The organism is Devosia sp. P3_B2 (assembly GCF_056402875.1).
This window is the reverse complement of the sequence record NZ_JBFUGO010000011.1, coordinates 55,476-111,838: the sequence shown is the minus strand read 5'-3', so window position 1 is coordinate 111,838 and position 56,363 is coordinate 55,476. Positions and strand designations below refer to the sequence as shown.

The window sequence follows — 56,363 nt, the reverse complement described above, 5'->3', positions numbered from 1 at the left end:
CGCTTCTGGCTCGAGCGCGGCGTCGACGGCTTCCGCCTCGACACCGTGAACTACTATTTCCAGGACAAGCAGCTCCGCAGCAATCCGCCCGCTCGCCGACCCAAGCACCTGCCTTACGCGGTCAATCCCTACGACATGCAGGACCACAAGTTCGGCAAGAGCCAGCCCGAGAACGTCGCGTTCCTGAAGCGGGTGCGGAAGCTGCTCGACCAGTACCCAGGCACCACCACGGTCGGCGAGGTGGGCGACAGCCATCGCGGCCTGCAACTGATGGAGGAATACACCTCCGGCGGCGACAAGCTGCACATGGCCTACACCTTCGACATGCTCGGGCCGGAGTTCACCGCCGAGCACTTCCGCACCAAGATGGCGAAGTTCTTTGCCGGAGCGCCGAACGGCTGGCCGTGCTGGAGCTTTTCGAACCACGACGTCAACCGCCACATGACCCGCTGGGCGCCGTACTCGGCGAACCCCGCTGATCTCGCCCGCCAGGCCGCCGCGATGCTGCTGAGCTTCAAAGGCTCCGTCTGCCTCTACCAGGGCGAGGAACTCGGCTTGCCCGAGGCCGACATCCTGTTCGAGGAACTCACCGATCCGCCCGGCATCCGTTTCTGGCCCGAATACAAGGGCCGCGACGGCGCCCGCACGCCCATGCCGTGGGAGGAGGGCGAGGCGCCGAACGGCTTTTCGAACGTGAAGCCGTGGCTGCCGGTGAAACCGAACCACTCGGCCCTCAACGTCGCTAGCCAGAACGCCGACCCCGACTCGACGCTCAACTTCTACCGAAAGGCGCTGGCCTTCCGCCGCAGCCACCCGGTTTTCGCCACCGGCGACATCGACTTCTTCAAGGTCGCCGAGCCGCTACTGGCCTTCCGCCGCACCGGCAAGGACGGCGCCATCACCTGCCTGTTCAACCTCTCGGCCGACCCGATCAATGCGACGCTGGATGGCGGCGAGGGGCTGGAGCCGCTGGAGCTGTCGCATGGCGCCGAACGGCGAAAGGGCAAGCTCAAGCTCGCGGCGAACGGGTTTGCTTTCTTCGGGACAGGCGAGATGAAAGTGGCGTTTGGGGGCAGAAGGAAGAAGGGCTGATCCAATCTCTCAGTCGGTGCCTTCTCCCCTTGTGGGAGAAGGTGCCAGAAGGGCGGATGAGGGGTCTCTCTCCGCGCACTCAATCGCTCGTCGCTTCGCGCCGATCGTGCAACCTCCGGTTACGGACCTCTCATCCGGCCTGTCGGCCACCTTCTCCCACAAGGGGAGAAGGCGCTCCCCTGAGGCATCGGGGGCCAGACGCAGAAGCCGGGAGCCCCCTCAGTCCACCTGTTCCCACGTATCGGGATCATAATAATCGCTGTGCCACGACCCGTCCGGGTACTGCACGAAGGCCTCGATGCAGCCGTCCGACGCCTTGCTGACCGAGCGGGCGATGACGCCGCGCTTGCGCAGTTCCATCATGGCGATGTCGTGGTCGAAGCTGTCGCCGCCCTTCTTGCCGCCGATCGAGAAGCCGAACTCCACCGTCAGCCCCGGCCGGCTGCCGTTCAGGTCGCAGTTCTCGCGTGCCAGTGCCGGGGTAACGGCCGCAACGGCGCAGGCAAGGGTGGCAATGATCAGCTGGCGCAACATCTGTTTCTCCATGAATGGCAGGCGCTTAGCCGCTGATTTTGGCAATTGCATGCCTAGGGTAGGTCTTTCTCGCGCACCAGCATCGCCACTACCGGGATGGCGAAGGTGAGCAGCAGCAGCCGGCTCACATGATGCGCCGCGATGAACGCCGTGTCGAACCCGAGCGCAATACCCAGCGCCCCCATGCCCTCGAGCGCCCCCGGCGACAGCCCCAGCCAGATCTGCCCGAACGGCATGTCGACGAACGGCGCCACGGCGAACGTCACCAGCGTGCAGATGCCCACGGTCAGCGCCGTGCCGGCCAACCCGCCGATCGCCGCCTGCTTGAACTCGTCGCGGGTGATGCCGTTGAAGCGCGAGCCGATCAGCGCGCCGATCAGGATGAACGTGCCGATCAGCACCGGCAGCGGCACCGCGCCCTCGAACCAGCCAGCGAACTTGGCGGTGATCGACGCCGCCATGGCGCCAAGCGCATAGCCGGCCGGGATCCTGAGCCTGGTGAAAATGAAGCCGGTAATGGCACACCCGACCGCCATGAGCGCCAGCGTGTCGTACCCCATCGGCGCCGCTCCCGGCCCGCCGCTATGCTGCCCGAGCGGCAGGAATAGCGCGCCGATCGGCACGCAGATCGTCAGCATCAGGATGCGGATCACCTGGATGATGATGATCTGCCGCGTATCGCCGACCCCCGCCGCGGCGATTGCCATCACGAAGCTCAGGTGCCCGGGGAACGAGCTGAGATAGGCGGTGCCGCGGTCGAGCCCGAAGAGCTTGCGCAGCAGATAGCCGGTGAGCGAGATGATCAGGATCAGCTCCACCACCAGCGCCGCCAGCGTCACCGGCCACTGCACCATCAGCGCCAGCGAATCGCGCGCTACGCTCGCGCCCATCGACAGCCCGGTGAACACGAATGCCGCGTCGCGCAGCCAGTTGGGCAGCATCACCTTGGCGCCCAGCAGCGCCGCGATCGCCACCGCCAGGGCCCCGCCCATAAGCCACGCGCCGGGCAGGCCGAGCGCCGCCGCGACGCCTCCGCCGGCTGCAGAGATCAGCAATGTCACGAACGTCCGGCGGGCAACCGTGCCAGCGGCAAGGGGGGCGGTCATATGGCGTGGGGAATCGAGATGGCTAGGACGCTAACTATCCACGAGTCGGCGGGGTGGGGAAAGCGATCCATTCGGAGGTAGGTGCGGACCCCACCCCTGTCCCGTCACCCCTGCGACGTGCCCTCGACCAGCTTCACCCAGTAGCTCACCCCCGCCGGAATGATCTCGTCGTTGAAGTCGTAGGTGTCGCTGTGCAGTTGCGAGGTTGGCCCGTTGCCGAGGAAGATGAAGGCCCCCGGCCGCGCCTGCAGCATATATGAGAAGTCCTCGCCGCCCATCGTCGGGTCGACGCCGGTGTTCACATTGTCGGCCCCGGCCACCGCGCCTGCCACCTCGGCGGCATAGGCGGTCTGGTCGGCCGCGTTCACCGTCACCGGATAGCCGCGCCGGTAGGTCACCTCGGCCTTGGCGCCAAAGGTCGCGGCGAGCTGCTGGCTCACCGATTTCAGCCGCGCTTCCATCAGGTCGCGCACCGCCTCGTCGAGCGTCCGCACCGTGCCGGTCAGTTGCACGCTCTGCGGGATGATGTTGAACGCCTCGCCGGCCCGCATCATGGTGACCGACAGCACCGCGGAACGCATCGGGTCGACGTTGCGCGAGACGATCGTCTGCAACGCGACAATCAGCTGCGCCGCGATCATCACTGGATCGACAGTGTTCTGCGGAAACGCCGCGTGGCCGCCCTGGCCCTCGACTGTGATCTTGAACTCGTCGCTCGCCGCCATGATGCCACCGGTGCGGATGGCGAAATGGCCGGCAGGCGTCCCCGGCATGTTGTGCATGCCATAGACCTCTTCGATGCCGAAGCGGTCCATCATCCCCTCCTGCACCATCATCCGGCCACCGGCGCCACCCTCTTCGGCCGGCTGGAAGATCACCACCGCGTTGCCGTCGAAATTGCGCGTCTCGGCGAGATATTTCGCCGCGCCCAGCAGCATCGCGGTGTGCCCGTCATGCCCGCAGGCATGCATGCGGCCCGATGTCCCGCTTGCATAGGGCTTATCGGTCCGCTCGGCGATCGGCAGCGCATCCATGTCGGCGCGCAGCCCGATGGTCTTGCCCGGTCCACGCCCCTTGATCACCCCGACCACACCGGTTTTCGCGATCCCGGTCACCACTTCGTCGACGCCGAACGAGCGCAACAGCTCGGCAACTTTCCCCGAGGTGCGGGGCAGGTCGTACAGAAGTTCGGGGTGAACGTGGAAGTCGCGGCGCCATTCGGCGACCTCGTCGGCGAATTCCGCGATACGGTTGATAACGGGCATGAAGAACCTGAACGCTAGTAAGGCGACAATGTGCGGGGACGAGGGTAGGGGCGTCAACCCGGCAGACGTCGCAAGGGCGCAATCGTCTGCCATAGGCACTGAGTTCCAAAGACACCCCCACCCCTGTCCCCTCTCCGCAAGGGGGACGGAGACGCCCGCACTGGCGTCGGTGTTTTGGTCTCCCTCCCCCTTGCGGGGAGGGGACAGGGGCGGGGGTACTCTTCCCGCACCGGCCTATCGGCGCAGAGGCACGCCATTCTCCCCAACCCCCTCCCTAGTAGTCAGAAATTCCCCGCCCGAACTTGCCCCTCCCCGCCATATTTGCCAAACACCCGGCAACACCGGAGGAACCGATGAAAATCCTCGTTGCCGTCAAGCGCGTTGTCGATCACGCGGTGCGTGTCCGCGTCCGCCCCGATGGGTCGGGCGTCGAGACCGAGAACGTGCGCATGTCGATGAACCCCTTCGACAAGCACGCCGTCGAGGCCGCCGTGCAACTTGCGGAAGCCGGGCACGCGACTGAAATCGTCGTCGTCTCCATCGGCCCCAAGCAGAGCAACGACGTCATCCTCACCGCCCTCGCCATGGGCGCTCATCGCGGTCTCCTGATCGAGGCTGATGGCCGGGTTGAAACCCTCGCGGTGGCGAAGCTGCTCAAGGCCGTCGTCGCGGAGGAAAAGCCCGATCTGGTGCTGCTCGGCAAGCAAGCCGTGGATGACGATTCCAACCAAGTCGGCCAAATGCTCGCCGGCCTGCTCGACTGGCCGCAGGCGACCTTCGCCTCCGAGATCAAGGTCGTGGGCGATGGTCTTGAAGTCACCCGCGAGGTCGACTACGGCCGCGCCACGGTGGGCGTCTCGCTCCCCGCCATCGTCACCGCCGATCTCCGCCTCAACACGCCGCGCAACGCCGCGCTGCCCATGGTGATGAAGGCGCGCTCGAAGCCGCTGGCGGTGCGCCCCGCCGCCGAGTTCGGCGTCGATCTTACGCCGCGCCTGAAGCTCGAAAAGGTCAGCCCGCCTGCCGAGCGGGTCGCCGGCCGCAAGATCGCTGACACTGCCGCGCTGACTGCCGCCATCAAGTCCGAATTGTCCGAGCTGGAGGCGCTCTGATGGCCGTACTGGTTCTCGCCGAACACGACCTCGGCACGCTCTCCGCCGCCACCGCCCGCATCGTCGCCGCCGCCGAAAAGCTCGGCCCGGTCGATGTTCTGGTGGCAGGGCAGGGGGTCTCCGCCGTTGCTGCCGAAGCGGCCAAGCTCGCCGGCGTCGAAAAGGTCCTCGTCGCCGATAGCGCGACGCTTGCCAGCCTCTCGCCCGAGGCCGTCGCCGCACTGCTCGCTCGCCTCGCCGAGCCCTACAGCCACATCGCAGCTGCCGCTGCCTCGACCGGCCGCGACGCCATCCCGCGCCTCGCCGCCAAGCTCGACCTTATGCCGGTCACCGACGTCGTCGCCATCCACGGCCCGACCCGCTTCGATCGTCCGATCTACGCCGGCAACGCCATCGAGACCGTCTCGTCCGGCCAAGCCAAGCACCTCCTCACCATCCGCGCCTCGGCCTTCCGCCCCGCCGCCTCGGGCAATAGCGCCCCGATCCACGCGGTCGACACCGATGTCGCCGCAGTCGCCCGTTTCATCGCCGCGCACCGCACCGAGAGCGACCTGCCCGACCTCTCGACCGCCCAGATCGTCGTCGCGGGCGGTGTCTCCTTCGGCTCGGCGGAAAAGTTCGCGCTGGTTTCCGATCTTGCGAAGGTGCTCGGCGCCGCCGTAGGCGCCACTCGCGCGGCGGTCGATGCCGGCTACGCCCCCAACGACTGGCAGGTCGGCCAGACTGGCAAGATCATCGCCCCCGACCTCTACATCGCTATCGGCATCTCGGGCGCCCTGCAGCACCTCGCCGGCATCCAGGGCGCCAAGAAGATCATCGCCATCAACAAGGACCCCGAGGCGCCGCTGATGAAGATCGCGGACATCGCGCTGGTCGGGGACCTGTTCGAGGTGGTGCCGCAGTTGATTGCGGGGTTGAAACGCTGACGAACAGGCCGGTGCGGGGAACATACCCCCACCCCTGTCCCCTCCCCGCAAGGGGGAGGGAGACCAAAACACCGGCGCCGGTGTGAGCGTCACCTCCCCCCTTGCGGGGGAGGGACAGGGTGGGGGGTACTCTTCCCGCTCAGACCATCCGCCCCGTTGCAATTCCCCCGCTACCGCCTATAAACACCCCGCCCTCGTTTTCCCCGGACATGACTGATGTTTGAGACCCTCAAGAAGGCCACGCTCGACAAGATTTTCGTGCTGATGGCCGAGTATGCCGCCGATCCCCGCGATGGAAAGATCGATCTCGGCGTCGGCGTCTACAAAGATCCCAAGGGTGTCACGCCCGTCATGTCGTCGGTGAAAAAGGCCGAGCAGCGCATCCTCGATAGCGCCAAGACCAAAACCTACAAGGGTGTGGTCGGCAACAAGGAATTCTCCGCCGCCATCGTCGATCTGGCGCTGGGTGGTGTCGTCGACAACAAGCGTATTCGCTGCGTCAACGGCGCCGGCGGCACCGGCGCGCTGTCGATCCTGATGAACGTCCTCGGCCGCGCCCGGCCGAAGGGCCGCATCTTCATTTCCGATCCGAGCTGGCCGAACCACTGGCCGATGGCGGAACTCGCCGGCCTGACGCCGGTCTACTACCCCTATTTCGACCACAAGACCCGCGTCGTCGATTTCCCGGCGATGCTCGCCGCGCTCGACAAGTTGAACTCCGACGACATCGTGCTGCTGCATGGTTGCTGCCATAACCCGACCGGCGCCAGCCTCACCAACGCGCAGTGGGATCAGGTGGTCGAGAGCCTGAAGCGCACCGGCGCCTTCCCGCTGGTCGATCTCGCCTATCTCGGCTTCGGCGATGGCCTCGAGGCCGACTCCTATGGTGTGCGCAAGGTCGTGTCCTCGGTGCCCGAGTCGATGGTCGCCTTCTCGGCGTCGAAGAACTTCGGCCTCTACCGCGAGCGTGCCGGCGTCGCCATCGCCATTGCCAAGGACAGCGATAGCGCCGATGTCGTCTCCAGCCAGATGCAGAATGTCATCCGCGCCACCATCAGCCAGACCCCCGACCATGGTGCGGAAATCGTCCGCGTCATCCTCGAGGACAAGGAACTGCGCGCCGAGTGGGAAGCCGAACTGACCGAGATGCGGGAACGCATGAAGCGCCTGCGCGTCAAACTCGCCGACGCCATCCGCCAGCGGTCCAACAGCAAGGACTTCGATTTCATCGCCGAGCACACCGGCATGTTCTCGCTGCTCGGGCTGCCCGAGGATGTCGTCACCAAGCTCAAGCTCGACGACGGCATCTACATGATCAACGACAGTCGCATCAACGTCGCGGGAATCCCCGAGGATCGCATCGGCGAGTTGGCCGACAAGATGCTCGCCGCTATTCGCTGAAGACCTGCCGCGGCCTTGCTCCGCGCCGGAAATTGACTACCTATTAGGCAGACAAATAACGCTGTTTCCTGGAGGAAACCCAATGAAGTTCTTCGTCGATACCGCCGAGATCAAGGACATCCGCGATCTCTATGAAACCGGCCTTCTGGACGGGGTGACGACGAATCCCTCGCTGATCGCCAAGTCCGGCCGCCAGTTCAAGGACGTGATCAAGGAGATCTGCTCGATTGTCCCCGGCCCGGTCTCGGCCGAAGTCGCCGCCACCGACTATGACGGCATGATCGCCGAGGGCCATGTGCTGGCCAAGCTCGCCGAGAACGTCGTCGTGAAGGTCCCGCTGACCATCGATGGCCTCAAGGCCACCAAGACCTTCTCCAAGGAAGGCATCAAGACCAACGTCACGCTCTGCTTCTCGCCCAACCAGGCGCTGCTCGCAGCCAAGGTCGGCGCCACCTACATCTCGCCGTTCATCGGCCGCCTCGATGACATCAACGCCGATGGCGTCGAGCTGATCGAGAACATTCGCACGATCTACGACAACTACTCCTTCGCCACCGAGATCCTCGCGGCCTCGATCCGTACCCCGAACCACATCACCGAAGTGGCCCTCGCCGGTGCCGACGTCGCCACCATCCCGCCGGCGGTGATCTACAAGCTCGCCGACCACCCGCTGACCAAGTCGGGGCTCGAGGCGTTCGTGAAGGATTGGAAGAGCACGGGCCAGTCGATCCTCTAGGATCGACGGTGCAAACGGGCAGGGCACTGGCAGTCGCAGTGCCTTCTCCCCTTGCGGGAGAAGGTGCCCGAAGGGCGGATGAGGGGTATCTCTCCGCGCACTCGGACCGCTCCTCGTTTGCACTCGGATCGGCGACACTGTGTGTCGCGACCCCTCATCCGGCCTTCGGCCAGCTTCTCCCGCAAGGGGAGAAGGCCACCGCTGAAAGCCCGGAGCACTTGCATGGCCAATGAACTCATCGCGACCGCCGTCCGCAACGCCCTTGCCTCCGTGGAAATCCCCGGCGGCGGCGAACTCGCGGGCTATGGCGGGCTGAGCGAGATCATCGTCACCACCGGCGCCGTGGCCTTCGCCATCTCCGTCGCCCCGGGCATGGAGGCCGCCTTCGGTCCCGCCCGCGAGGCGGCTCAGCATGCCGCCGAGAAGGTCGCCGAGGGACGCAAGGTCATGGTGTCCTTGACCTCTGACCGCGCCCAGGCCGCCACCGGCCAGGCCAAGGCACAGGGCCGCCCCGGTCCGCCGCCGCGCGAAGCCGTGCCCGGCGTCCGCCACATCGTCGCCGTCGGCTCGGGCAAGGGCGGCGTCGGCAAGTCCACCGTAGCGGTCAACCTGGCGCTCGGCTTTGCCGCCGAGGGGCTCCGCACCGGCATCCTCGATGCCGATCTCTACGGCCCCTCGATTCCAAAACTCCTCGGCCTCGAAGGCAAGCCCGCGGTCCGCGACGACGGCATCTTCGCCCCGCACGAAGCCTATGGCCTCCGCGCCATGTCGATCGGCTCGATGCTCACCGCCAACCAGGCGGTGGTGTGGCGCGGCCCGATGGCCACCTCCGCGCTGCGCCAGCTGCTACGCGAGAGCGATTGGGGCGGCCTCGATGTACTCGTCGTCGACCTGCCGCCCGGCACCGGCGACATCCAGATTTCGCTGGTGCAGCAGGTGCCGCTGCTCGGCGCGGTCATCGTCTCCACCCCGCAGGACCTGGCGCTGATCGATGCCAAGAAGGCGATGGACATGCTGCTGCGCACCGGCGTGCCGATCCTCGGCCTCATCGAGAACATGAGCTACTTCGTCGCCCCGGACACCGGCAACCGCTACGACATCTTCGGCCACGGCGGCGCCAGAGCTGCCGCCGACACCTTCGATATTCCGTTCCTCGGCGAAATCCCGCTGGTGATGTCGATCCGTGAAAGCTCCGACGCCGGCAAGCCCGTCGTCGCCACAGACCCCGACGGTCCCGAGGGCCAGGCCTTCCGCGGTATCGTCCGCAACATCCTCGCCGCCAACCCGCAGCTCAGGCCTTGAGCCATGCTGTCGATCCGGCTCGCCACCGCAGCTGAGATCGACGCAGTGATCGGCATCGCACCCGCCGGCACCGAGCGCCGCGAAGCCATCGCGGAGTGGGTCCACGCCGGCGAAACCTACATCGCCTGGCGCGACGGTTTCGCCGCCGGCTACGTCGTCCTCACCCGCAGCTTCTTCCGCTCCCCATTCATCGAAATGCTGGTGGTTTCGCCCACCGCCCGCCGACAGGGCATCGGCCGCGCCCTGATCGAGCACTGCATCGCGCTCACCCCGCCCGATCTCAAGCTCTGGACCTCGACCAACGAGTCCAACAGCCCGATGCGCAACCTCCTGCCGCAACTCGATTTCACCCAGGCTGGTATGGTCGAACACCTCGATCCCGGCGACCCCGAGCTGATCTTCCTGCGCTGGCCGCAAGCTCACCCCTGATTGAGAAGCCGGTGCGGGACGATACCACGATGAGAGAGGCGCTCACCCTCCCCATGGTGACACATCCCCTCCGCGCTGTTATGCAATCGATTACATTGATCCGCTATGTCGAGAATCGGCCCTGCGGGACGACCACAACGAGCGCTGAAGCGCCGCCCTGTTGAGGAGAGACTTCTTGTTTTCGATTTCGCGTGACGAACTCGGCCCGAACTTCACTTTCGGCGCCGCCACCGCTGCCTACCAGATCGAGGGCGGCCAGACAGATGGCCGCGGCACCTCCATCTGGGACACCTTCTCGGCCACCCCCGGCAACGTGAAGAACCTCGATAGCGGCGCCATCGCCTGCGACCACTACAACCGCTGGCCCGGCGACCTCGACCTGATCCGAGACGGCGGCTTCGACGCCTACCGCTTCTCCTTCGCCTGGCCGCGCCTGATCCCCGAGGGCATCGGCGCCGTGAACCAGCAGGGCCTCGATTTCTACGATCGCCTCATCGATGGCATGCTCGAACGCGGCATCAAGCCCTACGCCACGCTCTACCACTGGGACCTCCCCAGCACCCTGCAGGACAAGGGCGGTTGGATGAACCGCGACATCGCCAGCTGGTTCGCCGAGTACGCTGCGCTGGTCGGCCACCACTTCGGCGATCGCCTGCACGCCACCGCCACCATCAACGAGCCGTGGTGCGTCGCCTTCCTCAGCCACATGCTCGGCATCCACGCCCCCGGCTATCGCGACCTCCGCGCCGCTGCCCGTGCCATGCACCACGTGCTGTTCGCCCACGGCACCGCGATCGACGCGCTGCGCGGCGAAGGCGTGAAGAACCTCGGCATCGTGCTCAACCTCGAAAAGGCCGAAGCCGCCTCCGACAAGCCCGAGGACCTCGAGGCGCAGAACCTCGGCGACGCCACCTTCAACCGCTGGTACCTCGATGGCGTGTTCAAGGGCCGCTACCCGGAGGAACTGACCAGCCGCCTCGCGCCCTACCTGCCGGTGGGTTTCGAGAAGGACATGGAAGTCGTCTCCCGCCCGCTCGATTGGCTGGGCATCAACTACTACACGCGCGGCATCTACGCGGCCGGCCCCAAGGGCCTGTTCGGCGCCGAACGCCGCTCCGGCGATCTCGAGCGCAGCGATCTCGGCTGGGAAATCTACCCCAAGGGCCTCGAAGACCTGCTGGTGCGCGTCAACCGCGACTACACCAAGCTGCCGCTCTACGTCACCGAGACTGGCATGAGCGAGACGAACGACGAGCGCCGGGTGAAGTTCTACGACGATCACCTGCGCGCCGTCGCCAACGCGCAGGGGCAGGGCGCCGACGTCAGGGGCTTCTTCGCCTGGTCATTGCTCGACAACTACGAGTGGGCCGAAGGCTACACCTCGCGTTTCGGCATCGTTCACGTCGACTACGAGACCCAGGTACGGACACCCAAGGGCAGCTACCGGGCCTTCCAGGGCATGCTGCACAACACGCGCTGATCTAGAGGCGCCGCACTCTCAGTGATCCTCCCCCGCGTGGCGGGGGAGGGGAACCACCCGAAGGGTGGCGGAGGGGGCGGACAAAGCCGCGGCGCTATTAGTCGGCGCCTCGTAATCATGAGCACAGCAAGGGTTGCCGACTTGCCCGAGAATTGAGTTGCGATCTACCTTTGCTACTGGCGAACTGCCCAAGACGGCTCAAGATAGAGAACTGACCTGGCAATGAAGTATCAGATCGATCCGGCCTTCTTGTGGGTCCCCTGGGTCGTGATCGCGTGCTTCTTGGTTGGCTTCGCCCTAGCCGGATGGGGCCTCCTGCGGTTTCAGGGGATGTTACCGCCCGATCAGGGGGCGTGGACCATTGAGAGACGGAAGGAGGCAGCGTGGGCCCTGTTGGGCCGCGTGCTGGGCGGGGATGCGGCCTTAAGAACGGAGCGCACGCTCCTCTACTGGGGATTCGGCCTCATGTTTGGTTCCGTGGTTATCGGGATGATGGTCCTCTTCCTCGTGTCATCGCCGATTGGATAGTCGAACCAAGCGCCCCCTACATCGCCGGCGCCGGCTGCGCCGCATACGTCACCGCGTGCTTCCCATCCACCCAGGCGTAACTCGCCCAGCATGCGTCCTCAGCGGCGGCCTTCGGGCAGTTGCTGGCGTCCACCCACACCTTGGCAACCGTTCCGGCCTCCGACTGCACCAGCGTCGGCATGCCGCCCATTGCCTCGATCGGCTCGGCGAACCCATCCCGAGACACCGCGATATCGATCTGGCATCCGCCATTGCCGCAGAACGCCGTCGCAGCGGTGCTGCACTGCAGGTTCTGCGGGTTGAGCAGATAGTCGGCAATCCCGTCACCATCGAGGTCGGTGCTCATCATCAGCGGCCGGTTGGCCCCGGCGGCCAGCGAGCCGCCAAGCTTGGTGCATTGGTCGGCATAGCCGGCAATGATCGTCTCGATGCCCGGAGGCACGGGAACGGTCACCGGCGGGGTGTTGTTCTGCAGGTCGAAGAACTGCTTCATCGACACCTCGATGCTCTCCCTCAGCGTCGCGATGCGCGCCGTGTAGACCTTGCGCAGGCAGGTGAGATCGGCGCCGCATTTGCCGCGCTCGGCGAGGAATGCCTCGGCATCGTCGTGCCGCGCCCCGCTCGATCCCATCAGCATCGGCACCCTGTCGTAGGCAAAGAACAATCCGGCCATCTCGCTGTCGAGCGCCGAGGTTACGCCATCCTGGCACACCGCCTTCTCGTCGGGCGCCGTCGCCTTGCTGCAATCGAAGCTCGCCGCCTGTGCCGGTGCGGCAACGAGCAGCAGAAACACCATCCCCATCAGGCCCAGAAATGCGCGCATAATTTCACCTGCCGAATGTAAGTTATTCGAGATACTAACGTTTTCAGCCGCCACCGGCGACGCAACTCTCCGTGCGTCCTCAACGAAGCCTGAAGCGCCGGCTACGGCGCTTGCCATCACGACCGGCATTGGCCAAGAAGCTCAGCGTCAATCCTGACCACCCTGCGGTGTCGAATGCATGTCTATGTGATCAATCTGGCGCGCCGCCCCGACCGCAGGGCGTTCATGCAGGAACAGGCCGATCGGCTGGGGCTGGAGTTCGACTATATCGACGCGGTGGACGCGCAGTCGGCCTCCGAGGATTTCGACGAGATCGAAGTCCGCGGCGGTCCCCATGGCCGCATCTCAAAGGGCGATCTCGCCTGCACGCTCAGTCACCGCAAGTTCTGGCGGCTCTTCCTCGAGAGCGGGGCGCCCCATGCCGTCGTGCTCGAGGACGACGCGATCCTCTCCGACGATTGCGGGCAGTTCTTCGCTGACGGCAGCTGGATCCCGCCGGGCGCCGATGTGGTGAAGCTCGAGCGCTACGGCCGGCTCCGCCCGATGTTCATGGATCGCGACCCCCTGCCGGCTCACGGCCGGCGCGTCGGCCGCTTCTACGGCAAGTGCGCCGGGACCGCCGGCTATGTCGTCTCGGTCGCCGGCGCCCGCATGCTGCTCGCCGCCACCGCCTCCGTGGATGATCCGATCGACCAGATGATGTTCAATCCCGGCCGCTCGAAGCTGTTCGACCGCCTCGCGCCGTACATCCTGGAGCCCGCCATCTGCGAGCAGGAGCAGGTCGCCGTCCCCTCCGATATCCGCGGCAAGCGCCAGTCGAGCCGCAGCGGTCTGCAGGGGGCGATCAACGAACTGCGCGCCGTCCCGCGCCAGCTCGCCCACGCGCTGAGCCTCATCCCGCCGCTACTGCAGGGCCGGATCGAGCGGCGCGTGCTGCGCTTCCGCCGTTAGCGGAACGCCAGCAGCTTCACCGCCAGCGCGACCGAGATCACCACCACCAGCGGCCGGATCAGTTTCGCGCCGAAGCGGATGCCGGTGAGCGCCCCGAGATAGCCGCCGGCGATCTGCCCGATGATCATCACTGCCGCCACCGGCCACACCACGTTCCCCGACGGGATGAACAGCGCCAGCGCCCCGATGTTCGAGGTGAGGTTCAGCACCTTGGTATGCCCCGCCGCCCGTGTCACGCCGAGCCCGAACAGCGTCACGAAGCCGAGCGTCAGGAACGATCCGGTGCCGGGCCCGAGGATGCCGTCATAGAAGCCGATCGCGAACCCCATCAGCGGCACGAAGACCGCGACGCTGAGCCGGGCGTGGCTATCCTCGTCGGTGAGCTTTGGAGCAAAGGCGAAATAGAGCGCGACGGCAATCAGCGCCACAGGCACGGCGTATTGCAGCACGGTCGTGTCGACCGATTTGACTGCCAGCGCCCCGAGGAACGAGCCGATGAACGTCAGCGGGATCGCCAGCGCCAGCAGTTGCAGCGACACGAACCCCTTGCGCCAGTAGGTGAAGGCGGCGATTGCCGTCCCTACCACCGATTGCAGCTTGTTGGTGCCGAACGCCGTGACCGGCGGGATACCCACAGACAGCAGCACTGGCAGCGCGATCAGCCCGCCGCCACCAGCAATGGCGTCGACAAAACCGGCAAGCAGCCCGACGAAGCCGAGCGCGACGAGGATCGTCAGGTCGAAGGTCACAGCAGGGTGGAGATCCCTGGCGGCACGCCACCCATGATCGACAGCAGTGCCTCGAGCTGCGCCTTGCGGAGCGGCGTCCAGTCGGCGGTGCGCGAGACGATCAGGTTCGCCTCGGACTTCATGATCAGCCCGTCTTCCAGCACCCGCAGCTGGTTCGCGGCGAGCGTCGAGCCGGTCGAGGTGATGTCGACGATCAGGTCGGCGGAACCTGCGGCAGGAGCAGACTCAGTCGCGCCGGCGCTTTCGACGATGCGGTATTCGGCAATGCCGTATTTGGCAAAATGCCGCCGCGTCAGGTTCACGTACTTCGTCGCCACCCGCAGCCAGCGGCCATGGCGCGAGCGGAAGTCCGACGCGACGTCCGCGAGGTCGGTCATCTGCTGCACGTCGATCCAGCTGTCGGGGATCGCCACCACCACATTGGCCTCGCCGAACCCCAGCCCACGCACGAACAGCACGTTCTCTTCGCCGTTCTCGCTGGCCTCGTGGATCAGGTCCGAACCGGTCACGCCGATATCGACGCCGCCGAGGATCAGCTCTCGCGCAATCTCGGCCGCCGGGTAGAATCGCACCGTCACCTGCGGCTGGTTCTTGATCGAGCCGACATAGGAGCGCGCGCCGCCGGGGCGGGCGATGTTCATCCGCGCCGTCGAGAACGCCTTGCGGGTCAGCTCTTCGAGTCGGCCCTTGCTGGGAATGGCGAGCGTCAGGCCGCCGGGCAAAGTGCTCATTGTTCGGCCTCCCTCTCCAGCCGGTCGACCCACAGCGCACAGCCCGATGCCTTCACCGGCTCGCCCGCGCCCAGCCGCTCCAGCATGCGATCGTATTCGCCGCCCGACGCCAGCACCTCGCCGTCTGTCCCGGTCATCTCGAACACGATGCCGGTGTAGTAGTCGAGTCGCGGCGAGAAGCTCGCGTCGAAGATCACGTCGGCGTTCGGCGACAGCGCTGCGAGAGCCGCAGCGTGGTTACGTACCTGGTACAGCGGCTCGTCGAAATCGAACCCGGCTTCCTTGCACATCTCCGAAATCCGCTCGAACGCGGTCTCGGTGCTCTCGGCCACCGACAGGTAGTTCTGCAGTAGCGCCACGGTCTCGGGCGGGATCGGCGCCGATTCCAGCGCCTGCTTTTCGAGATAGCGGTCGGCGATTTCTTCCGGTGTGCGGCTGCCGATGAGGCTCAGTCCGCCCGACAGCATCGCATCGGTCACGATCTCGATCACCGTGTCGCGGCTGTCCGGAGCAGGTGCCTCGACCCGCTGCTCGGGGTTGGCCAGCCGGTCCATCAGCCGCTCCAGCGCCTCGGGGTGGCCGAAGCGGTGGCGGATGCGGCTCCGCCACGCGGTGGGGATCTGCGCCGCTTCGAGGAACGCCTCGAACAGCCCGACGCCGCCCAGCCGCACATTCGGCGCGGTGATGTCGTAGATCGCCAGCGCCCACCGCGCGAAGGTCAGCACCTGGTCGAGCGCGTTGTCGGCGTCGGCCTGGCCCAAGAGTTCCAGCCCCGCCTGCTCGAACTCCACCGGGGTCGAGTTGTACTGGCGGAAGATCGGCCCGAGATAGGTATAGGCCGAGGGCGCGCCCAGCAGCCCGTCCTCGAGATATTGCTGCGCGATCGGCAGGGTGAAATCCGGCCTGAGGCAGTACTCGACGCCGTTATTGGTGGTGGTGAGCAAGAGGTTCCGGCCGAACTCCTCGCCCGCGAGGTCGAAATATGGCCCCGCCGGCAGCAGCAGCGCCGGGGTGGCGCGCGTCACGGTGCGCGACTCGACCAGCCGCACCAGCGCTGCGTATCTCTCCGACGCTGTCTTCACTTATTGGCTTCCAGGTAAGCGGCGACAGCGGGCAGCGCCGAAATCTTGGCGACGATGTCCTCGTCCTTGCATTCGAACTGGCCCGGCCGCTCGGCCTTCCACTCGGCATTGTCGGAAATGGCTTTCGCCGCTTCCTTGCCGGCAATCAGGTCCTTGATCTGCACGATACCCTGCTCACGCTCCTGCGTGCCCTCGATGATCACCGCGGGCGCGTTGCGCTTGTCGGCATAGGCGACCTGCTTGCCGAAATTCTTGGTGTTGCCCATGAACATCTCAGCCCGGATCCCCGCCCGGCGCAGCCGCGAGGTGATCTCCTGGTAGCGCGCCGTCTGCTCGCGATCCATCACCAGCACCACGACAGGCCCGACCGGCTCGGCGGCACTGAGATTGCCGGTGAGCTTCAGCGCATGAGCGAGGCGGGAAACGCCGATCGAGCAGCCCGTCGCAGGGACGGGCTCGCTGCGGAAGCGCGAGACGAGGCCGTCATAGCGACCACCGCTGCCCACGGCGCCGAAGATCACTTCCTGGCCCTTCTCGTTGGTCACCGGGAAGGTGAGCACAACTTCGAAGACCGGGCCCGTATAGTATTCGAGACCGCGCACGATGGAGGGATCGATCTCGATCCGATCCTGACCATAGCCAGCGGCTCGGAACAGTGCCTCCATCACCCGCAGTTCGCCGACGCCTTCATTCTCTTCGGGCGCCTTGCCCGCAATGAAATCGAGCACAACCTGCTGCTGGGCGGCCGACAGTCCGGCGCCTTTGGTGAAATCGCCGCTCTCGTCCTTGCGGCCTTCGCCGAGCAATAGCCTGACCCCGTCGGTGCCGAACTTGTCGAGCTTGTCGATGGCGCGCAGCACCGCGAGCTTCTGCTCGTACTCGTGCACGTCGGCGCTCTCGAGCACGCCGTCCAGCACCTTGCGATTGTTGACCTTGACGACGTACTTCCCCGTCAGGCCCAGCGCGTCCATGACATCGGCGAGCATCATGCACATCTCGGCATCGGCCTCGGGCCCTGCCGCGCCGACAGTATCCGCATCGAACTGCATGAACTGGCGGAATCGCCCCGGCCCCGGCTTCTCGTTGCGGAACACATATCCCGCCCGATAGCTGCGATAGGGCTTGGCGAGCTTGTCGAAATTCTCGGCAAAGTGCCGGGCCAGCGGCGCCGTCAGATCGTAGCGGAGGCTCATCCACTGTTCGTCGTCGTCCTGCAGGCTGAACACGCCCGCATTCGGCCGGTCGGTGTCAGGCAGGAATTTGCCGAGCGTGTCGGTATATTCGAGCAGCGGCGTCTCCACCGGATCGAACCCATAGCGCTCGTACACCGCGCGAATCTTCGCAGTCATGGCGTTGACGGCGGAAATATCGACCGGCAAACGGTCCTCGAAGCCGCGCGGCAGCCGCGGCGCGATGAGCTTCTTCTTGTCGGTCATGGTGTTTGCTGTTCGGAGCCCGGAATCTGAGGCTGGTTCCTAACGGAAAGCCCCCGTCGACTCAAGGAACGGACCTGTGTCTTTCCGGCAACAGTAACATCCGTGGTGCGGCAGGCTGTCGCATCGGGGGTTGGCATTGGTTTCGAGTCGGCGTACCAACCGCGTCGTTCAACGCCAACCAAAGAGGAGGCGACGCATGATTCATTCGATGTTCGTCTCCGGTCCTGGCGTTCTCCCAGCTGGTTGCTATCGCGCCTAATTCGCGCCGACCCCTCCCCGGGGTCCTTCCCACCAGCTCTTTCTAGCCTCGACTGAACGTCAGCAACCGGCATCGCCATTCGGCGTCTTCGCGCGTCCGGATTCCGTCGCCACCACCATTGTCTCTCAACCAGAGGACCGGGCCGCATTGCGCCCGGATGAGATCATGACTCTCGAACTCCAGACTCGTGCTCCGGCACGTACGCACCGCGCTCCGGCGCACACCCATGTCGGCGTCGCCGGCGCGCTGGTTTCAGCTGCCGTCACGATGCTTGCCAACGCCCAGTTGGCCCGCGCGGCGAGACGCTACAAGTCTCGCGGCTCGCCACCTGTGCCAAGCCATCTCCGTCGCGATCTCGGGCTGATGCCCGAGGTGATGGAGCCGAAAAGCCACTGGGACTACCGATAAGCGATCGGCTGCGGACTTGGGGTTCGCAGCCAACCGCTCCGGCCGTCCCTCTGCTTTCACCAGAGGACCGGGCTTCGGCCCGGACGAGCCAAATGGTTCTCATTGTCAGGGACCGCGCCACTGCGCGCATCCTCTCCACGCCCGGGCTTGACCTCGGGCAACTCGGCCTCGTCGGGCGCCTGCGTCTGTTCATCGCCCGGCGTCGTGCCGATGCGATGCTCCGGCGCCTGCTGAAGCCCCGCAGCGTCGGCCGCATCGCAGACCTGCCGCCCTATCTGCGCAAGGACATCGGGCTGCCGCCCGACGTCCGGCTGTAACGGGCAACGACTGGGGGCCGGCGCGAGCCGACCCCAACAGACAGATTGATCATTTCAGGGAGCCGGCGCGGAGCGCGTCCGGATACGCAAATGTTTTTACTCAAATTCCCCGGCGGCCAACGCCGGAACGCCGCAGTCGACCAACCGCTTCCGCCCCGCGAGCGGCGAAACGACGACATGCCACTGCTCGGCAACATCACCGGCCTCGAACTCATGGCCCTGTTCCTGAGCCGCCAACAGCAAAACCGCTATTGAGGGAGCCGGCGCTACCACGCCGGACGATACCAATGTTCTTCCCACGCAAACCCGGCCTCCGCCGCAACGCGCAAAAGCCCCGGGAATCTGCCAACCATGATGGCGAGCTGAGGCCCAAGTTCAACCTGAGCAAGCTCGAACTCACGGCCCTGCTGCTGATGAGGTAGCGAACGCCGGTTCGGGCCGACCCCCACCCCTAACCCTCCCCCTCAACAGGGGGAGGGAGACGAGAGCACCGGCACCAGTGTGAGGGTCTCCCTCCCCATTCTTAGGGGGAGGGCAGGGGGTGGGGGTCGGCCCGAACCAGCCCTGGTGACTGGAGCGACGCAGCCCCCTACTTCGGCCGCTTCAGTGCCGTCCGCTCTGCCGCCGCCTCGGCCCGGCAGAAGCACCCATCCACGTGATCGTTCACCAGCCCCATCGCCTGCATGAACGCATAGCTCGTCGTCGGCCCCACGAACGAGAACCCGCGCTTCCGCAGATCTTTGCTCATCGCCTTCGACGCCTCGGTCTCCGCCGGAATGCTCCCGGCAACGATCGGCCCCTTCACCGGCTCCGGCTCGAACCGCCAGACATAGGCCGCGAGCGAGCCGAACTCGCGCTGGATCTCCAGCGTCCGCTTGGCATTGTTGATGGTCGAGGCAATCTTGCCCCGATGCCGGATGATGCCGGCATCCCCGAGCAGCCTTTCGATGTCGGCCTCCCCCATCGCCGCCACCTTCTCGATGTCGAAGCCATGGAATGCCGCGCGGAAGTTCTCGCGCTTCCTGAGGATGGTGATCCAGGCCAGCCCCGACTGGAATCCCTCGAGGCAGAGCTTCTCGAACAGCCGCGTATCGTCCGTCACCGGCCGCCCCCATTCGCGGTCGTGATAGTGCTGGTAGAGCGGGTCGCTCCCGGCCCAGCCGCAGCGGCTCACCTCGGTCGGCGTTGACATGGTTAACTCCCGGTAAATAGATGTGGCCATCGGCGAATCGGCTGGGGGGCCACGCCAATGATCCTGCCGCAAGACCTCAAGGCGCTCGTCATCGACGACAATGCGTATGCGCGCGCCGCCGTTGCCGCAACCCTGCGCAAGCTCGGCCTCGTCGCTATCGATGAACTCGCCGGCGCCGCCCCGGCCGTGGGCGCTATCCAGGCAACGCGCTACGATATCGTGTTCATGGATTGGTACATGCCGGAAATGAATGGCGCGGCGCTGCTCGAGGTCATCCGCGATCCGCGCTTTTCCGCCAACGGGCAGGTGCCTGTGGTGATGATCACCGCCTATCCCAACCGCGAGACCATCGCCCGCGCCCGGGAACTGGGCGCCAGCGAAGTCCTCACCAAACCCTTCAGCCTGGCCCACGCCGCCGCCGCGCTTGGGCGCTTGTTGCCCGACGGCTGGCAAATCCCGGAAGAGCCGGATGCGGGGCGGATACTGCTGTAGGGCAGGGCGCGCGCCATGAAGTCAAGGTTACCCTTGACCATCCATAACCGACACGTTATAGAACATTCAGGTTATGAAAAGTGGAGCCCCCCATCATGTCGACGCCCGTGAACGTCACCCACCCGACCGACCGCGCCGTCACCGTCACGCGCAGCTTCGATGCTCCGGCCGATCTGGTGTTCGCCTGCCACACGCAGCCCCAACTGGTGCAGAAATGGATGATCGGCTCGCCCGGCTGGAGCATGCCGGTCTGCGAGATCGACCTCAAGGTCGGCGGCACCTACCGCTACATCTGGCGCAACGATACCGATGCCTCCGAATTCGGCTTCACCGGTCGCTACCGCGAGATCGTCGTGCCCGGGCGCCTCGTCCACACCGAGAGCATGATCGGCCAGCCGGGTGAGGCGCTGGTCACCACCACGTTCCAGCAAACCGGCAACCGCACCACCCTCAGCATCACCATGAGCTTCGAGTCGCGAACCATGCGCGACCAGGTCCTCGCGACCGGCATGACCGACGGCATGGCGTTGAGCTACGACCAGCTCGATGAGCTGTTGGCCGAGAAGGTGGCGTAGGCACTAAGGCCGAACAGGTAGCAACAGCCACCGGTTCGCCTTCTCCCCTTGCGGGAGAAGGTGGCGCGTAGCGCCGGATGAGGGGTTCCCGCGACACGACGTGTCGTGAGACCGGAGCGCAGCGACGGGCTGCGAGTACGCGGAGAGATACCCCTCATCCGCCCTTCGGGCACCTTCTCCCGCAAGGGGAGAAGGCGAACGGGTGGTTGCCCACGGTCTCATAGTCACCGCAGCATCTAAGTACGCCTCCGTCCCGCCAACCCTCCCTTAACCATCCCGCTTCACTGGCCATTCGGCATTCTCGTCAATACTTCGCCGCGCTCGATCTGCCTCGGGCGTTGCATTCGTAACGAAGAGTATGTGCCATGCTGCGTTCGTCCCGGGCGGTGCTCGCCGCCGCTGCCTGCCTCGTTTCCTTCTCGCTGTTCGCCGATGCGGCCCACGCCGCGCAGGGCTTCTTCATGTTCGATCCGCCGCCCGGCATGTCGCTGAGCGATGGCAAGCCGCGCCACGGGCTGCAGCTGAAGAGCAACAAGGTCCGCCTCGCGCCGCAGTTCCGCCGCCAGGTCGTTGCCTACAAATCCAACCAGAAAGCCGGCACTATCATCGTCAATACCGGCGAGAAGCACCTCTATCTGGTGCTCGGCAACGGCAAGGCGCTGCGCTACGGGATCGGCACGGCCAAGTCTGGCTTCGAGTGGAGCGGCACGCACCGCGTTTCCAACAAGCGCGAATGGCCAGGCTGGACCCCGCCCGCCGAGATGAAGAAGCGTCGCCCCGAGCTGCCCGACTACATGCCCGGCGGCATCAACAACCCGCTCGGCGCCCGCGCCATCTATATCGGCTCGACGCTCTACCGCATCCACGGCACCAACGAGCCCTGGACCATCGGCCAGGACGTGTCCTCGGGCTGCATCCGCATGATCAATGATGATGTCGAGGACCTATACGCCCGAGTCAAAATTGGCGCGAAGGTGATTGTTCTTTAGTTAGGATTTTCAGCGACACTGACGCCGGAATTCTGGGGGTTTTCCGGCGCCATGCGCGGCATTTTCAAGCTTCTGAACCGGTTCCGCGCCGATGAGCGCGGCGTTTTCGCCGTTATCTTCGGCCTCATGGCTATTGTTCTCGTCGCCATGGCAGGCGCCGTGGTGGATTACACCTCGCTGGAAGCGGCCCGCGCCAAGGCGCAGATCGCGTTCGATTCCGCGGCTCTCGGACTTGCCCCGAAGATCCATGACGACACCGAAGAGGAGCTTCGTGTACAGGCGCAGGACCTGGTCGTCGAACGTCTGAACGATAGCAGCCTGACCGCTACTGTCGATGTCGCCGACGCCACCACCGCTACCGGCACCCTGGAGCTCAGGGGTACGCTTACCGTCCCCATGGCCTTCGTCCAGTTGGTCGGCATTTCCAGCATGACCACCAGCATCAAGTCCGAGGCGACGCGTGGCTCGATCAATCTCGAAGTCGCGGTGGCGCTCGACACCACCGGTTCGATGGGCACGACCGGTATTACTCAGTTGCAGACCGCGCTGGCGACGCTGATCCCGCTCGTGGTCAAGGACGTGCAGACGCCGACATACTCCAAGATGGCGCTGGTTCCCTTTTCCACCGCAGTCAGCGTCGGCACCGCCTATGCGGTTGAGGCGCGGGGCAGCATCATCGGCTCAACCGCCGTCACGGCAGCGGACTGGAAAAATGGCGCGTCGAAGTCGATCACTGGCATCACCAGGGCCAATCCGGGCGTCGTCACGACCTCCGTCGACCATGGCTTCTCAAGCGGTGACTACGTCTACATTTCCGGCGTCGTCGGCATGACGCAGGTCAACGGCAAAATATACAAAGTCGTCCCGGTCACCGGGCAGACAAAGAAGTTTTCCTTGCAGAATGTGTCTGGAGGAAACGTAAACACCAGTGGTGGCTCATACTCGAACTACACCAGCGGCGGCACCGTACAACGGTGCCACAACGCCACGTGCGACATCGCGGTAACGTCGGCAGCCCACGGGCACGCGACGAATGACTATGTCGTATTCACTGGTGTCGGTGGAATGACGCAGTTGAATTTCAACAAGTCGACAAATTCGCGAATTTTCCAGGTGACGAAGCTGACGAACGACATGTTCATCATCAACAGCTCGCCACTCGGGGTTTGGGGCGGCACCACGTTCAGCGCCTATGCGTCGGGCGGCGCGTCCTTCTGCATGAAGTATGGCTGCTCGTACTACCGGCTGGGCTCAAGCCGAACCTATGTGCCCACGGCCAGTTGTGTCACCGAGCGCAGCACGAACAGCTTCATTGATACGGCGCCGAGCACGACGGCGCTCGCGATCCACTACACCGATACGGGTACCTGTGGCAGCGCCGCCAAAATGCAGCCGCTGACCTCCGACAAGAGCAAGCTGACGGCCTACACTGTGGCCAATGCGCTCCTGCCGAGTGGCGCGACTGCGGGACAGATCGGCAGCGCCTGGGCCTGGTACCTGGTTTCCCCAAATTTCGCCGAACTCTTCGATGATCCGGCGGCAACGGTGGGTGGAGATTTCGAGTCGAGGCCTGCCTCTTACGATGAGCCCAACACGCTCAAGATCGTCATCATCATGACCGACGGCATCTACAATACTGAGTATTGCAAGGGTGTGAACCCCAGCTACTCCGGTTGCAGTGCACCGAACGGGACCACCGGCATCATGGCGGGGCCCATGGGGCAGGCGGAGGACCTCTGCCACAACATGAAGGAGGAGAACGTCGTGGTTTACACCGTCGGCTTCAACCTCCCCGAGACGGGTGATGAGGTGGACATGCTCACCGCTTGCGCTAGCGATCCCTCCAAGGCCTACAGCGCGGACGGGGGCGATGAACTGAATGAAGCCTTCCGGAAGATCGGCGAGAACATCTCCGACCTTCGCCTGTCGCAGTAGCGTTCAGCCCTGCAGCACGAACCGCTTGCCGCCTGGGAAGGCGGCGAGCGCGGCGCGCTGCTCGGCCTCGGTCAGGCCTTCGAAGCTGACGACCATCGGCAGTTCCGGCGCGGTGATCGGGGCGATCGGGTTGGTGGGGCGCAGGCGCACGTCGTTCGAGGCGGCCAACCAGAGCTTGGCCCTGCGGCTGGCAGCCGGTGAGGTCAGTCTAAGGTGGCGGCGTTCCATCTCGAATACTCCGTCGACGCGTGGCACTTCAGTAACGTCCAGATAGTAGGGCAGGTTGCGGCGGTTCCGGGTCATTTTGCGGTCAAATCCGCGTCAGTTCGAACTTCTGGCAGAGCGCGCCCTTGCAGCCGTTGATGGTAATGGTGTTGCCGTCGACCAGCGTCAGCGTGCCCTTCACCACTTCGCCCATATACTCAGCGCTGCCGCGCCACTTGTTCTCGAGCGCCCGCTTGGCGCCCTTCAATACATACGAGTTGAGATAGCTGAGGTTCTCGGCGGTGCGCGCATCGTCGCGCAGCCACACGAGCCTCGCGCACACCTCGGTGCCGTCGCCGCACAACGTCACCTCGAAGCGCGACTCGCCGGTAACCGTCTGCCAGGTGCCCGCCGGCGACTGCGCAGCAAAGGCCGGCGCGATCGACAGCGCGGCAGCCACGATGGCGGTAGCGAAGAACTTAAGCGTGTTGGACATGCGGAGCCCTGGGCGACATGGTGAATGGAGTGTTGCACCCTGTTTGCCGCCCGGCGCTTGAACCTGCCTCCAACGCGCCGTTCAGAACCGGTTCATCGCCGGGGCAATCCCGAGGCCGATCTGTGACCGCACGAGGGCCATTCGCTCCTCGATCGGCCCCGGCGGCACCCGCACCAGCTCGAACCCGAACCGCTCGTACGCCGCGACATGGAACCGCTCGAACCGCCGCGAATCCTCCAAACTGATCCGCCGCGCCTCCGTCCTGGTGATGAACCCGAGCAGCTCGACGAACAGCACCCGCCGCTCGAACTGCCCCGCAGCGACCATCGAGCCTATTGATTCGACGAGCATTTCCGGCACCGGATGACCCAGGTATTCCGCCAGCGCCAGCGTGCAGATCAGCGACCGGTCCGATACCCGCACCGCCCCAACCGCTGGCCTCGCCGCCCGTTGCAGCTGCAGCCGCGCGATCTGCTCGATGAACGCCGGCCCCTTCCAGGCCTCGCCCTCGCCGCGACCGTGTTCCAACGCGATCACATCGGTTGCGGCCTCCTCGACCACATCGATCCCATCGACCTCAAGTGCCCGTAGAATAACGGTTTTTCCGGCGCCAGGGGCACCGGTCAGGATGAATTCGCGGGCCATCGCCACGCTCCATGTCAGAGCCACGCCAGACCCGGATGGGTCAGCGTTCGGTCAGTTCGGTGGGGGAATTTTGCTTGGTGCCGGAGCCAGTGCGGGAGTGGTACCGCCTCCCCGGATCGAACGGGGGACCTCTAGATCCACAATCTAGCGCTCTAACCAACTGAGCTAAGGCGGCCCGGCAAGCGCGGCGGACCATAGTTTCACTTCTTGCCGCTGGCAAGCGCCGATTTGGCCCTGTTTTCACTGCCTGTTGACGGAGCCCGGCTTAACCATCGGGACCGAATGCCAGCCCCTTATGTCCGGGCGATATAGACCCCGTCAAAGCCCCGGGATATTTAGAGAAGATTAAATTCCGAGTTCGCTTTGTGTCGAATTGGCACGAGGCAGGAAAAGAGTAATGCGTGCGCGCTGAGTGGATCAAATCGCCGACGGCCCGGCTGGTGCTGCTGCACTGGGCTGATGCGCGCCCCGCCTGGCTGTGGTCGCAGGACGGCGAAACCCTGCTCTGGCGCAACGAGGCAGCACGCTACTTCCACGGCAAGATCAAGAAGCACGGGCTGAAACTCGCGCCCGAAGCCGTGCCGATCAAGGGCCAGATCGCCCGGCTCATCCGCCTTGGCTCGATGGGCCGCGCGAGCCTCAGCCGCATCCAGTTCCTCGCCGGTGAGCGCCCGATCTCCACCACCTGCACCTGCACCCCGCTCGAACTGGAGAGCGGCGACACGGGCCTCCTCATCGTCGGCGTCGATCCGATCGAACCCGAACTGCTCGAGGCGAACGACTCGATGCAGGTCGACGCGCTGACCACGGGCCTCTTGCCTCCTGGCGCGGAATTCCTGCTGATCAGCGAAGACAGCCAGATCACCGGCGGCAGCCGCCACGCGCTGGAGCATTTCGGCCCGATCATCGAGAGCGAGGGCCTGCCGCACGAGGCCGAGAGCGCCGATGTCGAACTGGCCGGCGAAGCGCTGCAGCTGACGCGCTTCAAGGCCAGCCCGCATGACGCCATGCTGCTGCTGTTCGAGCACTCTGCCGATGCGGCGCCTGCCCGAGCCATCGCCGACGTCCGGGCGGAGGAGGGCGTTATCGATCGCGAGGACGCGCCTGCCGCGCCACCCGCCATCGAGCCCGAATCCGAGCCGCTGCTGCCCCTGGGCCTGCCGCCGGCCGAACATGCCGACGACGAGCCGGTGGTCGCCGAGGAAGACAATTGGGTCGAGCCGATTCCCGCGGCCCCCGAAGCACCGGGCACGCTCGCCTCGCTGTTCGACCGCCTGGCGGACGACAGCGGCCTCTATACCGCCCTCAACCCTGCCGACGATCACTTCGAGGGTCCGCCGCCGGAGCCGGTCGAAGCGCCACTGGTTCCCGAGCCGATCGTGGAACCTGAGCCTGTCGAGCCCGAACCGGTTGCCGCGCCCGCGGAGCCCGTCGCAGAGCCTATTGAGGCTGTCGCCGAAGCGGTCGAGCCGGAGCCCGTCGCCGAGGCACCCAAGCCTGTCGAAGCCCTCGAGGCCGATGTCATCGGCGCGCTGATCGATTTCGCCGACGACGATGAAGACGAGCCGGAGCCGGTCGAGGCCACCGTCTGGCGCGTCATCGGCCGTGGCTTCGCCGCGTTGACGCCAGATCTCCCGGCCGAGGAAGAGCCGGTCGAGCACGCGCCGATCCCGGACGCCGAGACCGTCGAGCGCGTCTCGCGCTACAATTTCGACGAGCTGAGCCGCATCCTCACCGATCGCGTCAGTGCCCAGTCGCCGGCGCAGCCCGAGGAGACGGCGCCGCCGACGGCCGCCAACGATGGCGCGCTGATCAATCTCACCGGCGAGACCTTCATCCTCAACCGGCTGCCGCTCGGCATCCTGGTGTTCCGCGATCAGCAGGTGCTGTTCGCCAACCGTGCGCTCACCGATCTCACGGGTTACGAGTCGATCGAGAGCCTGCGGGCCGCCGGCCTCACCGCCATCTTCCCATCAGAGGACAGCGCCGTGTCGGGCCCGGTGACGCAGCTGGTACGCCGCGACGGCTCACTGGCCACCGTCAATGCGCGGTTGCAGTCGATCACCTGGCATGGCCGCCCGGCGCTGATGCTGTCGGCCGGCGTCGCCGAGAACCGTATCGGCCACGAAGCCGCCGTCCGCACCTTCGCCGAACTCGCCGCCGAAACCACCGATGACGGCTTCCTCGCCGCCGACCGGTCCGGCATGGTCACCTCGGTGTCGCTCAACGGCCGCATCGTCATCGGCCATATCGAGGAAGATATCGTCGGCAAGCCGCTCGCCAGCTTCGTCGAACCATCCGAACTCGGCGAGCTGAAGCGTTTCCTCGAGCGTCCGGCCCGTTTCGCCGAGACGTCGCGCCCGGCGATCGTGCTGACCGGCTCGGTGCCCAACACCCGCATCACGCTCTTCGCCGAAGGCCAGGCGGGGATCGTCGCCGGCTACTACGCCTTCCTCAGGAAGACCGTGACCTGGGCCGCGCCGACCCCCGTCACCCCGCCGGTGCCCGACGAGGTCGAACCCTCGATGCTCACCCGCATCAGCCGTGGCGTGCGCCGGCCGCTCAACACCGTCATCGGCTTTGCCGACCTGATCCGCTCGGCCGCGTTCGGCTCGATCGAGAACCAGCGCTATCTGGAATACGCGCAGGACATCAAGACCGCCGGGCAGGAGATCGCCACCCTCTTCGACGAACTCGATGACTATGCCCGGCTGCGCGAAGGCCGCTATCCGGCGACCGCCACCGATATCGATCTCGCAGCGCTGCTCGAAAGCTGCCTGATGCGCGTCCGCGGCCAGGCCGGCGAGGCGCGTGTCCTGGTGCGGAGCGCCGTCTCCGAAAGCCTGCCGCGCATTTCCGCCGACACCGCCTCGCTCACCCAGGCCATCCTCAACCTCTTGGCCAGCGCCATCGACCAGACCCCCATTGGCGGCTCGGTCATCCTGTCGGCGCAGCGCGAGGACGATGGCGCGGTGATCGTCAACGTTCGCGATGGCGGCGAGGCCCGCCGCGACCTCGGAGAGCGCTTCGTGGTGTTCCGCGACGGCATCGGCAAGGATGGCGAAACCCTCCAGCCGGTGCGTTCCAGCGTCGGCCTGGCGCTCACCCGCTCGCTGCTGGCGGTCAACGCCCTGTCGCTCTCCGTCGATCCGGCGGTCGGCGTCGGCACCATGTTCTCGCTGCTGATCCCGGCGGATCTGGTTCGCGAGGCCGGGGCGTGAAGCGGGAGATCCAGCTTCTTGGCGCTATCGCGATCCGCCCCGCCATCCTGGCGCTGATACCCGAGTTCGAAGCTGCCACCGGACTGACGGTCGCGGCGAAGTGGGAGCTCAATCCGGTGGTCAAGAAGCAGATCGAAGCCGGGGAACCCTTCGATCTCGTCATCATCAATCCGAACCTGGTTCAGGATCTGGCCGACCTCGGGAAGGTCGAAGCGGGAAGCCAGGCCGCATTTGGTCGAATAGCCATGGGCCTCGCAGCCAAAGCGGGCAGCCAGCCGCTCGATATTGGGTCGGTGGACGCATTCGCACAGGCGTTGAAGAACGCCCGATCAATCGCCTACGCCAGCGAAGGAACCAGCGGGGCATACTTCTCCGCCTTGCTGGAGCGCCTGGGGTTAGCGGACGAGGTGAAGCCCAAGCTGGTGGCCACAGAGGGCGGGCACACCGCGACTGCCGTAGCGCGGGGCGAGGCCGAGTTTGCGGTTGTTCCCGTGACGTCGATCCTCGCTGCCGCTCCCGAGGTCGTGCTTGTCGGTCGGTTTCCCTCGCAATTCCAAAGCTACATCGACTTCGCCATTGGCATCAGCGCCAAGGCAGGGGATGCAAGCGCTGCGCAGCTGCTGTCGAAATTCCTGTTGTCGCCGGCATCGGACGATGTCCTCGCGGCTGCCGGTCTCGAGCGTCGTTAGCCGTTCACGATCCGGTTTGTTGACTTCCCCGGTCAGAAAAAGCAAAACGCGCCCGAGCGGGAGCTCCCGCGATCGGGATTTGACGATGACTTTGATTTCGCGTTTCGGCACCGCACTCATTCTCACGCTGGCGGCCGGGCCCGCTCTCGCGCAGAGCGGCGAGGTCAATGTCTACAGCTACCGCGAGCCGGGCCTGATCCAGCCGCTACTCGACAAGTTCACCGCCGAAACCGGCATCAAGACCAACGTGCTGTTCGCCGGCGACGGGCTGCTCGAGCGCGTCCAGGCCGAGGGCGAGCTGTCGCCCGCCGACGTGGTGCTCACCGTCGACATCGGCAACCTCGCCAACGCCAAGGATTTCGGCATCACCCAGGCGATCCCGGCCGAGGCGCAGGCCCGTGTCCCCGCCGCCTACCAGGATCCGGATGGCCAGTGGATCGCCTTGTCGCTCCGCGCCCGCGTCTTCTATGCCAGCAAGGATCGTGTCCCCGAGACGGCGCTGACCTACGAGGATATCGCCAAGCCCGAGTGGAAAGGGCGCCTCTGCACCCGCTCTGGCCAGCACGTCTACAATATCGGGCTGATCGCCACCCGCATCTCGCACTGGGGCGTCGACAAGACCCGCGACTGGCTCACCAAGGTGCGCGACAACCTCAATGGCCCGGTCTCCGGCGCCGACCGCGATCAGGTGAAGAAGATCCTCGATGGCAGCTGCGACCTCGCTATCGGCAACACCTATTACATGGGCCTGATGCTCAACAACGACGCCGAGCCCGAGCAGAAGACCTGGGCCGCCGCCGCCCGCATCATCTACCCCGATCCCGATGGCGACGGCACGCAGGTGAACGTCTCGGGCGCAGTGATCGCCAAGTACGCGCCCAACCAGGCCAACGCCCAGAAGCTGGTCGAATTCCTGCTGTCGGACGAAGCCCAGCACCTCTATGCCAGCGGCAACTACGAATTCCCCGTGGTCGCCGGCGTCGCCCCGTCCGATCTCGTCGCGAGCTGGGGCGAACTCAAGGCCGACAAGACCCCGCTCACCGAGATCGCCGCCCACCGCAAGGAAGCCAGCGCCCTCGTCGACGAACTCCGCTTCGACGAAGGCCCGCAGAACTAGCGCGGACACGTTGCCGCAGCGACCCACGCCGCCGGCAACCCCGAAACCGGCGGCTCTGCTGGCGACTCCAGCGCCGCCCTGGAACCGTTCTAAAAGACGGTCACAAACCGGCAACAATCCGCCGCGTCGGATTGTTGACTTTACGTGTCAGAATTTGTGTTTGCCCCTGTCACCGGCGCCTCACGGGCGCCGATCACAGGAGATTCTGATGACCATGACGATGCGACTGTCGGCTGCGCTGCTTGGCGCCGCGATGATTGCCGGCACCGCCGCGCCGAGCTTTGCCCAGAGCGGCGAAGTCAATATCTACAGCTACCGCGAGCCCGGTCTGATCCAGCCGCTGCTCGACAAATTCTCCACCGCCACCGGCGTCAAGGCCACCGTGCTCTACGCCGGTGACGGCCTGCTCGAGCGCGTTGCCGCCGAAGGCGAACTGTCGCCCGTCGACGTCGTGCTTACTGTCGATATCGGCAACCTGGTCGGCGCAAAGGCGCAAGGCCTGACGCAGCCCATCACCACGCCCGCGCTGACCGAGCGCCTGTCGCCGGAGTTCCGCGACGCCGACGGCCACTGGGCCGCGCTGTCGCTGCGCGCCCGTGTCTTCTACGTCAGCAAGGACCGCGTCGATGCCACCGCGCTGACCTACGAGGACATCGCCAAGCCCGAGTGGAAGGGGCGCCTGTGCACCCGTCCGGGCGACCACGCCTACAATATCGGCCTCGTCGCCAACCGCATCGCCGCCTGGGGCGAGGACAAGACCCGAATTTGGCTGACCGCCGTGCGTGACAACATGTCGGCTCCGCCGGCCGGCAACGACCGCGCTCAGGTCAAGGCCATCCTTGAGGGTTCGTGCGATCTCGCCATCGCCAACACCTACTACATGGGCCTGATGCTCACCAACGACGCCGAGCCCGAGCAGAAGGACTGGGCCGCCTCCGCCCGCATCGTCTATCCCGACGCCGAGACCGACGGCACCCAGGTGAACGCCGCCGGCGCCTTTATCGCCAAATACGCGCCGAACGCCGACAACGCCAACAAGCTGATCGAATTCCTGCTCTCCGACGAGGCGCAGCAGCTTTACGCCGATGCCAACTACGAGTATCCGGCGGTCACGAGCGTCAAGCCGGCTGAACTGACCCAGAGCTGGGGCACACTCAAGCCCTCGAAGGTCTCTCTCACCGCCACTGCCGATTTCCGCGACGAAGCGGCGGCGCTGGTCGATGAGCTGAAATTCAACGAAGGTGCGCAGAACTAACCAGAGGCGGAGGCTGAGCATCAGCCGAACGACTGCAGCACCGATGAGATCCGGAACCGGCGAGGGCAAGCTCCCGCCGGTTTCGGCCATTGTGCTGCTGGCCCTGATGGGCCTGCCGATCCTCTGGCTGGCCATCGCCGCGCTCGACACCACCGGCGCGGGCGGCCTCGCCGCCGCCATGCTGCCGACGGCCTTGCGCGAAACCGCGACGCTGATGGCCTGGGTCGGCGCCATTACCGGCGTCCTCGGCCTCGTCTCGGCTTGGCTGGTGACGCATTTCGATTTCCCCGGCCGCCGCATCTTCGAGTGGGCGCTGGTGCTGCCGCTGGCCATCCCGACCTATCTGGCGGCTTATTCCTACGTCGAGTTCCTCGATTTCACCGGCCCGATCCAGCAGGCTTTGCGTGCCGTCATCGGCGGCGAAACCATCAAGGATTACTGGTTCCCGCAGATCAAGAGCCCCACGGGCGCCGCTTTCGTCCTCTCGATGGTGCTCTACCCTTATGTCTATGCCTCCTGCCGCGCCTTCTTCGTCATGCAGTCGGGGTCCATCTCCGCCGCCGCGCGCACCCTGGGAGCAGGGGGCTTTCGCGCCTTCTTCTCCGTCACCCTGCCGCTGAGCCGCCCGGCCCTCGTCGTCGGCATCACCCTCGCCATGATGGAGGTGGTGAACGACCTCGGCGCCGTGCAGTATTTCGGCGTCAACAGCCTCACCGCGGTGATCTACTCCACCTGGATCAACCGCTCGAACTTCGGCGGCGCCGCACAACTGGCGGTGATGATCGTCCTGATCATCGGCCTCCTGATCCTCCTCGAGCAGTGGGCCCGCCGCGACCGCGTCTATGCGCTGCATCGCGACAGCCGCGTTGCCCCGCCGCGCGAACAGCTGGTCGGCACGGAGCGCGCCCTCGCCATCGGCTTCTGCACCATCCTGCTGCTGCTCGGCTTCGGCGTGCCGGTGGGCGAGCTGCTGGTGCTCGCACTGCGCAATCTCGGCCCCGACGCCTTCGGCCTCACCGTCAACGCCGGCGTCACCACCATCACCCTCGCCGCGCTGGGCGCGCTGATCACCGTCATCATCGGCCTCACCGCCGCCCGTATCGGCAAGTCGCGCGCCGCCCACGGCATCATCCGCATCGCCACCCTCGGCTACGCCATCCCGGGCACCGTCCTGGCGCTGGGCCTGCTGCAGCCGCTCGGCCAGGCCGACCTGTGGTTCAACCGCCTGACCATGGCGCTGGCCGATTGGCGCCCCGGCCTGATCCTCTCCGGCTCCATCGCCGCGCTGCTCTATGTCTACGCCATCCGTTTCCTCGCGGTGTCGCACTCCACCATCGATGCAGCGATGAAGAAGCGCGGCGACACCATGCTCGATGCCGGTCGCGTGCTCGGCGTCACCGGCTGGCGACTGTTGTTGCGCGTCGATCTGCCGACCCTGTCGCCCGCTCTGCTGACGGCGGCGACGCTGGTCTTCGTCGAGATCGTCAAGGAACTGCCGGCGACGCTGTTGCTGCGTCCGCTCGGCGTCGAAACACTGGCGACTGTGGTCTACGCCCGCGCCAATGTCAGCCTATTCACCGAAGCGGCGCTTCCGGCGCTGACGATCGTCTTGGTGGGTCTGGTGCCCGTCATTCTTTCCACCCGCTTCAGCGATCGGCGCTGACGCGATACATTGGAAATTAACCTCTCATTGACTAAGCATTAGCCGGTTGGGTCTTTCCTTCATTTGATCGGTTCTTGGGGCGCCGGGGCATGAGAGATTTCGTCCTCACGCGGCTCGCGGTTTTCGTCGGGGCAGTTGTCGGTGCGGCCGTCGTGCTGTTCCTGCTCCTCGACGTCTTGCCGGACGCGGGTGGCGTCGATCGTCCCGTCTGGGCGCGGTTCCTCGGCCTCTTCATCGGTGACACCGGCGCCGGCCCTAACGGCTTCGGCGAACGCCTTGCAGTGACTTTGCCGCTGGTGCTGCTGGCGCTGCTGGTCACCGGGGCATTCGGCATTGGGCTCGGCCTCGCCGCCGGCCGCTATCGCGGTACGCTCGTCGATCGCCTGGTGCGCGCGCTGTCGGCCGTCCTCACGCTCGTGCCGCCATTCTGGCTCGGCATGTTGCTGGCGCTGGTCTTCGCTGGCCTGCTCCGCCTGCTGCCCGCCAGCGGTTTCGTGCCCTGGGGCAACAACATCTCCGGCGCACTCGCCTCGCTGCTGCTGCCGGCCCTCGCGCTCGGCCTGCCCTATGCCGGCCAGCTGGCGCTGCGTGTCCGCCGCGATCTCGCTGATACGCCGCCCGCCGATATCCTCCGCCTCCGCGCCAGTGGCGTTCCCGAGCGGCAGGCCACCTGGCAGATCGGGCTCGCCCGAGCGCTGCCCGAGTTCCCGGAAATCCTCGGCCGCACCTTTGGCGCGCTGCTGATCGGCGCGGCGCTGGTCGAGAGTGTGTTCTACCTGCCGGGTCTCGGCCGCCAGATCCTCGGCGCCGCCGAGCAGCACGACCTCGCGCTGCTGCGTGGCGCGCTGTTCCTGCTGATCCTCGTCGCCGCCTTCGGCATGCTGCTGTTCGCTTTGCTGCGCGTGCTCGTCGATCCCGCACTTCGTCCGGCGGTGCGGCAATGACCGCCGAAGCTGCACCCGCTGCGCGCCGCGGCGTCAATCTGAGCGTCGTCCTCGGTGGGGCGCTGGCGGTAGTCATCGCGATCCTCGCGCTGGTCTCCCTCGCCTGGACCCCGCACGGCTCGGCCTTGTTGACACCACTCGCCGAGCCCGATGCGGTGCACTGGATCGGCACCGACGCCGCCGGCCGCGACGGCGCATCCGTCCTCATGGCCGCAACGCTCGCAACGCTCCTGCTCGCCTGGTTCGCCACCCTCGTCAGCCTGCTCGTCGGCGTGCCCATCGGCGCCGCACTGGCGCTGTTGCGCGGCCCCGCCACCTTCATCGCCCATGCCATCGCCATGCTGCCGCCCGCCCTCTTGATCGGCATGGTGTTCGCCGGCCTGGCCGCCCCCGCCAACCTCACCATTTTCCTCGCTATCGCCCTACCGGGGGTCGTCGTCGCGGCGGCCATCACGCGCGAGGTGCTGGCCCCGCTGTGGCAGCGTGATTTCGTCGCCGCGGCGCGCCTCGCCGGCCTGCGCCCACTGGCGGCGGCACAGCGCCACGTGCTGCCGCGCCTGCTGCCGCAACTCGGTGCCCTAGGCTTCGAACTGCTGGCGGTAGCCATTCTCATCGAGGTCAGCCTGTCCTTCGCCGGCCTCGGCGTGCTGCCGCCCGGCGTCAGCCTCGGGCTGATGCTGCGCGACGCCCAGCAGTTCATGATGGTCCGTCCCTTGCTGATGATCGTGCCGGGCGCGGTCGCCGTCGTCACGGCGCTGGCGCTGATGCTGGCGGCCAGCGGTTTGCGGGGAGCGCGCCATGGCGCTGCTGCTTGAGCTCGCCGGCCTCGCCATCACCGTAGCCGGCCGGCGCCCACTTGCCGGCATCGACCTCGCTCTCGACGACGGCGCCGTACTTGCCATCGTCGGCCGCGCTGGCAGCGGCAAGACCCTGCTTGCACTTGCGATCGCTGGCCTGCTTCCCTCGGGCGCAGTCGTCGAGGGCACCGGCTTGCCGGCTGCTCACACCGCCCTCATCGGCCCCGATGCGGACGCCGCCGAGCTCACCCGCCAACTCGATCACCACCCGCGGCTGCTCGTCTGCGACGAGCCGGGCAGGGCGCTCACTCCTGCCGGTCAGCGCGAATTGCTGACCGCACTGCTCACCGCCAACCGCGATCGCGGCATCGCCCTGCTGATCCTCACCCGCGATTTCCGCCTGCCACTCGCCATGGAGCTCGAGGCCGCCATCCTGAGCGACGGCAAGCTCATCGAGCGCGCCCCGGCTGCTGCCCTGCAGGAGCATCCCCAGCACGCCGCAACGCGCGAGCTGATCGGCGCCGGCAAACCCCGTACCCGCACCATGGCGCGTCCGCCGATCGGCGAGCCGCTGCTCGAACTACACGGCGTCAGCAGGCGCTTTTCCGATCCGGCCTCGCGCCTGTGGAACCGCAAGCCGCCGCGCACCGCCCTCGACAACATTACCTTGTCGGTCCGTCGCGGCGAGGCCGTCGGCCTGCTCGGCGGCGCCGGCGCCGGCAAGTCGGTGCTGCTGCAGTTGGTTGCGGGGCTCGGGCGCGCCAGCTCCGGCCAGCTGGGGTTCGATCGGGTGCCATATCGCGGCAGCGATCTCGCCCACGAGGCCCGCGCCCGTATCAGCTTCATGTTCCCCGACCCGCACGCCGCCTTCAATCCGGACCTGCCGGTCGGCCTGTCGCTCACCGAGCCATTGCGGGTCGAAGAGCAATTGCTGATCGACGAGCAGGCCGATCGGCTGGTCGAGGCGGTGCGTGTTGTCGGCGTTGCGCCCGATGTGCTCGACCGCCTGCCGGGTCAGTTCACCGCCATGGAACTGCAGCGCCTGGCTCTGGCGCGTGCTCTGGTCAGCCGCCCGAGCCTGATCGTCCTCGACGAGCCGACCGCCCGTCTCGATCCGGTCGAGCAGGCCGAGTTCCTGGTGCTGTTCAACCGTGTCCGCTCGGACTACGGCCTCACGGTGCTCTGCGGCAGCCGTGATTTCGACGTGCTGCGCCTCATCGCCGACCGCATCCTGGTGCTCGAGGCCGGTCACATCGTCGAAGGAGGCAAGCCCGCCGAGCTGGCCGAAGCCGCGGAGCATGCCGCGACGCAGGCGTTGCTCGCCGCCCGGTATCCCCTGCCGCTGCCGCCGGCGCCAGTACCCGAGCCGCCGCCGGCAGCCCCTGAGCCCCCTCCGCCGGTCGAAGAGCCACCGGCTCCCGCGCTAGATGACAGCCCCGACAAATCCACCGAAAGCCGGCAGGTCGAGCCCGCCGTCGCCGGCGGGAGCGGGGACGGAGCCAGGAGCGTCGATCCCCCTGACCCCGAGCCCGTCGGGCAGGCCGACGACGATCGGGCCGCCAGTCATGTTGAAGGCGCAAAGTAACGTCTCGCCATCTGCCGTGCGGGTGAACATCAGCACCCCCTCCGGCGCGTCGAGCGTCTTGATCGTCCCCTTCACCAGCGCCTTGTGCTCCTTCCGGAGCTTCAGCGTCGCCCGGTAGTGGTGCAGCAGCGAGTCGTTCTGCTTTTCCTGCAGGTCCGGCGCCTTCAGCAGGTGATCGCCCGGCACCGGCAGCCACGCCCGCGGCGCGGTCGAGAAGCCACCCAGATGTGCCGACGATTGCCACACCATCGGCGTGCGGCATCCGTCGCGGCCCTTGAACTGCGGCCAGAACTCGATGCCGTAGGGGTCCACCAGGTCCTCGAACGACAACTCCGCCTCGGTCAGCCCCAGTTCCTCGCCCTGGTACAGGCACACCGAGCCGCGCATCGTCAGCAGCATCGTTGCCGTCAGCTTGCCGAACGCCTCGCGATCGCCATGGCTCATCCACCGGCTCACATGCCGCACCACGTCGTGGTTAGAGAACGCGAGGCAGATCCAGCCTTCCGGCGCGTCCTTCTCGGTCAGGTCGATCGACTTCCTGAAATGCCCGGCGTCGAACGCCCCGCCCAGATAGTCGAACGTGTAGGCCATGTGCAGCTTGTCGGTGCCCGACGTGTACTGCGCCATCACCTCGAGCTGGTGCTGGCTGTCCCCGATCTCGCCCACCGAAGTCCGGCCTGGATACTCGTCGAGCAGCGCACGGATGCGGGTGAGGAACTCGAGGTTCTCGGGCCGGCTCTTGTCGTAGAGGTGTTCCTGGAAATTGTAAGGGTTCACCGCGGGTGCCGTGGACGCGTTGAAATCCTCCGGTTTCACCACCGGATTCGACTCGAGCCCCAGCGAGGCGAAATAGAAGTTCACCGTGTCGAGCCGGAACCCATCCACCCCGCGCTCCAGCCAGAACCGCATGTCGCCGAGCACCGCGTCCTGCACATCCGCGTTGTGGAAGTTGAGGTCCGGCTGCGAGGTGAGGAAGTTGTGCATGTAGTACTGCATGCGCCGGCTGTCCCAGGTCCAGGCCGAGCCGCCGAAGATCGAGAGCCAGTTGTTGGGCGGCGTGCCGTCCGGGTTCGGATCGGCCCACACATACCAGTCGTGCCGCGGATTGGTCCGGTTCTGCCGGCTCTCGGCGAACCACGGATGCTTGTCCGAGGTGTGCGAGATCACCTGGTCGATGATCACCTTCAGCCCGCGCGAATGTGCCTTCTCCAGCAGCCGGTCGAAATCCCCGAGCGTGCCGAAGATCGGATCGACATCGCGGTAGTTGGAGACGTCGTAGCCAAAGTCCTTCATCGGCGAGGTGAAGAACGGGCTAAGCCAGATCGCATCCACCCCGAGATCGGCAACATAGTCCAGCCGCTCGGTGATCCCCACCAGGTCGCCAACCCCATCGCCGTTATGGTCCTGAAACGAGCGCGGATAGATCTGATAGATCACCGCCCCACGCCACCAATCCCTGTCGAGCGGCTGGTCGGGCACGGACTTCTGCTCCGTCATCGGCGGAACGGCCATCATCGGCGGCACAACGCTCATGGGTTACTCCTGGGTGGGCGGCGGGTGCGCAACGTGTGGCGCGGGGCGCGGGGCGGAGTCAATCGCGCGGATATGCGCAGCGGCCCTGCGCAAACCTCAAAACGAAAGGGCGGCCCATGCGGACCGCCCTCCCGTTCGTGACCTTTGGGAAAAGGTCGGATGTCGTTGCGTGGACTTAGAAGTCCATGCCACCCATGCCGCCCATGCCGCCGCCGCCCGGCATCGCCGGAGCCGCGTCCTTCGGCACTTCGGCGATCATCGCCTCGGTGGTGATCAGCAGCGAAGCAACCGAAGCCGCGTCCTGGAGGGCCGTGCGAACCACCTTCACCGGGTCGACCACGCCCATGGCAACCATGTCGCCATATTCGCCGGTCTGGGCGTTGTAGCCAAAGTTCGGGTTGGTGCTTTCGAGGATCTTGCCGACCACGACCGAGCCTTCATCGCCAGCATTGTTGGCGATCTGACGGACTGGCTCCTGGAGAGCGCGACGGACGAGAGCAATACCGGCCTGCTGGTCGGAATTCGCACCCTTGGCAGTGATGGCGTTCGAAGCGCGCAGCAGCGCGACGCCGCCGCCCGGCACGATGCCTTCTTCAACCGCGGCGCGGGTCGCGTTCAGCGCGTCGTCGACGCGGTCCTTGCGCTCCTTGACCTCGATTTCGGTCGAACCGCCGACCTTGATCACCGCAACACCGCCGGCGAGCTTGGCCAGACGTTCCTGCAGCTTTTCCTTGTCGTAGTCCGAAGTGGTCTCTTCGATCTGCGCCTTGATCTGGGCCACGCGGCCTTCGATGTCGGACTTCTGACCGGAGCCGTCGACGATCGTGGTGTTCTCCTTGGAGATTTCCACGCGCTTGGCAGTGCCGAGCATGTCGAGAGTGACGTTCTCGAGCTTGATGCCGAGATCTTCCGAGATCACCTGGCCGCCGGTGAGGACGGCGATGTCTTCGAGCATGGCCTTGCGGCGATCGCCGAACCCCGGAGCCTTGACGGCAGCGACCTTGAGGCCGCCACGGAGGCGGTTCACGACGAGCGTGGCCAGGGCCTCACCCTCGATGTCCTCGGCAACGATCAGCAGCGGACGCTGCGACTGCACCACGGCTTCGAGGATCGGCAGCATGGCCTGCAGGTTCGAGAGCTTCTTCTCGTGCAGCAGGATCACCGGATCCTCGAGCACCGCAACCATCTTCTCGGCATTGGTGACGAAGTACGGCGAGAGGTACCCGCGGTCGAACTGCATGCCCTCGACGACGTCGAGTTCAGTCTCGGCGGTCTTGGCTTCCTCGACGGTGATGACACCCTCGTTGCCGACCTTCTGCATCGCATTGGCAATCATCTCGCCGATGGCGGTTTCGCCGTTGGCGGAGATGGTGCCGACCTGCGCGACTTCGGCGTTCGAAGAAATGGTCTTCTTGGCCTTGCCGAGGTTGTCGACGACTTCCAGCACGGCCAGATCGATGCCGCGCTTCAGGTCCATCGGGTTCATGCCGGCAGCGACGAGCTTGACGCCCTCGTTGACGATGGCCTGGGCCAGCACGGTCGCGGTGGTGGTGCCGTCACCGGCAATGTCGTTGGTCTTCGAGGCAACAGCGCGCACCATCTGGGCGCCCATGTTCTCGAACTTGTCCTCGAGCTCGATTTCCTTGGCAACGGTGACGCCGTCCTTGGTGATGCGCGGGGCACCGAACGACTTGTCGATCACGACGTTACGGCCCTTCGGACCGAGCGTGACCTTCACTGCATTGGCGAGGATGTTGACGCCGCGGACCATCTTGTCGCGGGCATCGGTGGAGAACTTTACGTCTTTCGCAGCCATTGGAGGCGCTCCTTACGAGTTGAAAAGGGAGTGGTCGAAACCGGCGAAGCGCCTGGTTACGAGATCACGCCCATGATGTCGGATTCCTTCATGATCAGAAGGTCCTTGCCGTCGAGCTTCACCTCGGTGCCGCTCCACTTGCCGAACAGGATTCGGTCGCCGGCCTTGACGTCCAGCGCCACGACCTTGCCGCTCTCGTCACGGGCGCCGGGGCCGACGGCCTCGACGATACCCTCGGAGGGCTTTTCCTTGGCGGTATCGGGGATGATGATGCCGCCAGCCGATTTCTCTTCGCTGTCGACGCGCCGGACGACCACGCGGTCGTGCAGGGGACGGAAAGCCATTTTTGCTCCTATCAGCCTCTAAATGATTTCGCACCTGTTAGCACTCGTGATCGAGGAGTGCTAACGGCTGGGTGGGGATATAGGAGGGGCCCCGAAACGAGTCAAGGACGAGCGCAGCCATACGCTGGCGATGTGGCGACTATGCGACGAGCGCATGAAACAGGAGGCTTGCCGATGCGTTTGGGTGCGGACAGAAACCGTAAACCCGACCGATGGTAAGTTGCAAAGCGCCCGGCTTGGCGGTACCTGAGGCTGAAATTACCCCGGAGCAGACGTGACCGTCGTCCAATTCGATAGCCATACCCGCAAATCCCCGGAAGCCTGGATCGCCCCGCAACTGGCCGTCATCGTGCCCAGCTACAACGAGCGCGAGAACATCGCGCTGCTGTACGAGAAGGTCACTGCGGCGCTCGGCTCCATACCGTTCGAGTTCATCGTCGTCGACGACAACTCGCCCGACGGCACCCATGACCTGGTACGAGACATGGCGCGTCGGCACCCCAACGTGCGCGGCATCCATCGGCTCGGGCGGCGCGGCCTGAGCTCGGCCGTCATCGAGGGCATCCTCGCAAGTGCTGCGCCGTATTTCGCCGTCATCGACGCTGACCTCCAGCACGACGAGCGCATCCTGCCGCAGATGCTGGAGAAGGCCATTGCCGGCGACCACATCGTCGTCGGAACCCGGTATGACGGCCAGGGCAGCGTCGGTGAGGGACTTTCCAAGACTCGCGAGGCCGGCAGCCGCTTCGCCACCAAGCTCTCGAACGTCTTGACCGGCGAAACGCTCAGCGACCCGATGAGCGGCTTCTTCCTGATGCGCCGCGAGGTGTTCGACGAGGTGGCCCCTGCGCTCAGCGACGACGGATTCAAGATTCTGCTCGATATCATCGTCTCGGCGGGCCGGTTCCACGCTCTCCATGGCAAGCAGCTCAGGATAGGCGAGGTGCCCTATACCTTCCGCCCGCGCCATGCCGGCGAGAGCAAGATGAGCCCGATCATCGTCGTCCAGTTCCTGGGCCTGATCGTTTCGAAGCTCACCCGCGGCCTGTTGCCCACCAGCTTCCTGCTCTTCGGCCTCGTCGGCGGCTTCGGCGTCATCGTCCACATGGGGACGCTGTGGCTGACACACGAGCGGCTGGGTTTCAATTTCGTCTGGGCGCAGACGGCCGCGACCATCCTCGCCATGACCTTCAACTTCGTGCTCAACAACGAGCTGACCTACGCCAGCAAGAAGCTGCGCGGCTGGCGCTATCTCACCGGCATGCTGACCTTCTACGCCGTCTGTTCCATCGGCGCTCTGGCCAACGTCTCCGTCGCCAGCTGGATCTATGCCTATGACGGCTCGTTCTACCTCGCGGGCCTGCTCGGCGTGCTGATGAGCGTGGTCTTCAACTACTCTGTTACAAAGGTGTTCACATGGCGGTAAGCGCTGAACTCGAAATCAAGCTCCGCCGCACCGGTGGCGTCGGCCCCAATACCAAATGGACGTGGGAACTGATCGGCGCCGACGGCAAGGTGGCAAAGACCGGCACCGCGCTCGGCGAAGAGCACAAGGCCTTCGCAACCGCCAAGAAGTTCCGGGACAAGCTGACGAAGGCTTGAGGCGGGCTAAGCCGCGCCCTTCTTGCCTTCCAGTTCCGCCCACGCTTGTCGCTTGCGGTAGATCGTCGAGGGGCTGAGTTCGAGCGCCTGGGCGGCCAGCGCGATGTTGCCGCCGAAATTCTCGATCGCTTCCTCGATGATCCGCTGCTCCTGCTGCCACATCGGCAGCACGGTCTGGCGACGCGGCAACAGCGCTGGCTGCTGCTGAGGGGTGGCTACCGGCCCGTCGAGGTCGGCCTGCGCGAGCATCTCGGCGTCGATCTCGCCGCCGTCGAACATCACGACCAGCCGGTGGATCAGCGTTTCGAGCTGCCGCACGTTGCCCGGCCACTCCTGGGCCATCAACTGCGCCGCCGCCTCCGTCGTGAAGCCGGCGAAGCTCTTGCGCTCCTCGGCCGCGAAGCGGTCGAGGAAGTGTCGCGCCAGCACGGCGACATCCGATGCGCGCTGTCGCAATGGCGGCAGGTGGATCGGCAGAACGTGCAGCCGGTAGAACAGGTCCTCGCGGAACTTGCGCTCGGCGATCAGCTGCATCGGGTTGCGATGCGTGGCACAGATCAGCCTTACGTCCAGCCGGCGCACGCCGCTTTCGCCCAGCCGGCTGATCGTGCCGGTCTGCAGGAACCGCATCAGCTTGCCCTGGAGACTGAGGTCGATCTCGCCGATCTCGTCGAGGAACAATGTCCCGCCATCGGCGAGCTCCGCCGCGCCCTTGTGCTCGTCCGCGCCGGCCATGGCGCCACCGACTACGCCGAACAGCTCGGCTTCCATCATGTCCTGCGGGATAGCCGCGCAATCGACTGCAACGAAACGCCGGTGTGCACGGCTGCTGCGTTCATGCAGCGCTTCGGCGCAAAGGTCCTTGCCGGTGCCGCTCTCGCCCGTGATGAACACCGGAGCGGCTGAGTCGGCCACCCGCTCGATCTGCTCGTACACCACCTGCATCTGCGTCGAGGCGCCGACGAACCCGCCATAGCGTCCCGTCCGCTCGGCGCCGCGCGGATCGAGCGACAGCGCGTGCGTCTTGCCGTGCCGCTGCGCCAGCTCGCCCACCCGCGCTGCAAAGGCGCGCCCGCCGAGCGGCCGCGCAATATGATCATGGGCGCCAGCCCTGAGCGCCGACAGCGTCGCGCTCACCGAAGCCCCGTCCGACAGCGCGATCACCAGCGCGCCCTGCGACAGCCGCACCAGGCGCGTTACCGCCTCCTCGGCTTCCGCCGACAGGTCGTCGAGGCTCATCAGGTCGACCAGCAGCACATCGTAGCGTTCGGCGCGCAGCCGATCCGCCGCCTGCCGTCCGTTGCGGGCTTCGGCAATAGCCGGCGCCACCACGAGGCAGCCATTCAGCGTTTCGATCAATGCGCTGCAACCCGCCGCGTCGCGATCGACGAGCAGAATGCGGGCGGCAGTTTCCTGGCCGAAGCCGGGAGCGGGCATGGCGACAAGTCCTCGGGCACGTGGCTGTGCTGAATGGAGTGTTGACGAACTGGGTAAATAAAGCGTTCCAGGCGATCGGTGCGAAAACGCGCCAAAGCGCGTGGTTAGCCACACCTGCCTCTCTCCCGCGCCTTTCAGCGCCACGCGCCCGATGCTATGACGGGATGCGTCGAATTGTGTTGGCCATCCTGGGAGCCTGAGCGTACGTGCAAGGCCTCGTCTACATTTTCATCGCGCTGGCCACGCTCGGCGTAGCGGCCGCGGCGTATTTCGGGCTGACCTTTTCGCCCATCGAAGCCTTCGTCACCGCCATGGCCTTCGGCGCCATCGCCGTCGTGCTGATGGAACGTCGCCTGCGCCAGCGCTCCGAAGCGCGGCTTGAGCGCGCCGTCGAGGACCTGGCGCGCCTGCTCTCCACTGACGCCAAGGCCGGGCAAGTGCTGAGCCAGCGCGTCAACGCCATCGCCGACACCAATGCCGGCAACCGCCTTGATGGCATCGAAGCCGATATCTCGGTGCTCGGCACCGTCACCCGCCAGCTCGCCGAGGCGCTCGCCGAGTTCGAGGAAGCCCGCCGCGCCGATGGCGGTTCGGTCCGCGGCGCCTTGGTCGAGGAGCCGCCGCCGGCTGATGACGACATCTTCCTCGATCCGCTGATCCCCGAGGCCGAACTTCGCGCAGCGCTCGATGCCAACCGCCTGGTGTTCCACATCGAGCCGATCGTCATCCTGCCGGCCCGCAAGCCACTCGGCTACGACCTCGTGCCGCGCCTGATGCAGGACGCCGGGGGCCTCGCCGATGCCCCCGATTTCATGCCGCGCCGCGGCGGCGAGGACCTGATCCGCCGTATCGAGGCAATGGCGCTCGAGGAAGCCGTCACCATCGCACGCCGCGCCAAGACCGCCGGCCAGCCGATCCGGCTGTTCCTGCCGCTCAGCCGTGCCACCATCCTCGACAAGAAGGCGCTGGAGCAGGTCACCGCGACGCTGGTCGCCAACCAGGCCATCACCTCGTCGCTGAACTTCGCCATCCGCCAGACCGAATGGAAGCCGCTCGGCCCGTCGGAGAAGCGCGCGCTCTACGAGTTCAGGAAGGCCGGCGCCGGGTTCGTGCTCACCGATGCCACCTCGCTGCGCTTCGACTTCGCCGAGCTCGAGGGCCTCGGCTTCGGCTCGGTCCGCTTCGATGCCACCCGCTTCCTCGGCCAGCCGCAGACCTTCACCGATTTCCACACCGCCGACATCGCGCCCTACGCCAAGCGCTTCGAAATCGAGCTCTGCGGCACCGGGGTGATCGACGAGCAGCAGTTGCTCAGCCTGTTCGAAGATGGCATCAGCCTGGTGCAGGGCCCCCACATCGGCCGGCCCGGCCCGGTGCGCCCCGACCTCGTGGTCGAGCGCCCGCGCGATGCCGGGCGCCGCGTCGAGGCGCAAGCCTAACAGACTGGATCTACAATGCAGGCACTTGATGGACTGAGCGAGATCGCCCCTCGCTACGATGTGGTGTTGAGCGACATCTGGGGCGTCGTGCACAACGGCGTCGCTGCCCATCCTACGGCCGTTGAGGCGTTGGTGAACTACCGCCGTGGCGGAGGCCGTGTCGTCCTCATCAGCAACGCCCCGCGCCCCTCCGGCCCCATCATCGAGATGATGGATGGCTTCGGCGTCTCGCACGAAGCCTATGACGACGTGGTGACCTCCGGCGACGCCACCCGCGTCATCCTCAAGGGCTATCGCGGCAAGACCGTCCACTATGTCGGCCCACCCAAGGAGAACGACAGCCTGTTCGAGGGTCTCGACATCACCATCGGCGCCGCGGAGTCGGCGAAAGCCGTGGTCGTCACCGACCTCGACACCGACGACGACACGCCGGACATGTACAATGATCGCATTACCCTCTGGCTCAGCCGCAACCTGCCGCTGATCGCCGCCAATCCCGACCGGGTGGTGGAACACGGCGACCGGCTCATCTATTGCGGCGGCGCCCTGGCCGATCTCTACGAGGCCCGCGGCGGCATGATCGTCATGGTCGGCAAGCCCTACAAGCCGATCTACTCCGAAGCGCTGCGCCTCGCGGAGAAAGCAGCCGGCCAGCCGGTTGACCGCTCCCGCATCCTCGCCATCGGCGACTCGGTCCGCACCGACGCCATCGGCGCCGCCGGGGCAGGGCTCGACCTCCTGTTCATCACCGGCTCGATCCACGCCGCCGAACTCGACGCCTTCGGCAACCCCGATTCCGAAGCTATCCGCCGCCTCGTCGAACCGAGCGGCGCCACTGTCGCCGGGTTTATGCCGCGGCTGAGCTGGTAGCTTGTTGCGCGGGCGCTACACCTGCAGTGCAAATCGTCGCAAGTATGTGAGGTCGGTGATGTTTTCGGCTGCCGGCCATCTGCAAAATCACCCGCGGCTGTATTACTCTGCGCCAGTTGATCTTCTGCGGGGCGGCACGGGTATGAAGAATCTGCTTTTGGCTGGCGCGGTCTGCGCCCTGGTCCCCACGGGCGCGCTGGCGTTCGACCTGGGCGGTAGCACCGGAACGGACACCTGGGACCGGACCTATGTCGGCGCCCAGTTTGGCATCGCCGGCCTGAATTCCGATTGGGCGATCGACAACTTCGTATTCGATGTCGAAGACGTTTCGCTCACGGACAGCTGCCTTGTCCTCGGAGTGTTCGCCGGCCATGACATCCAGATGGATGGTTACGTGCTCGGTGCCGAAGCCGACTTCAACTTCCTCGATTGCAACGACAGTGCCACGTTCATCAGCGACGGCGAGGGCCTGACGGTTTCGGCGTCCGTCGATGCCTTGGGCAGCCTTCGCGGTCGTATCGGTATCCCTGTCGACAATCTGCTGTTCTACGCCACGGCAGGTCTCGCGGTCGGCACCGCGACCGTGGGCTATGTCTTTGACTCCGATATCCTGCCCGACAGCAGCGGTGAGCACCAGCTGAAGCTTGGTCTCGTGGCCGGTGCCGGCGTCGAAGCCATGCTCACCGACAAGGTTGGTGTCCGCCTGCAGGGCCTCTACTACAACTTCGGTTCGCACACCTTCACCGGGTCGTTTGCGAGCTACGAGGCGGACGCCTCGGCCTTCACGTTGACGGCGGGCGTCACCTGGAAGTTCTGATCGTCGAAGCGGGCAGCGGGACGCCTTGCGCCTCCCCTGCCTGGTCCGGCAGCGCATCGGTCGAAACCTGATGTCATCGCGCTCAGACGCCCATTGGGCCGCGGTCTACCAACCGGCGCCTCGCCTCGGTCCGCCGCTGTTCGTCGACGATTCGATCGCCGCCGCGTACCAGGACGCCATCGTCGGGCACACCGCGAGGGGCCTGTTGCTGGGGGCAACGCCCCAGCTGGCTGATTTCGCCGAGGACGTCACTGCCGTCGAGCGCAACCCCAGCGTCATCGCCTCCCGCTGGCCCGGAGACACCCCACACCGCCGGGCACTTTGCGCCGACTGGCGCGTCATGTCCTTTCCGCCTGCCTCATTCACCACCTGCATTGGCGACGGGAGCCTCAACTCGCTGCCCTCGCTCGCGGCGGTCACGGCGGTCCTCGATCGCGTCGCCGGCTTCGTCGTGCCGGGCGCGCGCATGGTGTTCCGCACCTATCGCACCCCTGACGATTGCGAGACCGTGGCTGCGGTCTTCGAAGCGGCCCGCGCTCGTCAGATCATTTCGTTCGGCGCGCTGAAGTGGCGGCTGGCCATGGCCTTGGCGCACGAACGTGGCGATCCGGTCATGCCTGTCGCCACCATCCGTGATCGTTTCGAACGAGAGGTGCCGGATCGCACGCGATTCGTGGCCGAAACCGGCATCTCCCGGCAGGATATCGACACCATCGATATCTATCGCGGCTCCGCCGAAACCTATTGCTTTCCCACGGGTGGCGAGCTGCTGTCCGCGCTGCCGGCATCCGTCCGCTTCGTCGCATTTGCCGCCTCGGGCAGCTATGAATTGGCCGGGCGCTGCCCGCTCGCGGTTCTGGAGCGCGTATGAAACCCACACTCTTGCCGCTGCGCAGCGCCGTCGAGGGCCTGTCGTGGCCGCCAGTACAGGTCGGTCCAGCCGCCTCTATCGCCGCATTGGTCTCCTGGCTCGACGCCAGCCAGTGGCTGTCACCCGATGGCCTCGCGAGCCGCGCGCGGCAGCAACTGGCCAGCCTTGCGCAACACTGCCAGCAGGCATCACCGGCCTTCGCGCGCCGGCTTGCCGCCGCCGGGTTGACCGCAGCCGATCTCGGAAGTCCAGGTGGGCTGCAGCGGCTGCCGCCGATTACGCGACGGGACGTCCAGTTGGCTGGCAGCTCGTTCTACTGCACCGATATCCCCAAGACCCACATGCCCATCGGCGAGTCGAGTACCTCCGGCTCGACGGGCGAACCGGTCGTCATCCGCCGCACCTCGATCAGCAACCTGATGTGGATGGCGCAGGGTGCGCGTGACCACCTCTGGCACGGCCGCGACATGCTCGCGCCGTTTGCAAGCATACGCGCCAACCTGCCAGCGGTGGCCCGGCTCAAGGATTGGGGGCCGCCGCACAATCTGTTGTTCACGACCGGGCCGGGGCTCGGCATGCCGATTTCCCTGTCGTTATTGAAGCAAGCCGCCGAGCTGCGCGCCTTTCGCCCCGGCACGCTCCTCAGCTACCCCAACAATCTCGACGTGCTGATTGACGCGCTAGCAGAGGGTGGCAAACCCTGGCCCGAACTGAAGCATCTCCAGACCATCGGCGAGACCCTGTCGCCCCGCATTCGTGACAAGGCGCGCGCCTATTTCAGCCTCGAGATCGACGATCTCTACTCCGCCCAGGAAGTCGGCATCATCGCGGTGCAGTGTCCGGATTGCCGGCAGTACCACGTCGTTGCGGAGACCGTTGTCGTCGAGGTCGTCGATGCCGACGGCAAGCCGTGCCGGCCCGGTGAGATCGGCCGCGTCCTCGTGACCGACCTCACCAACTTCGCCACGCCGGTTATTCGCTACGACATCGGCGACTACGCCGAGGCTGGCGGACCCGCCACCTGCGGGCGCGGCCTCCCAACCCTGCGTCGTATCGTCGGTCGCGATCGCAACCTCATCGTCATGCCCGACGGCACGCGCCGCTGGCCACTGACCGGCTATCATCGCTTCCCTGAAGTCGGCCCCATTCTGCAGTTCCAGTTCATCCAGGTGGATCGCGACACCATCGAGGCCCACCTCGTCACCGGCCGTCCCTTCGATAGCAGGGACGAAAGCGCCTTCCGTGACATTGTCCTCGAAGCGCTGGGCCATCCGTTCGAGCTGTCGGTTCATTATCACGACGGCGCCTTGCGCCGTGGTCCCAATGGCAAGTTCGAGGATTTCGTGTGTCGCGTGGTGGTCTAGGACGCTTTCAGGAAAGCTGCCGACTTTCCGGCTCGAAAGCGCGCGCAATCAAAGACCTGCATACCAGCCTCCAACCTTAGCCGCCTTGCAACCCATCCGGTTTCTTGCCATATCGCCATCACTTTCAGGGCGGGTACGAATTTGAGCGGCTTCATCAGGCTCGCTGGCCTCGACCAGGTTCCGGCGTCGCTCCGCGGCGCCATGGTCGCGATCGGCAATTTCGACGGCTGCCATCGCGGTCACCAGCACGTGTTCCGGGCAATGAAGGCTCGCGCCGCAGCGCTTGGCGTGCCGGCGCTCGTGCTCACTTTCGAGCCTCACCCGCGCGACGTCTTCGCGCCGGCCCCATTCATGTTCCGCCTGACCTATGCCGACCAGAAGGCCGAGATCGCCCAGGCGCTCGGGCTCGATGGCATCGTGGTGATGCCGTTCTCGCTCGAGTTCTCGCACATCGAGGCCGAGGATTTCGTCACCCGCTTCCTCGTCGGAGCGCTTGGTGTGCGCGGTGTCTCGGTCGGCGCCGATTTCCACTTCGGCTACAAGCGCCAGGGCACCCCGGATTTCCTCCGCGATGCGGGCGTCCGCCACGGCTTCGAGGTCGAAATCCTCGACATGCTCGATGAAGGCGACGACCACATCTCGTCCTCCCGTATCCGTGCGTTGCTCGGCGAGGGCGATGTCGCCGCCGCCGCACAGCTGCTCGGCTACCACTGGTTCCTCTCTGGCGAAGTGGTGAAGGGCGACCAGCGGGGCAGGGAACTCGGCTTCCCCACCGCCAATGTCGCGAGCCCCACCGGCTTCGGCCTCTTGCAGGGCGTTTACGCCGTCCGCGCCAAACTCGGCAACCGCCTGCTCGATGGCGTCGCCAGCTACGGCAAGCCGATGTTCAACAACGAGCGGCCACCGTTCGAGACCTGGATCTTCGATTTCGACGAGGACATCTACGGCCAGACGCTGGAAGTCGCGCTCCTCGGCAGTGTTCGCGGCCAGGTAAAGTTCGCCGGTCTCGACGAACTGATCGCCGCGGTGAACAACGACGCCGCCCAGGCACGGCATCTACTGCAAGCGACGCTGCCGGTGTCGGAGCTGGACGAGAAGCTCGGGTTCTTTCGCTAGGCGCTAGCATCGAGGCTGTGGCCACCCCCACCCTCAGTCCCTCCCCACAAGGGGGAGGGAGGCGCAAGAACCGATGCCTCAGTCGTCTCCCTCCCCCTTGTGGGGAGGGATCAAGGGTGGGGGTGGCCCACGCTCCGCTGCTGGCATTTGCACTGGCACCCTGCGTCCCCGCTTGCTAAAAGCCCGCAGCTTCCAAGGTACCTTCCGATGAACGATACTGCGACCAGCGGCGCCGAGACCGACTATTCCGCGACGCTTTTCCTGCCCGAAACCGAGTTTCCGATGCGCGCCGGGCTGCCCGCCCGCGAGCCCGAGTGGCTGAAGCGCTGGGAAGACATGGACATTTACGCCCGCCAGCGCGCCGCCGCTCAGGGCAAGCCCCTGTTCACGCTGCACGACGGCCCGCCCTACGCCAACGGCAACATCCACATCGGCCACGCGCTCAACAAGATCCTCAAGGACCTCGTTTCGCGTTCGAAGACCATGCTCGGCTACAACTCCGCCTATGTGCCGGGCTGGGACTGCCACGGCCTGCCCATCGAGTGGAAGGTCGAGGAGCAGTATCGCGCCAAGGGCAAGAACAAGGACGACGTCGAGATCAACGAGTTCCGCAACGAGTGCCGGAGCTTCGCGCAGTACTGGGTCGATACCCAGCGCGAGGAGTTCAAGCGGCTCGGCGTGGTCGGCGACTGGTCCAACCCCTACCTCACCATGAGCTTCGATGCCGAAGCGCAGATCGCTCGCGAACTGATGAAGGTCGCCGCTTCCGGCCAGCTCTATCGTGGTTCGAAGCCCGTCATGTGGTCGGTGGTCGAGCGCACCGCGCTGGCCGAGGCTGAGATCGAGTATCAGGACTACGAGAGCGACGCGATCTGGGTGAAGTTCCCGATCCACTCGGCCAACGGCGCCTTCGGCACCGGCTCGTTCGAGGATTTCGGCTCATCCTACGTCGTCATCTGGACCACCACCCCGTGGACCATCCCAGCCAACCGCGCCATCAGCTTTTCATCGAAGATCAGCTACGGCCTCTACGAGGTCACCGGCGCGCCCGAAGGCAACTGGGCCTCGAAGGGCGAGAAATACGTCCTCGCCGACAAGCTTGCCGAAGAGACACTGCAGAAGGCCAAGGTCGATACCTTCATCCGTCTGCACGATGTGGATTGCTCCAAGATCGTCTCCTGCTCGCACCCGCTGCGCGGGCTCGGCGGCGGGTACGATTTCGAAGTGCCGTTGCTCGATGGCGAACACGTCACCGACGACACCGGCACCGGGTTCGTGCACACCGCGCCGGGCCACGGCCTTGACGACTTCGGCATCTGGATGGATTCCGGCCGCAAGCTCGCCGAGCACGGCATCGACACCACCATCCCCTATGTCGTCGACGACGCCGGCTTCTACACCGCCGCCGCGCCCGGCTTCGATGGCGCCCGCGTCATCGATGATACCGGCAAGAAGGGCGACGCCAACAACCGCGTCATCGCCGCTCTCGCCGAGCGCAACGCCATGGTCGCGCGCGGCCGGGTGAAGCATCAGTATCCGCATTCCTGGCGTTCGAAGAAGCCGATCATCTTCCGCAACACCCCGCAGTGGTTCGTCTACATGGACCGCCCGTATGCGGCAGAAAAGATCGCGACGCTGAAGCTGTTCTCGGACCATCCGGAGCGGGTGAAGGTCCAGCCGGGCGATACCGTCCGCAGCATCGCCCTCACTGCGATCGAGAACACCAAGTTCTACCCGCAGGCCGGGCAGAACCGCCTCCGCTCGATGATCGCCGATCGCCCCGATTGGGTGCTTAGCCGCCAGCGCGCCTGGGGCGTGCCGATCGCCGTCTTCTACAACGAGAAAACGGACACCATCCTCGTCGACGAAATGGTGAACCAGCGTATCGGCCTCGCCTTCGATGAGGAGGGCGCCGACGCCTGGTTCAAGCCGGGCGCCAAGGAGCGTTTTCTCGGCAATGCCGTGCCCGATCCCGACAACTGGACCAAGGTCGACGACATCCTCGACGTCTGGTTCGAGTCCGGCACCACGCACTCCTGGGTGCTGCGCAACTCGCAGAAGTGGCCGGACATGCAGTTCCCGGCCGGCATGTATCTTGAGGGCTCCGACCAGCACCGCGGCTGGTTCCACTCCTCGCTGCTCGAAAGCAGCGCCACCAACGGCTACGCCCCCTATGCGAGCGTGCTGACACACGGCTTCACCCTCGATGGCGAGGGCAAGAAGATGTCGAAATCGCTGGGCAACACCACCGCCCCGCAGGACGTCATCAAGCAGTACGGCGCCGATATCCTCCGCCTCTGGGTGGCCCAGTCCGACTATTCGGACGACCTGCGCATCGGCAAGGAGATCATCAACTCCACCGTCGACAACTATAGGAAGCTCCGCAACTCGATCCGCTGGCTAATTGGCAACCTCGCCCATCGCAAGGCCGACGAGACCGTCGACTACCGCGACATGCCCGAACTCGAGCAGTTGATCCTGAGTAAGCTGAAGGACCTCGATGTGCTCGTCCGCGAGTCCTACGAGAGCTACGACTACAAGCGCATCGTGGCTGCGCTGTCGAACTTCATGAACATCGACCTCTCGGCGTTCTACTTCGACATCCGCAAGGATGCGCTCTACTGCGACCCGATCTCTTCGGTCCGCCGCCGCGCCAGCCTCACCGTGCTCGATCACGTCTTCGATGCGCTCACGGCTTGGCTCGCCCCGATCCTGGTGTTCACCATGGAAGAGGCGTGGCTGGAGCGTCACCCGGGCGCCGACTCGTCGGTGCACCTCAGGCAGTTCCCGAACCTCCCGGCCGAGTGGACCGACGCAAAGCTCGACGAGAAGTGGGAGGCGATCCGCGAAGTCCGCAAGGTCGTCACCGGCGCCCTCGAAATCCAGCGCCGCGACAAGGTGATCGGCGCCTCCCTCGAAGCAGCGCCCAAGGTGTACATCACCGACGACAAGCTCGCCGCCGCCGTCCGCGGTACCGACATGGCCGAAATCTCCATCACCTCGGACATTGAAGTGATCGAGGGCGAGGGCCCGTCCGACGCGTTCCGTCTCGATGAAGTTCGTGGTGTTGCGGTGGTATTCGAGAAGGCCGAGGGCCGGCGCTGTGCACGCTCCTGGCGGATCTTGCCGGAGGTTGGGTCTGACGCGGAATACCCGGACCTCAGCCTGCGCGACGCGCAGGCGATGCGCGAACTGAAGGCGGCGGGGCTCTGAGCTTGGCACCGACCTCACAGTCGGATTGCCTTCTCCCCTTGTGGGAGAAGGTGGCCGAAGGCCGGATGAGGGGTCCCGCAACCAAGGGTTGCGCGATCGGAGCGAAGCGACGGGCGACAGCGTGCGCGGAGAGATACCCCTCATCCGCCCTGCGGGCACCTTCTCCCACAAGGGGAGAAGGCAACAGAGGCTCCCCATGCTAACCCGCCCCCACCTCCTCCTCTCGCTCCTTGCCGGCGTCGCCGCCTTCGCCCTCGATCGTGGCCACAAGTTCCTGCAGGTCAGCTCCGATTGCGTCGGCGCCGCTTCCACCGTCTGCATCGAGCATCTCGGCTTCTTCACGCCCACCGCGCCGTTCGGCTGGCGCGGCGGCGAGATCGTCCCCGTAACCAGCTTCTTCGACTACGTGCTGGTCTGGAACACCGGCGTCTCCTACGGCCTGCTCGGCGATCTGCCGGTCTGGGCGCTCGGCGCTGTTGCGGTGGTGGCCATCGTCGCGCTGTTCGTCTGGTGGTCGCGCACCTCCGACGTCCTCGTCCGCTATGGCCTGATGCTGGCCATCGGCGGCGCGGTGTCCAACGCGCTCGATCGGGTGCTTTACGGCGCCGTTGCGGATTTCTTTCACTTTCATTGGCAGGATTGGTCGTTCTACATCTTCAATATCGCCGACGTGGCGATCACATTGGGGGTGTTGCTGCTACTCCTCGACTTCGTCGGGATCGGCCGCAGGAAGCCTGCCTGAACGCAAAGGCGCCTCAATCTGGCCTTAGGGCCCGGTTGCGTGGGCAACGAAAGCGATAGCAATTCCGAGCGAATTGTTCGTGGGCCTATGATGGTCTATAAGGCCCGCGCGGGGCGCGCACGGGCCGGGGAAAAGGGAAGTTTCATGCTGAGTGATTTGACCGGGCGGCGGCCCACTTTCAAAGCCGTGACCCGGGGCGGATTGCTGACCGTTGGGCTGGTGCTCGGCCTCGGCCTGAGCGCCTGCACCACGACCGAAGGCACCAATGCCCTCAGCGACGTCGGCACCTTCGAGCGCGAAGTGCTGACCGAGACCATGAAGGGCATGGGCGTGATGGAGCGCGAGGAGAAGCCGGAGAACGCGGAACGCCGCGGCCCGCTGGTCCTGCCCAAGTCCGCCGCACTGCCGCCGCCGGAGACGGAAAGCAAGACCGCCGAGCTGCTGCCCCAGGACTCGAGCAACGTCCAGATCGACACCTCCAACCTCTCGGAGGCCGACCTGAAGCGGCTGCGTAACGCCCGCGTCGTCGACCTGCGCACCCTCAACGGGCGCCCGCTCACCGACGTCGAAGCCAAGCAGCTGACTGCCCGCATGACCGCGGCCAAGCTGAAGGGCGGCCCGCGTCCGCTCTATCTGCCGCCGGAAGAATACTACACCACGGTCAAGGGGCAGGACCTGGTGTGTCTCGCCCCCAACGGCGACCTCGTGCCGCTCACTGACAAGTCGTGCCCGCCGGAAGTCCGCAAGGCCCTGACCGCGCAGGCTAATTAGCCGGTAGGGGACGTCTCGAAGAGACTGACCCTACCCCCTCAACTCGAAAGATGCGCCGCCCGTAACGGGTCCCGCAGGAGTTATCATATGTCGAATGTTTCAGCCGTCCCGACGGACGGCGACCGCTTGGCCAAGGTCATCGCGCGGTCAGGTCTGTGTTCCCGCCGCGATGCCGAGGGCTGGATCAAGGACGGTCGAGTGACCGTCAACGGCAAGAAGGTCCTCACCCCGGCCTTCAACGTTTCCGAAAAAGACAAGATCAAGGTCGATGGCGAGCCGCTGGCCGCCCGCCAGGGCACCCGCGTCTGGCTCTACCACAAGCCCGCCGGCCTCGTGGTCACCGAGAAGGACCCGGAAGGCCGCCCCACTGTCTTCGAGGCGCTGGAAGAAAAAGACCTGCCGCGCGTCGTCTCCATCGGCCGGCTCGATATCAACACCGAAGGCCTACTGCTGGTCACCAATGATGGTGGGCTGAAGCGCGTGCTCGAGCTGCCGGCCACCGGCTGGCTCCGCCGCTACCGCGTCCGCGCCTTCGGCTCCGTCACCCAGGCGCAGCTCGATACGCTGAAGGACGGCATCGAGATCGAAGGCATCCAGTATGGCCCGATCGAGGCCATCCTCGAGCGCGCCCAGGGCTCCAACAGCTGGCTGGTCCTGAGCCTGCGCGAAGGCAAGAACCGCGAGGTCAAGAACGTCCTCGGTGCGCTCGGCCTCCAGGTCAACCGCCTGATCCGCGTCAGCTACGGCCCGTTCCAGCTCGGCGACCTGCCCGAGGGCGAAGTCGAGGTCGTGGCCGCACGCGTGCTGCGCGAGCAGCTCGGAAAGCGCCTCGCTGCCGAGGCCAACACCGATTTCGAGAGCGAAATGCCGGAGACGGCGCCGAAGAAGAAGCCAGCCACCAATCCCAAGCTCCGCGCCGCCGCCCCTGGCAAAGCGCTGCCCAAGGATTCGCCGCACAAGTCGCGCGAGAACAAGTTCCGCTTCGAGGACGACCAGACCGAGGCTGCGGCTGCGGCTGCCTTCGCCGAACGTCCGCGCCAGGATCGCCCTGGCCGCTTCGACAAGCGCCCGGTCAAGGCCCCGAGCCGGCCGCGTGAGGTCGATCCGCGTGATATCCGCACCATCCATTTCGAGGATGGCCGCGAAGCCGAAATTCATGTCAAACCGCCGCGCCGCGAAGGCCCGGCAGGCGAAGCTCGCAAGGGCTGGAACGACCCCGAGGACAGCTCGGCCAAGAACTTCGGCCGCCCCGCCCACCACGAGGATCGCCCGGCCCGCGCCCCGCGCCCCGAGGGCAGTGATCGCCCGAAACGCGCCTACGGTGACAAGCCGGCTGGCAAGCGCCCGTACGGCGACAAGCCGCGCGGCGACGGCGACCGTCCCGCCCGTGCTTACGGCGACAAGTCCCGTTCGGCCCGCCCGGCTGGCGACCGTCCCTACGGCGATAAGAAGCCCTACGCTCCGCGTGGTGATGGTCCTGTCCGTTCCTACGAGGGCAAGAAGCCCTACGCCCCCCGCACCGACGCCAGCGACCGTCCGGCCCGCGCCTATGGCGACAAGCCACGCAGCTTTGGTGACAAGAAGCCGTACTCGCCCCGCGGCGATGCCGGCCCCCGTTCGTACGGTGACAAAAAGCCCTCCGGCGCCCGTCCGCCCCGCGGCGATCGCTCTTTTGGCGATCGTCCGCGCGACGGCGCCGACCGTCCCCCCCGCGCCGAGGAGCGCCCCTACGCACCGCGCAACTCGACGCCCCGCGAGCGCACCAGCAGCCGCCCGCTGGGCGACAAGAAGCCCTACGCGGCGCGTGGCGATGCTGCCCCGCGTTCGTTCGGCGACAAGAAACCCTACGGCACCCGTCCGCCCCGCGAAGGTGGCGACCGTCCGGCCCGCTCGTACGGCGACAAGCCGCGCAGCTTCGGTGACAAGAAGCCGTACTCCGGCAAGCCCGGCGGCGGTGGCGGT

General features: G+C 65.9%; 51 protein-coding genes, 1 tRNA gene and 1 pseudogene (2 of these 53 cut by a window edge). 36 read left to right on the top strand and 17 right to left on the bottom strand.

Translation table 11 applies throughout. From position 1 onward, the window contains the following. A protein-coding gene (locus AC1DV8_RS17425; protein ID WP_477150503.1) for an alpha-amylase family glycosyl hydrolase crosses the window boundary here: on the top strand, nucleotides 1–1,092 show its 3' portion. It extends 555 nt beyond the left edge of the window; 1,092 of the gene's 1,647 nt are visible here — the last part of the coding sequence; its start codon lies beyond the left edge, outside the window; its stop codon occupies nucleotides 1,090–1,092. Between the two features lie 219 nt (nucleotides 1,093–1,311). Here AC1DV8_RS17425 and AC1DV8_RS17420 read toward each other — a convergent pair whose 3' ends face one another. From AC1DV8_RS17420 to AC1DV8_RS17410, 3 genes are all read right to left on the bottom strand, one after another. After that, nucleotides 1,312–1,626 carry a hypothetical protein gene (locus tag AC1DV8_RS17420; RefSeq protein ID WP_477150504.1) on the bottom strand — a complete coding sequence of 105 codons (315 nt, stop codon included), beginning with the start codon at nucleotides 1,624–1,626 and terminating at the stop codon, nucleotides 1,312–1,314. A gap of 53 nt (nucleotides 1,627–1,679) precedes the next feature. After that, a complete protein-coding gene (locus AC1DV8_RS17415; RefSeq protein ID WP_477150505.1) occupies nucleotides 1,680–2,732 on the bottom strand; it encodes an AbrB family transcriptional regulator in 1,053 nt (350 codons plus the stop codon). Between the two features lie 104 nt (nucleotides 2,733–2,836). Continuing rightward, a complete protein-coding gene (locus tag AC1DV8_RS17410) occupies nucleotides 2,837–3,997 on the bottom strand; it encodes a M20 aminoacylase family protein (protein WP_477150506.1) in 1,161 nt (386 codons plus the stop codon). 353 nt (nucleotides 3,998–4,350) lie between these two features. Between AC1DV8_RS17410 and AC1DV8_RS17405 the strand changes: the two genes are divergently transcribed. The 7 genes from AC1DV8_RS17405 (at nucleotide 4,351) to AC1DV8_RS17375 (ending at nucleotide 11,383) form a co-directional block, all read left to right on the top strand. After that, a complete protein-coding gene (locus AC1DV8_RS17405) occupies nucleotides 4,351–5,109 on the top strand; it encodes an electron transfer flavoprotein subunit beta/FixA family protein (RefSeq protein ID WP_477150507.1) in 759 nt (252 codons plus the stop codon). Beyond that, on the top strand, nucleotides 5,109–6,035 hold the full coding sequence (locus AC1DV8_RS17400) for an electron transfer flavoprotein subunit alpha/FixB family protein (protein ID WP_477150508.1): 927 nt from the start codon (nucleotides 5,109–5,111) through the stop codon (nucleotides 6,033–6,035). Before AC1DV8_RS17405 ends, AC1DV8_RS17400 begins: the two co-directional genes overlap by 1 nt. A gap of 216 nt (nucleotides 6,036–6,251) precedes the next feature. Continuing rightward, nucleotides 6,252–7,436: an amino acid aminotransferase gene (locus tag AC1DV8_RS17395; protein ID WP_477158304.1), complete on the top strand. Its 1,185-nt coding sequence runs from the start codon at nucleotides 6,252–6,254 to the stop codon at nucleotides 7,434–7,436. A gap of 82 nt (nucleotides 7,437–7,518) precedes the next feature. After that, the gene (gene fsa / locus AC1DV8_RS17390; RefSeq protein ID WP_477150510.1) at nucleotides 7,519–8,172 is read left to right on the top strand and encodes a fructose-6-phosphate aldolase; all 654 of its coding nucleotides are present in this window, start codon (nucleotides 7,519–7,521) and stop codon (nucleotides 8,170–8,172) included. A gap of 222 nt (nucleotides 8,173–8,394) precedes the next feature. Continuing rightward, a complete protein-coding gene (locus tag AC1DV8_RS17385) occupies nucleotides 8,395–9,474 on the top strand; it encodes an Mrp/NBP35 family ATP-binding protein (RefSeq protein ID WP_477150511.1) in 1,080 nt (359 codons plus the stop codon). Nucleotides 9,475–9,477: 3 nt separating this feature from the next. Beyond that, a complete protein-coding gene (locus AC1DV8_RS17380) occupies nucleotides 9,478–9,903 on the top strand; it encodes a GNAT family N-acetyltransferase (RefSeq protein ID WP_477150512.1) in 426 nt (141 codons plus the stop codon). Between the two features lie 175 nt (nucleotides 9,904–10,078). Next, the gene (locus AC1DV8_RS17375) at nucleotides 10,079–11,383 is read left to right on the top strand and encodes a GH1 family beta-glucosidase (protein WP_477150513.1); all 1,305 of its coding nucleotides are present in this window, start codon (nucleotides 10,079–10,081) and stop codon (nucleotides 11,381–11,383) included. Nucleotides 11,384–11,927: 544 nt separating this feature from the next. Here the strand turns inward: AC1DV8_RS17375 and AC1DV8_RS17370 are convergent. Next, on the bottom strand, nucleotides 11,928–12,734 hold the full coding sequence (locus AC1DV8_RS17370) for a lysozyme inhibitor LprI family protein (RefSeq protein ID WP_477150514.1): 807 nt from the start codon (nucleotides 12,732–12,734) through the stop codon (nucleotides 11,928–11,930). A 174-nt stretch (nucleotides 12,735–12,908) separates the two neighbouring features. Here AC1DV8_RS17370 and AC1DV8_RS17365 point away from each other — a divergent pair, with 174 nt between their 5' ends. Beyond that, on the top strand, nucleotides 12,909–13,685 hold the full coding sequence (locus AC1DV8_RS17365) for a glycosyltransferase family 25 protein (RefSeq protein ID WP_477150515.1): 777 nt from the start codon (nucleotides 12,909–12,911) through the stop codon (nucleotides 13,683–13,685). Here the strand turns inward: AC1DV8_RS17365 and AC1DV8_RS17360 are convergent. Genes AC1DV8_RS17360 through hisS form a run of 4 tightly spaced genes read right to left on the bottom strand, consistent with a single transcriptional unit; the run spans nucleotide 13,682 to nucleotide 17,683 of the window. Next, a complete protein-coding gene (locus AC1DV8_RS17360) occupies nucleotides 13,682–14,434 on the bottom strand; it encodes a TSUP family transporter (RefSeq protein WP_477150516.1) in 753 nt (250 codons plus the stop codon). The genes AC1DV8_RS17365 and AC1DV8_RS17360 overlap by 4 nt on opposite strands. Beyond that, nucleotides 14,431–15,165: an ATP phosphoribosyltransferase gene (gene hisG, locus AC1DV8_RS17355; RefSeq protein WP_055884785.1), complete on the bottom strand. Its 735-nt coding sequence runs from the start codon at nucleotides 15,163–15,165 to the stop codon at nucleotides 14,431–14,433. The genes AC1DV8_RS17360 and hisG overlap by 4 nt, the downstream gene beginning before the upstream one ends. Further along, nucleotides 15,162–16,247, bottom strand: coding sequence for an ATP phosphoribosyltransferase regulatory subunit (locus AC1DV8_RS17350; RefSeq protein WP_477158303.1), 1,086 nt, complete (start codon nucleotides 16,245–16,247; stop codon nucleotides 15,162–15,164). The genes hisG and AC1DV8_RS17350 overlap by 4 nt, the downstream gene beginning before the upstream one ends. After that, nucleotides 16,244–17,683, bottom strand: coding sequence for a histidine--tRNA ligase (hisS, locus tag AC1DV8_RS17345; protein WP_477158302.1), 1,440 nt, complete (start codon nucleotides 17,681–17,683; stop codon nucleotides 16,244–16,246). Before hisS ends, AC1DV8_RS17350 begins: the two co-directional genes overlap by 4 nt. A 424-nt stretch (nucleotides 17,684–18,107) precedes the next feature. Between hisS and AC1DV8_RS17340 the strand changes: the two genes are divergently transcribed. The 3 genes from AC1DV8_RS17340 to AC1DV8_RS17330 all read left to right on the top strand — a co-directional run bounded on the left by AC1DV8_RS17340 (nucleotide 18,108) and on the right by AC1DV8_RS17330 (nucleotide 18,922). Next, nucleotides 18,108–18,350 (top strand): hypothetical protein, encoded by a 243-nt coding sequence (locus tag AC1DV8_RS17340; RefSeq protein WP_477158301.1) that lies wholly within the window; start codon nucleotides 18,108–18,110, stop codon nucleotides 18,348–18,350. Nucleotides 18,351–18,442: 92 nt separating this feature from the next. After that, nucleotides 18,443–18,667, top strand: a complete 225-nt coding sequence (locus AC1DV8_RS17335; RefSeq protein ID WP_477158300.1) for a hypothetical protein — start codon at nucleotides 18,443–18,445, stop codon at nucleotides 18,665–18,667. Nucleotides 18,668–18,757: 90 nt separating this feature from the next. After that, nucleotides 18,758–18,922: a hypothetical protein gene (locus tag AC1DV8_RS17330; protein ID WP_477158299.1), complete on the top strand. Its 165-nt coding sequence runs from the start codon at nucleotides 18,758–18,760 to the stop codon at nucleotides 18,920–18,922. A 334-nt stretch (nucleotides 18,923–19,256) separates the two neighbouring features. Here AC1DV8_RS17330 and AC1DV8_RS17325 read toward each other — a convergent pair whose 3' ends face one another. Then, nucleotides 19,257–19,859 (bottom strand): DNA-3-methyladenine glycosylase I, encoded by a 603-nt coding sequence (locus tag AC1DV8_RS17325; protein WP_477150521.1) that lies wholly within the window; start codon nucleotides 19,857–19,859, stop codon nucleotides 19,257–19,259. Between the two features lie 57 nt (nucleotides 19,860–19,916). On the opposite strand from AC1DV8_RS17325, the gene AC1DV8_RS17320 reads away from it, so the two are divergent. The 4 genes from AC1DV8_RS17320 to AC1DV8_RS17305 all read left to right on the top strand — a co-directional run bounded on the left by AC1DV8_RS17320 (nucleotide 19,917) and on the right by AC1DV8_RS17305 (nucleotide 23,850). Next, entirely contained in the window at nucleotides 19,917–20,351 is a 435-nt protein-coding gene (locus AC1DV8_RS17320; RefSeq protein WP_477158298.1) for a response regulator, read from the top strand. 95 nt (nucleotides 20,352–20,446) lie between these two features. After that, nucleotides 20,447–20,926 carry an SRPBCC family protein gene (locus AC1DV8_RS17315; protein WP_477158297.1) on the top strand — a complete coding sequence of 160 codons (480 nt, stop codon included), beginning with the start codon at nucleotides 20,447–20,449 and terminating at the stop codon, nucleotides 20,924–20,926. Between the two features lie 365 nt (nucleotides 20,927–21,291). Beyond that, nucleotides 21,292–21,915 carry a L,D-transpeptidase gene (locus AC1DV8_RS17310; RefSeq protein ID WP_477158296.1) on the top strand — a complete coding sequence of 208 codons (624 nt, stop codon included), beginning with the start codon at nucleotides 21,292–21,294 and terminating at the stop codon, nucleotides 21,913–21,915. Nucleotides 21,916–21,966: 51 nt separating this feature from the next. Then, nucleotides 21,967–23,850 carry a ubiquitin-activating E1 FCCH domain-containing protein gene (locus AC1DV8_RS17305; protein WP_477158295.1) on the top strand — a complete coding sequence of 628 codons (1,884 nt, stop codon included), beginning with the start codon at nucleotides 21,967–21,969 and terminating at the stop codon, nucleotides 23,848–23,850. A 3-nt stretch (nucleotides 23,851–23,853) separates the two neighbouring features. On the opposite strand, the gene AC1DV8_RS17300 is transcribed toward AC1DV8_RS17305, so the two are convergent. From AC1DV8_RS17300 to AC1DV8_RS17285, 4 genes are all read right to left on the bottom strand, one after another. Further along, nucleotides 23,854–24,153 carry a hypothetical protein gene (locus tag AC1DV8_RS17300; protein WP_477158294.1) on the bottom strand — a complete coding sequence of 100 codons (300 nt, stop codon included), beginning with the start codon at nucleotides 24,151–24,153 and terminating at the stop codon, nucleotides 23,854–23,856. Nucleotides 24,154–24,160: 7 nt separating this feature from the next. Further along, on the bottom strand, nucleotides 24,161–24,550 hold the full coding sequence (locus AC1DV8_RS17295; protein WP_477150527.1) for a DUF2147 domain-containing protein: 390 nt from the start codon (nucleotides 24,548–24,550) through the stop codon (nucleotides 24,161–24,163). Nucleotides 24,551–24,631: 81 nt separating this feature from the next. After that, the gene (locus AC1DV8_RS17290; protein ID WP_477158352.1) at nucleotides 24,632–25,195 is read right to left on the bottom strand and encodes an AAA family ATPase; all 564 of its coding nucleotides are present in this window, start codon (nucleotides 25,193–25,195) and stop codon (nucleotides 24,632–24,634) included. A 98-nt stretch (nucleotides 25,196–25,293) separates the two neighbouring features. Continuing rightward, nucleotides 25,294–25,370, bottom strand: a tRNA-His gene (locus AC1DV8_RS17285). 226 nt (nucleotides 25,371–25,596) lie between these two features. On the opposite strand from AC1DV8_RS17285, the gene AC1DV8_RS17280 reads away from it, so the two are divergent. The 8 genes and pseudogenes from AC1DV8_RS17280 to AC1DV8_RS17245 all read left to right on the top strand — a co-directional run. Next, entirely contained in the window at nucleotides 25,597–28,416 is a 2,820-nt protein-coding gene (locus AC1DV8_RS17280; RefSeq protein WP_477158293.1) for a sensor histidine kinase, read from the top strand. Then, nucleotides 28,413–29,105, top strand: coding sequence for a molybdate ABC transporter substrate-binding protein (gene modA / locus AC1DV8_RS17275; protein WP_477158292.1), 693 nt, complete (start codon nucleotides 28,413–28,415; stop codon nucleotides 29,103–29,105). Before AC1DV8_RS17280 ends, modA begins: the two co-directional genes overlap by 4 nt. Nucleotides 29,106–29,190: 85 nt before the next feature. Further along, a complete protein-coding gene (locus AC1DV8_RS17270; RefSeq protein ID WP_477158291.1) occupies nucleotides 29,191–30,222 on the top strand; it encodes an extracellular solute-binding protein in 1,032 nt (343 codons plus the stop codon). Between the two features lie 208 nt (nucleotides 30,223–30,430). Next, entirely contained in the window at nucleotides 30,431–31,477 is a 1,047-nt protein-coding gene (locus tag AC1DV8_RS17265; RefSeq protein WP_477158290.1) for an extracellular solute-binding protein, read from the top strand. A 43-nt stretch (nucleotides 31,478–31,520) separates the two neighbouring features. Beyond that, nucleotides 31,521–33,140, top strand: a complete 1,620-nt coding sequence (locus tag AC1DV8_RS17260; RefSeq protein WP_477150532.1) for an ABC transporter permease — start codon at nucleotides 31,521–31,523, stop codon at nucleotides 33,138–33,140. 89 nt (nucleotides 33,141–33,229) lie between these two features. Next, on the top strand, nucleotides 33,230–34,084 hold the full coding sequence (locus AC1DV8_RS17255; protein ID WP_477150533.1) for an ABC transporter permease subunit: 855 nt from the start codon (nucleotides 33,230–33,232) through the stop codon (nucleotides 34,082–34,084). Beyond that, nucleotides 34,081–34,899: an ABC transporter permease gene (locus AC1DV8_RS17250; RefSeq protein WP_477150534.1), complete on the top strand. Its 819-nt coding sequence runs from the start codon at nucleotides 34,081–34,083 to the stop codon at nucleotides 34,897–34,899. Before AC1DV8_RS17255 ends, AC1DV8_RS17250 begins: the two co-directional genes overlap by 4 nt. Next, nucleotides 34,883–35,974: pseudogene (locus tag AC1DV8_RS17245) on the top strand (ATP-binding cassette domain-containing protein); the annotation flags it as partial. The gene AC1DV8_RS17250 and the pseudogene AC1DV8_RS17245, both read left to right, overlap by 17 nt. Before the next feature lie 330 nt (nucleotides 35,975–36,304). On the opposite strand, the gene bglA reads toward AC1DV8_RS17245, so the two are convergent. The 3 genes from bglA to AC1DV8_RS17230 form a co-directional block, all read right to left on the bottom strand. Next, the gene (bglA, locus tag AC1DV8_RS17240; protein WP_477158351.1) at nucleotides 36,305–37,963 is read right to left on the bottom strand and encodes a beta-galactosidase BglA; all 1,659 of its coding nucleotides are present in this window, start codon (nucleotides 37,961–37,963) and stop codon (nucleotides 36,305–36,307) included. Nucleotides 37,964–38,174: 211 nt separating this feature from the next. Next, the gene (groL, locus tag AC1DV8_RS17235; RefSeq protein WP_477150535.1) at nucleotides 38,175–39,815 is read right to left on the bottom strand and encodes a chaperonin GroEL; all 1,641 of its coding nucleotides are present in this window, start codon (nucleotides 39,813–39,815) and stop codon (nucleotides 38,175–38,177) included. Between the two features lie 56 nt (nucleotides 39,816–39,871). After that, a complete protein-coding gene (locus AC1DV8_RS17230) occupies nucleotides 39,872–40,159 on the bottom strand; it encodes a co-chaperone GroES (protein ID WP_055884854.1) in 288 nt (95 codons plus the stop codon). Nucleotides 40,160–40,433: 274 nt separating this feature from the next. Here AC1DV8_RS17230 and AC1DV8_RS17225 point away from each other — a divergent pair, with 274 nt between their 5' ends. Next, entirely contained in the window at nucleotides 40,434–41,585 is a 1,152-nt protein-coding gene (locus AC1DV8_RS17225; protein ID WP_477158289.1) for a glycosyltransferase, read from the top strand. After that, nucleotides 41,576–41,761 (top strand): hypothetical protein, encoded by a 186-nt coding sequence (locus tag AC1DV8_RS17220; protein ID WP_477150537.1) that lies wholly within the window; start codon nucleotides 41,576–41,578, stop codon nucleotides 41,759–41,761. The genes AC1DV8_RS17225 and AC1DV8_RS17220 overlap by 10 nt, the downstream gene beginning before the upstream one ends. A 6-nt stretch (nucleotides 41,762–41,767) precedes the next feature. Here the strand turns inward: AC1DV8_RS17220 and AC1DV8_RS17215 are convergent, their stop codons facing one another. Beyond that, a complete protein-coding gene (locus AC1DV8_RS17215; RefSeq protein WP_477150538.1) occupies nucleotides 41,768–43,198 on the bottom strand; it encodes a sigma-54-dependent transcriptional regulator in 1,431 nt (476 codons plus the stop codon). A gap of 206 nt (nucleotides 43,199–43,404) precedes the next feature. Between AC1DV8_RS17215 and AC1DV8_RS17210 the strand changes: the two genes are divergently transcribed. From AC1DV8_RS17210 to AC1DV8_RS17165, 10 genes are all read left to right on the top strand, one after another. Continuing rightward, a complete protein-coding gene (locus AC1DV8_RS17210; protein ID WP_477150539.1) occupies nucleotides 43,405–44,637 on the top strand; it encodes an EAL domain-containing protein in 1,233 nt (410 codons plus the stop codon). A 15-nt stretch (nucleotides 44,638–44,652) separates the two neighbouring features. After that, nucleotides 44,653–45,507 (top strand): TIGR01459 family HAD-type hydrolase, encoded by an 855-nt coding sequence (locus AC1DV8_RS17205; protein WP_477158288.1) that lies wholly within the window; start codon nucleotides 44,653–44,655, stop codon nucleotides 45,505–45,507. Between the two features lie 142 nt (nucleotides 45,508–45,649). Next, complete coding sequence (locus tag AC1DV8_RS17200; protein ID WP_477158287.1) at nucleotides 45,650–46,324, top strand: outer membrane protein; 675 nt, start codon at nucleotides 45,650–45,652, stop codon at nucleotides 46,322–46,324. A 25-nt stretch (nucleotides 46,325–46,349) separates the two neighbouring features. Beyond that, nucleotides 46,350–47,195, top strand: a complete 846-nt coding sequence (locus tag AC1DV8_RS17195; RefSeq protein WP_477158286.1) for a class I SAM-dependent methyltransferase — start codon at nucleotides 46,350–46,352, stop codon at nucleotides 47,193–47,195. A gap of 11 nt (nucleotides 47,196–47,206) precedes the next feature. Then, nucleotides 47,207–48,559: a phenylacetate--CoA ligase family protein gene (locus tag AC1DV8_RS17190; RefSeq protein ID WP_477158285.1), complete on the top strand. Its 1,353-nt coding sequence runs from the start codon at nucleotides 47,207–47,209 to the stop codon at nucleotides 48,557–48,559. A gap of 141 nt (nucleotides 48,560–48,700) precedes the next feature. Next, nucleotides 48,701–49,675 carry a bifunctional riboflavin kinase/FAD synthetase gene (locus tag AC1DV8_RS17185; protein ID WP_477150541.1) on the top strand — a complete coding sequence of 325 codons (975 nt, stop codon included), beginning with the start codon at nucleotides 48,701–48,703 and terminating at the stop codon, nucleotides 49,673–49,675. A 207-nt stretch (nucleotides 49,676–49,882) separates the two neighbouring features. After that, nucleotides 49,883–52,888 carry an isoleucine--tRNA ligase gene (gene ileS, locus AC1DV8_RS17180; protein ID WP_477158284.1) on the top strand — a complete coding sequence of 1,002 codons (3,006 nt, stop codon included), beginning with the start codon at nucleotides 49,883–49,885 and terminating at the stop codon, nucleotides 52,886–52,888. 196 nt (nucleotides 52,889–53,084) lie between these two features. Next, nucleotides 53,085–53,630 (top strand): signal peptidase II, encoded by a 546-nt coding sequence (lspA, locus tag AC1DV8_RS17175; RefSeq protein WP_477150543.1) that lies wholly within the window; start codon nucleotides 53,085–53,087, stop codon nucleotides 53,628–53,630. A 144-nt stretch (nucleotides 53,631–53,774) separates the two neighbouring features. Further along, nucleotides 53,775–54,401, top strand: a complete 627-nt coding sequence (locus AC1DV8_RS17170) for a hypothetical protein (protein WP_477158283.1) — start codon at nucleotides 53,775–53,777, stop codon at nucleotides 54,399–54,401. Nucleotides 54,402–54,488: 87 nt separating this feature from the next. After that, nucleotides 54,489–56,363, top strand: partial view of a pseudouridine synthase gene (locus AC1DV8_RS17165; RefSeq protein WP_477158282.1) — the 5' portion only. Its footprint extends 138 nt past the window's final position; only the first 1,875 of its 2,013 coding nucleotides appear in the window; its start codon is at nucleotides 54,489–54,491; its stop codon lies off the right edge, out of view.

What these genes read in the sequence shown, in the direction of transcription:
- AC1DV8_RS17265 (WP_477158290.1), top strand. Translation starts at nt 30,431, where the DNA reads ATGACCATGACGATGCGACTGTCGGCTGCGCTGCTTGGCGCCGCGATG.
- groL (WP_477150535.1), bottom strand. Translation starts at nt 39,815, where the DNA reads ATGGCTGCGAAAGACGTAAAGTTCTCCACCGATGCCCGCGACAAGATG.
- hisS (WP_477158302.1), bottom strand. Translation starts at nt 17,683, where the DNA reads ATGACCGACAAGAAGAAGCTCATCGCGCCGCGGCTGCCGCGCGGCTTC.
- AC1DV8_RS17295 (WP_477150527.1), bottom strand. Translation starts at nt 24,550, where the DNA reads ATGTCCAACACGCTTAAGTTCTTCGCTACCGCCATCGTGGCTGCCGCG.
- AC1DV8_RS17220 (WP_477150537.1), top strand. Translation starts at nt 41,576, where the DNA reads ATGGCGGTAAGCGCTGAACTCGAAATCAAGCTCCGCCGCACCGGTGGC.
- AC1DV8_RS17420 (WP_477150504.1), bottom strand. Translation starts at nt 1,626, where the DNA reads ATGTTGCGCCAGCTGATCATTGCCACCCTTGCCTGCGCCGTTGCGGCC.
- AC1DV8_RS17230 (WP_055884854.1), bottom strand. Translation starts at nt 40,159, where the DNA reads ATGGCTTTCCGTCCCCTGCACGACCGCGTGGTCGTCCGGCGCGTCGAC.
- AC1DV8_RS17370 (WP_477150514.1), bottom strand. Translation starts at nt 12,734, where the DNA reads ATGCGCGCATTTCTGGGCCTGATGGGGATGGTGTTTCTGCTGCTCGTT.
- AC1DV8_RS17290 (WP_477158352.1), bottom strand. Translation starts at nt 25,195, where the DNA reads ATGGCCCGCGAATTCATCCTGACCGGTGCCCCTGGCGCCGGAAAAACC.
- AC1DV8_RS17270 (WP_477158291.1), top strand. Translation starts at nt 29,191, where the DNA reads ATGACTTTGATTTCGCGTTTCGGCACCGCACTCATTCTCACGCTGGCG.
- AC1DV8_RS17325 (WP_477150521.1), bottom strand. Translation starts at nt 19,859, where the DNA reads ATGTCAACGCCGACCGAGGTGAGCCGCTGCGGCTGGGCCGGGAGCGAC.
- AC1DV8_RS17405 (WP_477150507.1), top strand. Translation starts at nt 4,351, where the DNA reads ATGAAAATCCTCGTTGCCGTCAAGCGCGTTGTCGATCACGCGGTGCGT.
- AC1DV8_RS17215 (WP_477150538.1), bottom strand. Translation starts at nt 43,198, where the DNA reads ATGCCCGCTCCCGGCTTCGGCCAGGAAACTGCCGCCCGCATTCTGCTC.
- ileS (WP_477158284.1), top strand. Translation starts at nt 49,883, where the DNA reads ATGAACGATACTGCGACCAGCGGCGCCGAGACCGACTATTCCGCGACG.
- AC1DV8_RS17385 (WP_477150511.1), top strand. Translation starts at nt 8,395, where the DNA reads ATGGCCAATGAACTCATCGCGACCGCCGTCCGCAACGCCCTTGCCTCC.
- fsa (WP_477150510.1), top strand. Translation starts at nt 7,519, where the DNA reads ATGAAGTTCTTCGTCGATACCGCCGAGATCAAGGACATCCGCGATCTC.
- AC1DV8_RS17205 (WP_477158288.1), top strand. Translation starts at nt 44,653, where the DNA reads ATGCAGGCACTTGATGGACTGAGCGAGATCGCCCCTCGCTACGATGTG.
- AC1DV8_RS17305 (WP_477158295.1), top strand. Translation starts at nt 21,967, where the DNA reads ATGCGCGGCATTTTCAAGCTTCTGAACCGGTTCCGCGCCGATGAGCGC.
- AC1DV8_RS17310 (WP_477158296.1), top strand. Translation starts at nt 21,292, where the DNA reads ATGCTGCGTTCGTCCCGGGCGGTGCTCGCCGCCGCTGCCTGCCTCGTT.
- AC1DV8_RS17400 (WP_477150508.1), top strand. Translation starts at nt 5,109, where the DNA reads ATGGCCGTACTGGTTCTCGCCGAACACGACCTCGGCACGCTCTCCGCC.
- bglA (WP_477158351.1), bottom strand. Translation starts at nt 37,963, where the DNA reads ATGACGGAGCAGAAGTCCGTGCCCGACCAGCCGCTCGACAGGGATTGG.
- AC1DV8_RS17415 (WP_477150505.1), bottom strand. Translation starts at nt 2,732, where the DNA reads ATGACCGCCCCCCTTGCCGCTGGCACGGTTGCCCGCCGGACGTTCGTG.
- AC1DV8_RS17365 (WP_477150515.1), top strand. Translation starts at nt 12,909, where the DNA reads ATGCATGTCTATGTGATCAATCTGGCGCGCCGCCCCGACCGCAGGGCG.
- AC1DV8_RS17250 (WP_477150534.1), top strand. Translation starts at nt 34,081, where the DNA reads ATGACCGCCGAAGCTGCACCCGCTGCGCGCCGCGGCGTCAATCTGAGC.
- AC1DV8_RS17315 (WP_477158297.1), top strand. Translation starts at nt 20,447, where the DNA reads ATGTCGACGCCCGTGAACGTCACCCACCCGACCGACCGCGCCGTCACC.
- AC1DV8_RS17340 (WP_477158301.1), top strand. Translation starts at nt 18,108, where the DNA reads ATGACTCTCGAACTCCAGACTCGTGCTCCGGCACGTACGCACCGCGCT.
- AC1DV8_RS17410 (WP_477150506.1), bottom strand. Translation starts at nt 3,997, where the DNA reads ATGCCCGTTATCAACCGTATCGCGGAATTCGCCGACGAGGTCGCCGAA.
- AC1DV8_RS17170 (WP_477158283.1), top strand. Translation starts at nt 53,775, where the DNA reads ATGCTGAGTGATTTGACCGGGCGGCGGCCCACTTTCAAAGCCGTGACC.
- lspA (WP_477150543.1), top strand. Translation starts at nt 53,085, where the DNA reads ATGCTAACCCGCCCCCACCTCCTCCTCTCGCTCCTTGCCGGCGTCGCC.
- AC1DV8_RS17335 (WP_477158300.1), top strand. Translation starts at nt 18,443, where the DNA reads ATGGTTCTCATTGTCAGGGACCGCGCCACTGCGCGCATCCTCTCCACG.
- AC1DV8_RS17320 (WP_477158298.1), top strand. Translation starts at nt 19,917, where the DNA reads ATGATCCTGCCGCAAGACCTCAAGGCGCTCGTCATCGACGACAATGCG.
- AC1DV8_RS17300 (WP_477158294.1), bottom strand. Translation starts at nt 24,153, where the DNA reads ATGACCCGGAACCGCCGCAACCTGCCCTACTATCTGGACGTTACTGAA.
- AC1DV8_RS17380 (WP_477150512.1), top strand. Translation starts at nt 9,478, where the DNA reads ATGCTGTCGATCCGGCTCGCCACCGCAGCTGAGATCGACGCAGTGATC.
- AC1DV8_RS17255 (WP_477150533.1), top strand. Translation starts at nt 33,230, where the DNA reads ATGAGAGATTTCGTCCTCACGCGGCTCGCGGTTTTCGTCGGGGCAGTT.
- AC1DV8_RS17260 (WP_477150532.1), top strand. Translation starts at nt 31,521, where the DNA reads ATGAGATCCGGAACCGGCGAGGGCAAGCTCCCGCCGGTTTCGGCCATT.
- hisG (WP_055884785.1), bottom strand. Translation starts at nt 15,165, where the DNA reads ATGAGCACTTTGCCCGGCGGCCTGACGCTCGCCATTCCCAGCAAGGGC.
- AC1DV8_RS17200 (WP_477158287.1), top strand. Translation starts at nt 45,650, where the DNA reads ATGAAGAATCTGCTTTTGGCTGGCGCGGTCTGCGCCCTGGTCCCCACG.
- AC1DV8_RS17395 (WP_477158304.1), top strand. Translation starts at nt 6,252, where the DNA reads ATGTTTGAGACCCTCAAGAAGGCCACGCTCGACAAGATTTTCGTGCTG.
- AC1DV8_RS17330 (WP_477158299.1), top strand. Translation starts at nt 18,758, where the DNA reads ATGTTTTTACTCAAATTCCCCGGCGGCCAACGCCGGAACGCCGCAGTC.